Source organism: Lentzea flava (assembly GCF_014648475.1).
GTDB classification, from domain to species: Bacteria; Actinomycetota; Actinomycetes; order Mycobacteriales; family Pseudonocardiaceae; genus Lentzea; species Lentzea flava.
On sequence record NZ_BMRE01000028.1, the window covers coordinates 56,744 to 108,087 of the forward strand.

The following is a 51,344-nucleotide window of genomic DNA, read 5'->3' on the forward strand; positions in this document are numbered from 1 at the left end:
GAGATCACCGCGCTGCACCGCGTGGGCATGAGCGCCGCCGACGCCATCGGCGCCGCGTCGTGGAACGCCCGCGAGTGGCTCGGTTTCCCGTCCCTGACCGAAGGCGCGGCCGCGGACATCGTGGTCTACGACGAGGACCCTCGCGAGAACCTCGACGTCCTGCGGTCGCCGCGCATGATCATGCTCAGGGGCAGGATCCACTAACGGTTGTACTCCGACAGCGCACCGGCCTGGTACGACCCGCCCTTCTGGTGGGTGATCACGGCCATCCGGTTGGCGGCGTTGATCAGTCCGATCAGGCACACCAGCGCCGCCACCTGCTCGTCGTCGAAGTGCTTGCGCACGTTCGCCCAGGTCTCGTCGCTCACGCTCACGTTCTCGGTGCCTTCCTCTGCGAACGCGAGCGCGGCCTGCTCGGCCTCGGTGAAGACGGTCGTCTCCCGCCATCCGGCCACCAGGTGCAGGCGCATCGGGTCCTCGCCCGCGGCGATGGCCTCCTTGACGTGCATGTCGAGGCAGAAGCCGCAGCCGTTGAGCTGGCTGGCGCGCAGGCTCACCAGCTCGGCCGTGATGCTCGGCAGCGACGTCTGGTGCAGCGCCATGCCGAGTCCCGCGAACCGCTTGCCGATCTTGGTGCCGGTCTCGGTGGCGAAGAGGTCGAAGCGCGATTCCATGATTTCCTCCCTCGTGGGCCTTGCTTGACGACCACGAGATGCCGCTCGCGCCCCGGCTGTGACAGCACCTGTTTGTGACACACGACACTGTCACAGGCCCCGGTCGGCCGGCGTCTCGTGCGGAGACCCGTTTCAGGAGGAGACCAATGCCGGACGTCGCGACCACCGCGTTCGTGAGCCACCGCAACCTGCTCTTCACGATCGCCTACGAGATGCTCGGCTCCGCGGCCGACGCCGAGGACGTGCTGCAGGAGACGTGGCTCAGGTGGGCCGACGTCGAGCACGCCCTGGTGGAGAACCACCGCGCCTACCTGGTCCGCATCGTCACCCGCCAGGCGTTGTCGAGGCTGCGAACCCTGGGCCGCCGCAAGGAGTCCTACGTCGGCCCCTGGCTGCCGGAGCCGCTGCTGACCGCCCCGGACGTCGCCGAGGACGTGGAACTGGCCGACAGCGTCTCGATGGCGATGATGCTGGTCCTCGAAACCCTCACCCCGACCGAACGCGCGGTCTTCGTCCTGCGCGAGGTGTTCGACCTGGACTACGACGAGATCGCCACGGCGGTCGACAAGAACCCCGCGGCCGTCCGCCAGATCGCGCACCGCGCCCGCTCCCACGTGGCCGCCCGCCGCCCCCGCGAGGTGGTGACGCAGGAGGAGTCCCGCGAGGCCCTCGCCGCCTTCCAGCGCGCCACCGAAACCGGCGATCTGCAGGCGTTGCTGGACCTGCTCGCCCCGGACGTCGTGTTCCTCGGCGACGGCGGCGGCGTGAAGCAGGCCGTCGCACGGCCCGTCGTGGGTGCCTCGAAGGTGGCGCGCATGCTGCTCGGCGGCCTGACCAAGACCTCGGGCTGGGAGATGGAACCGGCGCAGGTCAACGGACATCCGGCGTTGATCTTCAAGTTCGAGGGCGAGCTCGACACCGTGATCGCGGTGCGGATCGACGACGGGTTGATCAGCGGGCTCTACGCGGTGCGCAACCCCGAGAAGCTCTCGCACATGGGGCAGGAGACGACTCTGCGCCGCTGAGGTTCGACAATTCCACGGCGAGGGCGTTCCCGCCCGGACGAGCAACTCGACCTGCGCCTTGCCGGGAACGACCTCGTCGCAGTACCAGTTCCGTGGCACACCTCGAACCTGGCCGCTGAGGTTTAGTCGCAGCGTTTGTGTGCCGATCCGTTCACCAGGAGAAGGACATCCGGCGGGGGACCCGATCTGACCATCTTTTGGCCAGATGCTTGGCCCGGTTTCCGTCGGTGCCGCACAGTAACCTCGGATTCGGGGGCGGCAGCACTCCCCCAGGGGGATCGCGGTCCCCACTCCAAGCGTATCGCGAGGCACCGACAGCGCATCGGTGCTTCAGAAGCCGTCGATCGCGAGGTGAGCCGATCATGAGGGTGTCACAGATCGCTGTAGGTCCGCAGGTAGCCGCGGCGTGACTAGATTGCAGAGCGTGAGTGAGCCGGAGTCCCTGAAGCCGAGGCGAGGCTTCATCGAAAGCCTGCGGGACATCAGCCGCAACCCGGAGCCCGAGCGGGTCGGCCAGCGCTGGGGATTCGGCGCGTTCCTACTGGTGGAAGCGGTCTTCATCCTCAGCGCGGTGTTCATCACCGCGGTGGGCAACAGCTTCGGCGCGACGCTGGAGAGTTCGACGGCGCTCGTGCTGGTCGGCTCGCTGGTGCCGATCGTGCTCGCGGCCGCGGTCGCCGTCGTGATCACCTACGTCCGCGGCAACGGGCCCGTCGTCGACCTGCGGCTCAGCATGACCAAAGCCGACATCGTCTTCGGCCTCAAGATCGGTGTGGTGGGCCTGGTCTTCACCTACGCCGCCGCCACCGTGTGGGCGCGGATCGTCGGCAAGGAGAACGCCACGAGCGCCGTCGGTGAGCTCTTCAGCCAGGCGAACCTGCCGCTCGCCGCCGCCATCACGATGTTCGTCTACATGAGCTTCATCGGGCCGATCTGCGAGGAGATCATCTTCCGCGGCCTGCTCTGGGGTGCCGTCGAGCGGCAGGGCTGGAGCCGGTGGGCCGCGTTCGTGCTGACGACGGTGATCTTCGCGGTCAGCCACCTCGAACCGCAGCGCACGTGGTTGCTGCTCGTGATCGCCATCCCCATCGGCGTCGCCCGGCTCATCACGCGCAGCCTCGGGGCGAGCATGGTGGCGCACGTGATGAACAACTTCCTCCCCGGACTGTCCCTCCTGCTCCTCTCGGCCGGTGTCATCTGATGGATCTGAACAGCGACCTCGGCGAGGGCTTCGGCATCTGGAAGCTCGGCGACGACACCGCGCTGCTGGGCATCATCACCAGCGCGAACGTCGCGTGCGGCTTCCACGCGGGCGATCCGTCGACCATGCGCAAGGTGTGCGAGGAAGCCGCGAAGAACGGCGTCAAGATCGGTGCGCAGGTCTCCTACCGCGACCTCGCCGGCTTCGGCAGGCGGTTCATCGACGCCGATCCCACCGAACTGGCTGATGAGGTGCTGTACCAGATCGGTGCGCTCGACGCGTGCGCACGAGCAGCAGGCACCGAGGTCGTGTACGTGAAGCCGCACGGCGCCCTCTACAACGCGACGGTGCACCACGAGAAGCAGGCGGAAGCCGTGGTCAACGGCGTCAAGGCGTTCAAGGACCTCCCGATCCTCGGCCTGCCCGGCTCCGAGCTGCTCAAGAAGGCGAGCCAGGCCGGACTGAGGCCCGTGCAGGAGGCGTTCGCCGACCGCGGTTACACCCCGCAGGGCACGCTGGTCCCGCGCAGCGAGCCGAACGCCCTGCTCACGAACACCGCGCAGATCATCGAGCGGGCGACCAGACTGCTGCACGGCGAACTCGTCGCGGTCGACGGCACGGTCATCAAAACCCGGGCGGAGTCGCTCTGCGTGCACGGCGACACGCCGGGTGCGGTCGAGCACGCCCGAGCCGTGAAAGACGCGCTGGGGACGGTCGCGTCCTTCGTGTAGAGGCCCGATTCGGATCCACCGGCCCCCATCTGGCACAATTGCCGTCTGTTCCGCCGCGGTCGGCCCCTCTGCCCGGGCCGCGGCCGTGTGCATCACCAACACAGAGTTCAAGGAGTACCAGGCCAGTGGCCGTCAAGATCAAGCTTCAGCGTCTCGGCAAGATCCGCCAGCCGTACTACCGCATCGTGGTCGCCGACGCGCGCACCCGTCGCGACGGCAAGGCCATCGAGACGATCGGCAAGTACCACCCGAAGGAAGAGCCGTCGTTCATCGCGGTCGACTCCGAGCGCGCGCAGTACTGGCTGGGTGTCGGCGCGCAGCCGACCGAGTCTGTCCAGCGTCTGCTGGAGATCACCGGTGACTGGCAGAAGTTCAAGGGCCTGCCGGGCGCCGAGGGCACGCTGAAGGTCAAGGAGCCGAAGCCGTCGAAGGCCGACCTGTTCGCCGCCGCTCTGGCCGCCGCGAACGAGGAGCCGATGACCGAGGCCACCACGCCGAAGGCGAAGAAGGCCAAGAAGGCCGACGAGGCCCCCAAGGCTGACGCCGAGGCCAAGGACGAGGCGTGAGTTTGTTGGCTGACGCCCTCGAACACCTCGTTCGCGGCATCGTCGACCACCCGGACGACGTCCGGGTGAACCTCGTCACGACCCGCCGCGGCCGCACCCTCGAGGTCCACGTCCACCCGGACGACCTCGGCAAGGTGATCGGTCGTGGCGGTCGCACCGCGACGGCTCTGCGCACCGTGATGGCCGGCATCGGCGGTCGTGGTGTGCGGGTCGACGTCGTCGACACCGACCGCTGAGAACGAGCTTTCAGGGCAAATGGACGTAGTTGTCGGCCGTGTGGCCAAGGCGCACGGGATCACCGGCGAACTAGCCGTTGACGTGCGCACTGACTCTCCCGAGATGCGTTTCGCGATCGGGGCGAAGATGCAGGCCAAGCTGCGTGACGGCACGTCTCGAAGCCTCACCGTGACAGCCGCCCGGCCTCATGCCGGGCGGCTGCTCGTGCGTTTCGCCGAAGTCGCCACGCGCGACGTCGCGGAGGCGTTGCGCGGCACGTTGCTGCTGGGCAGCACCGACGACCTGCCGCCGACCGACGACCCCGACGAGTTCTACGATCACGAGCTCGAAGGGCTCACGGCCGAACTCGTCGACGGCACGAAGATCGGCACGGTCAAGGAGATCGTCCACGGTCCCGGCGGCGAGCTGCTCGTGATCATCCGTGATCGCGGGGAGGCGCTGGTGCCGTTCGTGCGCGAGATCGTGCCCACTGTGGACGTTCGCGGTGGCCGTGTCGTGATCGACCCGCCAGAGGGCCTGCTCGATGCGGATTGACGTCGTCACGATCTTCCCGGAGTACCTGGCGCCGCTGCGTGCCGCGTTGCTCGGGAAGGCGATCGACAAGGGCCTGATCAGCGTTGGCGTGCACGACCTGCGCGACTGGACGCACGACGTGCACAAGGCCGTCGACGACAGCCCGTACGGCGGTGGGCCCGGCATGGTCATGAAGGCCGACATCTGGGGTCCTGCTTTGGATGACGTGTGCACCGAGCAGACGCGCCTCATCGTGCCCACGCCGGCTGGACGCCCGTTCACGCAGGCAGTGGCACACGAGTACGCGAACGAATCGCACCTCGTCTTCGCGTGCGGTCGCTACGAGGGCATTGACCAGCGCGTTGTCGATGACGCGTCACGGCGCATGCGCGTCGATGAGGTGTCCATCGGCGACTACGTGCTGGTCGGCGGCGAGGTGGCCGTGCTCGTGATCGTCGAGGCGGTCGCGCGGCTGCTGCCGGGCGTGCTCGGCAACCCGAAGTCGCACGCAGAGGACTCGTTCCAGGACGGGCTGCTCGAAGGGCCGAGCTACACGCGGCCGGAGGTGTGGCGCGACCTCGCCGTGCCGGACGTGCTGCGTTCGGGAAACCACAAGCTGATCAACCGCTGGCGGCGTGACCAATCCCTCGTCAGGACCTTCCAGAGGCGCCCTGACCTGCTGGAATCGTTGCCGGAGGATGCGTTCGACAAGCACGACCGCGCCCTGCTGGCGCGCCTGCGCGAGAGCCGGCAGTAGCCCGATTTTTCGTACAGCGGAGCTGCATGGCAAACTAGAGCGGTTGCCGCAGCCGGTTGTCATATCGGCGTGCGCTCCAAGCCGACCCCCATCATGTCGTGCACGGTCATGGAACATGCTCTGGGGAGTTCACAGACACACGTGAGGACCACCGATGAACATCCTGGACGCACTTGACGCCCAGTCGCTGCGCTCCGACATCCCGAGCTTCCGCGCGGGTGACACGCTGAAGGTCCACGTCCGCGTCATCGAGGGCTCGCGCGAGCGCGTCCAGGTGTTCCAGGGCGTCGTGATCCGTCGCCAGGGCGGCGGCATCCGCGAGACCTTCACCGTCCGCAAGGTCTCCTTCGGTGTCGGTGTCGAGCGCACCTTCCCGGTGCACTCGCCGAACATCTCCGAGATTGAGGTCGTGACCCGCGGTGACGTGCGTCGCGCCAAGCTGTACTACCTGCGCGACCTGCGCGGCAAGGCTGCGAAGATCAAGGAGAAGCGCGAGGCCAAGCCGGTCTCCTGATCGGTGGCTTCGAGCCCAGAAGACTCGGACGACGCCTCCGCACCGGACGAACCGGAGCGGGGGCGTACTCCTGTCTGGAGAGAGATTCTCTACGTCGTCGTGACGGCCGTCGTGCTGACGGTGCTGATCCAGGCGTTCGTGGCGCGGGTCTACGTGATCCCCTCGGCGTCGATGGAGCGCACGTTGCACGGCTGCACCGGCTGCGAGAACGACCGCGTGCTGGTCGACAAGGTCACCTACCGCTTCAGCGACATCGAGGCGGGCGAGGTGGTCGTGTTCCGCGGCCCCGAAGCGTGGACGACCAACGACTTCCGCGCCGCGCCGTCGACGAACCCCGTTGCGCGCGTTGTGCAGAACATCGGTTCGTTGCTGGGCCTCGCGCCCGCGAGCGAGCGCGACTTCGTGAAGCGCGTCGTCGCGCTGCCCGGCCAGACGGTGATGTGTTGCGACGAGCAGCACCGTGTCGTCGTGGACGGCAAACCGCTCGATGAGCCCTACATCTACTGGCAGCCCGGCACGTCGCCGGCGAACCACGAGCCGTTCGCTCCCGTGCGCGTGCCGGAGGGCCGGTTGTTCGTCATGGGGGACAACCGGATGAACTCGACGGACTCGCGCAAACAGGGCGGCGGGGGCGTTGCGGGGACGATCCCGATCGAAAACGTCATCGGGAAGGCGCGCTACATCGTTTTCCCCGAGGATCGGTGGAGTGTTGTGTCGGATCACAACCCGCAGCCCCTAGGCTGATCTCGTGGTTGACGTCGATCCAGAGCAGACCCCGTCCAGCGACGAGCCGACTTCGGACGCTTCGGATAAAGCATCGAAGAAGAAGAAAAAGGGCAACTTCTGGAAGGAACTGCCGGTCCTCATCCTGGTCGCGTTCGGCCTCGCGATCGGCATCCAGATCTTCCTCGGCCGTGTCTACATGATCCCGTCGGAGTCGATGGAAACGACGCTGCACGGGTGCACCGACTGCTACGGCGACCGCGTGCTGGTGGACAAGGTCACCTACCGCTTCACCGACCCGGCGCCCGGCGACGTGATCGTGTTCCGCGGGCCGCCGTCGTGGCAGAACGACTTCGTCACCGGCGAGCCGGGCAACCCGATCTCGGAGGGGCTGTCGTGGCTGGGGTCCCTGATCGGTCTGCCGTCGGCGAACGAGGAGGACTTCGTCAAGCGCGTGATCGCCGTCGGTGGCCAGACCGTGAAGTGCTGCGACGAGCAGAACCGCGTGACGGTGGACGGCAAGCCGCTCGACGAGCCGTACAAGCACTACGACGAGGGCACGCCGGCGGAGCAGGAGTCGTTCGAGGAGCTCAAGATCCCGGACGGGATGCTGTTCGTGCTCGGCGACAACCGCAACCACTCGTGCGACTCGCGGTGCCAGGGCCAGGGCGGGCTCAACGGCCTGGTGCCGGTGAGCAACGTGATCGGCAAGGCGCGCGTGATCGTGCTGCCTCCGTCGAGGTGGGGCGGCGTGTCGGACCACAACCCGCAGGTCGTTTCGATGGGCGCGCCGGGATGGCAGGAGAGCGTCCCGATGGGCGTCGGTATCGTCGCTGCGTGGCCGCTTCTGCTGCTCGGACGTCGAGTGCGAGACCGATTCCGCCGATGACCATGCTTTTACCGCCACGCGCCGTGGTGCGGGGCTCGTCGGGGAACTGGGCGCTGCAGGGCACGCTGGAGCGGCGTGGGCTCGGGCCCGTCGCCGGCGTGGACGAGGCGGGACGGGGGCCGTGCGCAGGGCCGTTGGTGATCGCGGCGTGCGTGCTCCGGCCTGGTGACGCAGCGCGGTTCGAGGGCTTGAACGACTCGAAGCTGATGACGGCTTCGGCGCGCGAACGGATGTACGACCTGGTGCTGAAGCGTGCCGTGGATCACTCCGTGGTCGTCGTGTCGCCCGCCGAGATCGACTGGCTGGGCATCCACGTCATGAACCTCGAGGGCATGCGGCGTGCCGTCGCGCAGATGGCGACGCATCCTGGGTACGTGCTGACGGACGGTTTCAAGGTGCCGGGGATGCCCGCGCCGAGCGTCGCGGTGATCAAGGGTGACCAGGCGGCGGCGTGCGTGGCGGCGGCATCTGTGCTGGCCAAGGTCACGCGCGACCGGATCATGGCCGATCTGCACGAGCGTTATCCGCAGTACGGCTTCAACGAGCACAAGGGCTACTGCACGCCAGACCACACGGCGGCGTTGATGGAGTACGGGCCGTGTGCGGAGCATCGCTGGTCGTATGTAAATGTGGCAGCGGCGGCTGCGAAGCACGGTCTCGCCGCGCCGCACAGGGTGGCGCGCGGCACGACCGCGACCGCCGTGGTCCAGAATGATGCAGCCCCGGTTGACGCCGGGGAGCTCGCGACGAGGGAGGGCGCGGAGCAGATGACCCGCGCGGAGGCGTAATGAGTGCAGAGGATCTCGAGAAGTACGAGACCGAGATGGAGCTGTCGCTGTACAAGGAGTACCGCGACATCGTCAGCCAGTTCTCGTTCGTCGTGGAGACCGAACGGCGTTTCTACCTGGCCAACTCGGTGGACGTGCAGGTGCGCAACGCCGACGGCGAGGTGTACTTCGAGGTGCGCATGTCGGACGCGTGGGTGTGGGACATGTACCGCCCCGCGCGGTTCGTGAAGAACGTTCGTGTCATCACGTTCAAGGACGTGAACGTGGAGGAGCTGGACAAGCCGGACCTCCGCCTGCCGGAAAGCGGACCGTTCCCCAGCTGATCGCATCTCGCGGCAACGGCCCCGTGTCCTCGTGCTTCGTCGTACGAGGGCGCGGGGCCGTTGCCGTCGTCCAGGACGGGCGCAGGCCCCTAGCACACCCCACCGACAAATCCGCCGTTTCAACATCGACAACGGCCGACTTGTCCACAGCCCCTGAGTTGTCCACAGATCCCCGCCACACCGGCCACCCACCCCGCCCCACCCAGCAAGGTCGTACCCAACGACCCGCAGGAAGGCGAGGGCAGTGGTGGTACGGGCACTGGTGGAGACGAGGCAGCAGGAGCTGGGCCGTCAGGGCGAGGACCTGGCGTGCAGGTACCTGGAGGGGCAGGGCCTGGTCGTCCTGTCCCGCAACTGGACGTGCCGCGACGGCGAGATCGACGTCGTGGCGGTGGAGGGCGACCGCCTGGTCGTCTGCGAGGTCAAAACCCGATCAGGTCCGGTCTGGGGCCGCCCGGACGAGGCTGTCGACCAGGGCAAGCTCTCCCGCCTGCGCCGAACAGCCCTGCGCTGGCTCGCCGCGCACGGCGTCGGCTGGTGCCCGGTCCGCGTCGACCTGATCTCGGTCACCTGGCCGCCCGACGGCGAACCGGTCCTGCGACACCTGCGGGGAGCCTGACATGGGCCTCGCACAGGCGTGGTCCGTGGCCCTCTACGGCGTCGACGGCCTGGCGGTCGAGATCGAGGCCGACGTGGGCGTGGGCCAGCCCCGCACCCATCTCCTGGGCCTGCCCGACGCCGCGTTGCACGAGTCCAAGGAGCGGGTGAAGGCCGCCGTCCGCAACAGCGAGGAGGAGTGGCCGAAGCAGCGCATCGTCCTGGGCCTCTCACCGGCCAACCTGCCCAAGGGCGGCAGCAGCTACGACCTCGCCATAGCCTGCGCCACCCTGGCGGCCGCCGGCTCGGTGCCCCCGACGCGTCTCGCCGGCACCGTCCTGCTCGGCGAACTGGCGCTGGACGGCCGGGTCCGCCCGGTCCGAGGCGTCCTCCCGGCCCTGCTGGCGGCCCGCCGGGCGGGCCTGCGCACCGCGATCGTGCCGGTCGACACGCTTCCGGAAGCGGCCCTGGTCGACGGCGTGGAAGTCCACGGAGCGCTGACCCTCAGCGAGGTCCTCGCCTGGCTGCGCTCAGAGGACGTGACCCTGCAACCACCTCCGGAGTCCGCGGCCTCGCCCGCCCCGGCCGTCCCGGACCTGGCCGACGTGGTGGGCCAGCCGGAGGCTCGCTGGGCCCTGGAAGTGGCCGCGGCGGGCGCCCACCACCTGCTGCTGACCGGCCCGCCGGGCACCGGCAAGACGATGCTGGCCGAACGCCTGCCGGGCCTGCTCCCGCCGCTCACCAGGGAAGACGCCTTGGCGGTGACGGCGGTCCACTCGGTGGCGGGCACGCTCTCGCCGGACTGCCCGCTGGTGGCCAGCCCACCGTTCGTGGACGTCCACCACACGACGTCGATAGCCGCGCTGATCGGCGGAGGCAGCGGCATGGCCAAACCGGGCGCCGCCTCAAGAGCCCACAAGGGCGTCCTCTTCCTGGACGAGGCCTGCGAGTTCGGCCAGAAGACCATCGACACCCTGCGCACGGCCCTCGAATCCGGCGAAGTCCGCATCCCGCGCCGAGACGGCATAGCCCGCTACCCGGCCCGCTTCCAGCTGATCCTGGCCACGAACCCGTGCCCGTGCGCCCCGCCGAAGGAAATCGACTGCATCTGCACCACCACAGTCCGCCGCCGCTACCAGGCCCGCCTCTCCGGCCCACTGCTGGACCGCGTGGACCTCCGCGTCCGAATGCGAGCCACCACAGCCATGGTCAACGCCGACGCCACCCCACCCGAACCCACCGCCGTCGTCCGCGAACGCGTCCTCAAAGCCAGATCCCGCGCCGCCACCCGCTGGTCGGCCCACGGCCACACCTGGCCGACCAACGCCGTGGTCCCAGGCCCAGCCCTGCGCCGCGAGTTCGCCCTGCCCCGCGACACCATAACCCTGCTGGACCGGGCCCTGGCCACCGGCGCCCTGACAGGCCGAGGCGCCGACCGCTGCCTCCGCGTGGCCTGGACCCTGGCCGACCTGGCCGAGTCCGACCGCCCCACAGCCGACCACGTGGCCGCAGCCCTCCAATTCCGAGAACGCCGAGCCCCCTGACCCACCCACACCCAGACCACCCGCCCCCTCACCCTCAAGCAGCCGGTCGCGGCTTTCACCCCCGATCCGCGACCGGCCCCGGTCGAGCGGGCCGCCCGTTCACCCCCTGGCGGGCGCCCGCTCACCCCGGCGCGAGCAAACGGGCCGACGCCCATGCAGCCAGCCGCGGAGCTCACCCTCGCTCCGTGCCTGGCCCCGGTCGAGCGGCCGCCTGTCCATCCCCTGGCGAGCGCCCGCTCACCCCGGCGCGAGCAAACGGGCCGACGCCCATGCAGCCAGCCGCGGAGCTCACCCTCGCTCCGCGTCTGGCCCCGGTCGAGCGGCTGCCCGTTCACCTCCGGCGGGCGCCCGCTCACCCCTCAAGCAGCCGGTCGCGGCTTTCGCCCCCGATCCGCGACCGGTCCCGGCCGAGCGGCTGCCCGTCCACACCGGCGGGCGCCCGCTCACCCCTCAGCGCGACCAACGGGCCGACGTCCCGAGCAGCCAGCCGCGGAGCTCACCCCGCTCCGCGTCTGGCCCCGGTCGAGCGGGCGGCCCGTCCACCCCCGGCGGGCGCCCGCTCACCCCGGCGCGAGCAACCGGCTGACGCCGGAAGCCACGTGCCGCAGGTCGCGTCCGGTCAGGACCGAGCAAGGCCCCTGTCCACCGCACCAACCGTCCGACACCCGAAGCCGCCGGTCGCAGAGCCAACCGAGCCCCGACTCCGCGACCGGCCCTGACCGAGCGGGAGTGCCCGCACACCCCCAGGCCGGCGCTCCCGCTCACCTCGCCCCCGAAAGCGGCCAGGCGCGGAGCCCACTCCCACTCCGCGCCTGGCACCTGTCCCCGAATCACCGCAGCCCCGCTTCCACCTACATCCGAACAAGGAGTCTGACCATGCGTTCGTTCCTCGTCCCAGCCGTGCCACCCGCGGCTTCCGTCGTACCCGCGCTGTTCCAGCTGCCGTGCACGGTCCGCAGGAGCGTCGCCGGTGCCAGCCCGCCGGGCCCGTGGCGCCCCGACCCGTGGCAGCGGTGGCTGCCCTGGTGGTGGTTCCGGTGACCGCGCCCCCGACCGATGCCGTTCGCCTGGCCAGGGCCTATCTGTCGCGTGTCGCCGAGCCGTTTCCGGCAGCGCTTGCCGCGCTCGTCGCCGAGGTGGGGCCCGTCGAGGCCGCGGAGCTGGTGCGTGCTGGTGAGGTGTCGCCGTCCGTTGCCAGCCAGACTTCTGCTCGCCGGGCTGAGGAGCGGGTCCACGAAGACCTCGAGCTCGTTGCCAAGCGGGGTGGGCGGCTGGTCGTACCGGAGGACGACGAGTGGCCGCGGTGGCCGTTCGTGGCGCTCGGGGGCGTTGCGGCGCAGCGGTGTGGAGGGGAGCCGTTGGCGTTGTGGGTGCGTGGGCCACACGAACTCGCTGATGCGACCGACAAGGCCGTGGCGATCGTGGGTTCTCGGGCCGCCAGCGGGTATGGCGAGCATGTTGCTGCCGAGTTCGCGTATGGGCTCGCGGAGGCTGGTGTGACGGTCGTATCCGGTGCGGCGTATGGGATTGACGGTGCCGCTCACCGCGGTGCGCTTGGCGGCAACGGGTTGACCGTCGCGGTGTTGGCGTGCGGCGTCGACTTCGCTTATCCCGCTGGGCATCAGGGGTTGCTCGGGAGGATCGCGCGGGAAGGGTTGATCGTCAGCGAGTACCCGCCCGGCGTGACGCCTGCGCGGCATCGGTTTCTCACGCGCAACCGGCTCATCGCGGCGTTGGGCGGCGGCACCGTCGTGGTGGAGGCCGGGCGGCGCAGCGGGGCCAAGAACACGGCTGCGATCACGCTCGCGTTGGGGCGGCCGTTGATGGTGGTGCCTGGGCCGGTCACGTCGGCGAGTTCGGTGGGGTGTCACGAGTTGTTGCGGGACGGGCAGGCGGTTCCGGTCGGGTCGGTGGCGGAGATCGTGGAGTCGGTGGGGCGGTTCGGCGACGACCTCGCCACCGAGCCCGCCGAAAAGGAGAGCGACCTCGGGGCGCCGCAAGGGGAGGCCATGCGGGTGTACGAGGCCCTGGGGAAGCGGTGCGGAGTTAGTGACGAGGTCGTGTCGGTCGAGTCCGGGGTGCCGTTGGAGCGGGTGCGGGCGTTGTTGCCCGAATTGGAGCTCGCTGGGCTGGCGCTGCAGGTGGACGGGGGCTGGCAGAAGCTGGAGGTGCGGTGATCACGGCGTCCACTGTGGACGAACGGTTGTCCGGTTGACCTGCTGCTTCGCCTCCCTTGTCGTCGTCGTAGTCACGCGGTGTGCGGTGGACGCGGGTGGCGCTATGGCAACGATGTCGTCCTGGTTGGAGCTCGGCGGAGGCGGCGAAGTGGTTGATCGGCTGTTCGGGTGGTGGTGCCGGCGGCCGTCGCTACTCCGAAAGGTGATCTGGGCGGGCTGTTCCACCCCCGGTCGTCACAGGGAGTTGAGGCGTCGTCGTGTTCGCGGCCATGAGAGCGCTCTCAAATGGCGCGAGGGTGTGGCGATACTTGACCAAACGCCCCGACTGGCGCAGCGTCTTGGCCTATGTCCCCGCCGCCGCATGGTCGGACACGCCGTGTCGATCTGGTTCGCCTGCGCGAAAAACTGCCGGCGTCCGTTGCGGACGTGTTGCGGAAATACGAACGGCATCTCACCTTGGAGCGGAATCTGTCGCCACACACCGTGCGCGCCTACATCGGTGATGCGGTGGCGTTGTTGGGACATGTCGCGGGGAATAGCCCAGAAAACGCCGACGTCGGGCGCATCGACCTGACCGGTTTGCGGTCATGGCTCGCCGCGCAGCGCACGGCGGGAGCAAGCCGCACGACGCTTGCGCGACGTGCCGCTGCTGCGCGTACCTTCACCGCGTGGGCGCATCGTGCGGGCCATTTGGCCGTGGATCCAGGCCAGCGGCTCGCTGCTCCGCGGCCGCACCGGACGTTGCCGTCCGTGTTGCGCGCGGACCAGGCGAAGGACGCCATGGCGGCCGTATCCTCTGGCGCTTCCGAAGGCGATCCGGTTGCGCTGCGTGATCAGGCCGTGGTGGAGTTGCTGTACGCCACAGGTATCCGCGTGGCCGAACTCTGTGGTCTTGATCTCGACGACGTGGACTACTCCCTAAGGGTGATTCGAGTTCTGGGCAAAGGTGGACGCGAGCGCAGCACGCCGTTCGGCGTGCCGGCCGAGCGAGCGTTGCGGCGGTGGGTGGACGAGGGGCGAAACGCCCTGGTAGCACCGGATTCGCCGCCGGCGCTGTTCCTCGGTGCCCGAGGTGGCCGGCTGAACCAGCGGGCCGTTCGCACTCTGGTGCACGAGGTGGTCGCCGTGGTACCGGATGCACCGGACATCGGGCCGCACGGGTTGCGCCACTCCGCTGCGACCCATTTGCTGGAAGGAGGAGCGGACCTGCGCACCGTCCAAGAACTGCTTGGTCACGCTACGCTCGCAACGACTCAGCTTTACACACACGTCACTGTCGAACGGCTGAAGGCGATCCATGACCGAACCCACCCCCGTTCCTGACGCCGCAGGGGGAGGATCGCGTACGGCGACCGTGCCCCCTGAACCCCTCGTGCCCGCGCCCGCTTCGAAGCAGGCGAGCAACGGGCACCGTCAGAACGGTGCGCCGCGCACCGAGGCGAGCTCAGAGCCCGGTGCCGACACGCATGTCAACGGCACGCCCGTGGCCGTCCCGACTGCTGTGACGCGCGCGGACGTCCGGTCCGGTGACGACGTCGAGGCCGGCATCGTCGCGCTGTGGCGCAGCTACGGCGAGTCCCGCGAGCAGGGCCAGCGCGACCGCCTGGTGCTGCACTACGCGCCGCTGGTCAAGTACGTCGCAGGCCGCGTCGGCACGGGCCTGCCCGCCCACGTAGACGTGGCCGACCTGATCCAGTCGGGCATCTTCGGCCTGGTCGACGCCATCGAGAAGTTCGAGCCGGAACGCGGCCTCAAGTTCGAGACCTACGCCATGCAGCGCATCCGCGGCGCGATCCTCGACGACCTCCGCTCGCAGGACTGGGTGCCGCGCTCGGTCCGCAGCCGAGCCCGCGACGTCGAACGAGCCCTGGAACGCCTCGGCGCCAAACTGCAGCGCACGCCCACCGACCGCGAGCTCGCCGCAGAGCTCAAGATCGGCCTGGCCGAGCTGCGCGAGCTGTACGGCCAGCTCCAGCTCACCAGCGTCGTGGCCCTGGACGAGCTGATCGCCCCGAACAAGGGCGGCTCCTCCCTGGCCGAGTCGCTGCCCGACGACGCCGCGGAAGACCCGGTGGCGAGCCTCGTCGACCAGGACAGCCGCCGCCAGCTGGCCGACGCGATAGCCCAGCTCGCCGAACGCGACCGCGTGGTCGTGACCCTCTACTACTTCGAGAACCTGACCCTCGCCGAGATCGGCAAGGTCCTCGGCGTCACCGAGTCCAGGGTCTGCCAGCTGCACACCCGCGCCGTCCTGCGCCTCCGCACGAAGCTCAACGAGCAGTCCGAGGCCTGACCGCACCTCCTCCCTCACCCGCAACCCGGCAGCAGCCGCCGGGCTGCCGCACGGCCGCACCGGCACGCCGCCGCGCATCCGCATCGCCCCGCGCCGGCGCGTTGATGGCCCGTACGAGCCGTACAAACATGGCCTTAAACCTCTTTCCACTGGTTGCCAGGGTTAATTCACTCGAACGGGTGGGTCTTGGAGTTGCTCCAAGCACGCCGCGTACCTGTCCTGGCCGGCGCGTGATCGCGGCTTGATCGGCCTCCGGTTTCGGGCTGGAGATGAGACCGCAGAGGCACGCTCGCCGGGCTGGGTCGCCCTCGGCGTGGGGTGACACGAGCTGGTCCGGAAGGGCGTTCGAAGGCTGGCTGGGGTGACACGAGCTGGTCCGGAAGGGCGTTCGAAGGCTGGCTGGGGTGACACGAGCTGGTCCGGAAGGGCGTTCGAAGGCTGGCTGGGGTGCCGCGAACGCGACGCGGGGGTCGGGACGGTTGGCCTCCGGTTTCGCCCGGCAGGTGGGGCTTGCGGTGTGCGGTCTCAGGACCGGGTTGGCCTGGGTGCGCGGTCACGAGTTGCGTCGGGGCGGGCGTTCGACGGCTGGCTGGGCTGGCGCGAAGGCGACGCGGGGGCGGGATCAGTTGGCCTCCGGCTTCGTGCGGGGTCAGGCGCCGCAGGTGAGTGCTACGAGCTGCGTCGGGGATGGGGTTCGAAGGGCGGCTGGGCTGCCGCGAAGACAGGCCGGAGTCGGGATCGGCTGGCTTCCGGTCATGGGCGTTGGGCTGAGGGGTGCCGGGGGCAGGTGTGCCGGGAGGCGGGCGGGAGGGCGGGAGCCGCCTCCCGGCACCTGCCGGGCGCATGCGGCGCGCAACGGGGTCGCGCCGTTGACCGCCGGGGAGCGGCGGAGCGCCCGATCGGGGCGCTGCGGGCGGGACAGCCGCGCCTCGCAGCGGAGGCCAGGGGGCTAGCCGCCTCGTGGTGGGCCGATGACCGGGAGCAGGCGGATGCGGCCCTGCATCAGCAGGCGCAGCGGGTCGAGGTACTTCTCGCCCCTCCTGGCGCCCCAGTGCAGGCACGGGGAGGCGCAGTGGCCCTCCTGCAGGTGGCCGATGACCTCGCCGCGGTGCACCTGGCGGCCTGCGGTGACGGCTGGGGCTACCGGCTCGTACGTCGTTCGCAGGCCGCCGCGGTGCTGCACGGACACCAGCGTGCGGGCCGCCACGGATCCGGCGTAGACGACCACGCCGTCGCCGGCTGCCAGGACTGCGGTGCCGGGTGGGGCGGAGAGGTCCACGCCTCGGTGGCCAGGGGCGAACGGTGAGGCCGGGGCCTCGAAGGTGCGCACCACCGGGTGCGGGGGTGGTAGCGGCCAGGTGTAGCGGGTGGGAGGTGGGGTCAGCAGGGTCGTGAGTAGCAGGGCGGTGGGGAGGAGGGGCATGGGTCAACGGTGGGTGAGGGGGTGCTCCGGGGGCCAGGGGGTGTTGGGGAGCTGTGGATTACTCGCCGGTTGTGGACAAGTCCCGTGGGTGGGCCGGGGGCGATTCGAGGTTTGTCGGGGGTGGGGAGTAGACTTTTGGGCGCGTCCCGTCTGTGCGCGGGACGACTTCGCGTGCCAACGCAGATCCGACCAGCTGATCCCAGCCGGGTCGAGTCACGACGTCCGACGGTCCTGACGGTGGAGAAGTCCTCCGCGGGTGCGGGCGGCGGCATCGGCACCAGGGCACCGGGCCACCCGGCTCGGGGCGTCAACCACCAACGACGCGCGAGGCGAGACCGAGCGCGTCCGACAGATGAGGTGCGAACCGGCCATGGCCGTCGTAACCATGAAGCAGCTGCTCGACAGCGGCGTGCACTTCGGGCACCAGACCCGGCGCTGGAACCCGAAGATGAAGCGCTACATCTTCACCGAGCGCAACGGCATCTACATCATCGACCTGCAGCAGACGCTGACCTACATCGACCGGGCTTACGAGTTCGTCAAGGAGACGGTCGCGCACGGCGGGTCGATCCTGTTCATCGGCACCAAGAAGCAGGCGCAGGAGGCCATCGCCAACGAGGCGCTCCGCGTCGGCATGCCCTACGTGAACCAGCGCTGGCTGGGCGGCATGCTCACCAACTTCTCGACGGTCCACAAGAGGCTTCAGCGGCTCAAGGAGCTGGAGTCGATGGAGCAGACCGGCGGCTTCCAGGGTTTCACCAAGAAGGAAATCCTGATGATGAACCGCGAGAAGGACAAGCTGGAGCGCACGCTCGGCGGTATCCGCGACATGTCCAAGGTGCCCAGCGCCGTGTGGATCGTGGACACCAAGAAGGAGCACATCGCGGTCGGTGAGGCTCGCAAGCTGAACATCCCGATCGTGGCGATCCTCGACACGAACTGCGACCCGGACGAGGTCGACTACCCGATCCCGGGCAACGACGACGCCATCCGTTCGGCCGCCCTGCTGACCAAGGTCGTGGCCGAGGCCGCCGCCGCCGGTCTCATGGCCCGTTCCGGTGCCCGCCGCGACGCCGCCGACGGCCAGGACAAGCCCGAGGTCGCGAGCGACGAGCCGCTGGCGGAGTGGGAGCAGGAGCTCCTCACCAACTCGGCCGAGGCCCCGGCCGAGCAGCCCGTCCAGTCCTGATCTCCCCCACGAGGTGCCCGCGAACAGCGGGCACCTCGTGACTCAAGCGCGTACATCGCAGAAGGAAAACGATGGCGAACTACACCACCGCGGACGTCAAGAAGCTCCGCGAGCTGACCGCCGCCGGCATGATGGACTGCAAGAAGGCGCTGGACGAGGCTGACGGCGACTTCGACAAGGCCGTCGAGATCCTGCGCATCAAGGGCGCCAAGGACGTCGGCAAGCGCGCCGAGCGCACCACGTCCAACGGCCTCGTCGCCGTCAAGGACGGCGCCATGGTCGAGCTGCGCTGCGAGACCGACTTCGTCGCCAAGAACGCCGACTTCATCGCGCTGGCCGACGAGATCGTCGCGATCGCCAAGGCCAACAAGGTCGCCGACGTCGAGGCCCTCAAGACCATCGAGGTCGACGGCAAGACGGTCGACGCGCTGGTCCAGGAGTTCTCCGCCAAGATCGGCGAGAAGCTCGAGCTGGCCAAGGCCATCAACTTCGACGGCACCGTCTCCACCTACCTGCACCGCCGTGCCGCCGACCTGCCGCCGGCCGTCGGCGTGCTGGTCGAGTACACCGGTGACAACGCCGAGGCCGCCAAGGGCGCTGCCATGCAGATCGCCGCGATGCGTCCGAAGTACGTCACCCGTGAGGACGTCCCGGAGGAGCTCGTCGCGAACGAGCGCCGCATCGCCGAGGAGACCGCTCGCGAGGAGGGCAAGCCGGAAGGCGCGCTGCCCAAGATCGTCGAGGGTCGCGTCAACGGCTTCTTCAAGGACGTCGTGCTCCTCGAGCAGGCTTCCGTGACGGACAGCAAGAAGACGGTCAAGGCTCTCCTGGACGAGGCCGGCGTGACGGTGACCCGTTTCGCTCGGTTCGAGGTCGGCCAGAGCTGATTGCAATGAGGGCGGGGTTGCGGCACAACAGCGACCCCGCCCTCGGCATGTCCGAAGCTCTGCCGACGTGTGTTCGCGGAAAGCGCGAACCAAGTCGCTTCGGGTGTCTTGTGGGGGCCTGGCCCCCACACCCCGGCCGGGGGCGAGTCCCCGGACCCCCAAGGGCCACACTTCCGACGGCGCAAGGAGAGGACCTGTGAGCGAAGAAGGTAGCCACGGCTACAACCGGGTGATGCTCAAGCTCGGTGGCGAGATGTTCGGCGGTGGTGGTGTCGGCGTCGATCCCGACGTCGTCCAGACAGTCGCCCGGCAGATCGCGGCCGTCCACAAGTCCGGCGTGCAGGTGGCCGTCGTGATCGGTGGTGGCAACTTCTTCCGCGGGTCGGAGCTCCAGCAGCGCGGCATGGACCGCTCGCGTGCCGACTACATGGGCATGCTCGGCACCGTCATGAACTGCCTGGCGCTGCAGGACTTCCTCGAGCGCGAGCACGGCATCGACACCCGCGTGCAGACCTCCATCCAGATGACCCAGGTCGCCGAGTCGTACATCCCCCGCCGCGCGATGCGCCACCTCGAGAAGAAGCGTGTCGTGATCTTCGGCGGCGGTGCGGGCCTGCCGTACTTCTCCACGGACACCACGGCCGCCCAGCGCGCCCTGGAGATCGGCTGCGAGATCGTCCTGATGGCCAAGGCCGTCGACGGCGTCTACACCGCCGACCCCAAGATCGACCCCGACGCGTTGATGTTCGACAACATCACCCACCGCGAGGTGCTGGAGCGCGGCCTCAACGTCGCCGATGCCACGGCCTTCAGCCTCTGCATGGACAACAACATGCCGATCCTCGTCTTCAACCTCCTCACCGAGGGGAACATCGCGCGCGCGGTGCGTGGTGAGAAGATCGGCACACTGGTCAGCACCCCCGGTGGCCGCCCGGCCTTCTAGACCTGCTGGGATCTGACAGGAACCGGGAAGAAGCACACGCAGAGCAAGGAGCAGTCGTGATCGACGAGACCCTCCTCGATGCCGAGGAGAAAATGGAAAAGGCGGTCTCGGTGGCGAAGGAGAACCTCGCCTCCGTTCGGACCGGTCGTGCGACTCCCTCGATGTTCAACCGCATCCACGTCGACTACTACGGGGCGCCGACGCCGCTGAACCAGATGGCGAGCATCACGGTTCCCGAGGCGCGCATGGCGGTCGTCAAGCCGTACGACGCGAGCCAGCTGAACGCGATCGAGAAGGCGATCAGGGACTCCGACCTGGGCGTCAACCCCGGCAACGACGGCAACATCATCCGCGTCGTCATCCCGCAGCTCTCCGAGGAGCGCCGCCGGGAGATGGTGAAGGTCGCGAAGCAGAAGGGCGAGGACGCGCGCGTCTCCGTCCGCGGTGTCCGCCGCAAGGCGAAGGAAGAGATCGACCGCCTCGTCAAGGACGGCGAGATCGGCGAGGACGAGGGCGCGCGTGGTGAGAAGGAGCTCGACGCTCTGACCCACAAGTACACCGCGCAGGTCGACGAGCTCGTGAAGCACAAGGAAGCCGAGCTCCTCGAAGTCTGATGTTCCTGATGGTTTCGCCCGGCCGAGTCGGCGCAGGCGTAGTAGCTCTGGCCGGGCGGAGGTCGTGATGGGAGCACAGGTGGCAGGCAGTCCCGCGGACGTGCCCGCGTCGAAACCGTCGCGCGCGGGTCGTGACCTGCGGGCGGCGATCCTGGTCGGCGTCGGGCTCGGTGCTGTGATCATCTTGTCGCTGCTCACCGTGCGGCAGACCTTCATCGGCATCGTCGCGGCTGCCGCGGCGGTGTCGACGTGGGAGCTCGCGCAGGCCTTCCGCAAGGGCGGCATCACCGTCGCCCTCTGGCCCGCGCTCATCGGCGGCCAGGCGATGATCTGGCTCTCGTGGCCGCTGGAACGCTCCGGCCTGATGACCGCCTTCGTGATCACCGTCCTGGTGTGCATGATCTGGCGGTTCCGCGGCGGTTCCGACGGCTACCTGCGCGATCTCAGCGCGTCCGTGTTCACCGTCGCGTACGTGCCGCTGTTCGCGGCGTTCGCGGCCATGCTCGTCGTCCCGGAGGACGGCGCGGGCCGCGTGTTCGCGTTCCTCATCGGTGTCGTGCTGTCCGACGTGGGCGGCTACGCGGCCGGTGTCTTCCTCGGCAAGCACCCGATGGCGCCGACGATCAGCCCGAAGAAGTCCTGGGAGGGCTTCGCCGGTTCGCTGGTCGCCGGCATGGTCGGCGGCGCGATCACGGTGATCACGTTCCTCGACGGCCAGTGGTGGCAGGGCGTGCTGTTCGGCGCCGCGCTCGTCGTCACGGCCACCGCGGGCGACCTGGTCGAATCGCTGATCAAGCGCGACCTCGGCATCAAGGACATGGGCAACCTGCTGCCGGGGCACGGCGGCCTGATGGACCGCATGGACTCGCTCCTGCCGTCCGCCGTCGCCTCCTGGCTGATGCTGCACCTCTTCGTCCAGTGACGGTTTCCGCGCGACGCCGCAAGTAGTGGTTGTGAGAGACCACGAGGCACTTGCGGCGTTCGAGCGGATCTACCGCGTGAACGTCGGCGCGATCACCCGCTATTTCGCCAGGCGGTGCGTCGAACCACAGCTCGTGGCCGACCTGACCGCGGACACGTTCGTCCGCGCGATCACCTCGTTCCCGACCTTCGACCCTTCGAGGGGAACGGCGACCGGCTGGCTGTACGGCATCGCCCGCAAGACGTTCTCCGCACACTGCGAACAGTCGGCCAGGGGCACCGAACTGGTGCGCCGGGTCGGCGGCAGGCGCGAGCTCGGCCGCGACGAGCTGGCCGAGCTGGAGGAGCGGATCGACGCCGAACGACCCGGTCGCCTGCTGCTCGAACGGCTGGAGACGCTGCCCGAGATCGAACGGGAAGCGGTCGAGCTCGTGCACCTCGGTGGTCTCGCACCCAAGGAAGCGGCCGAAGCGCTCGGTGTGCCGAGAGGGGCGATGCGGTCTCGGCTGTATCGCGCCATGGCACGCATGCGCGAGGTCGTCCGCGACGAGATGGAGGTGCGGGCGGATGGGCAAGTTTGAGGACAGCCTGTGGGCGGAGCTGCAGCGTGAGCACGGGCAGGCGCTGCTGCAGAACATGGCGAGGTGGCAAACCAGGCGCACCAAGCGGTGGATCGGCGCAGCCGCCGTGGTGACCGTGCTCGGGGCAGGTGGGCTGGCCGCGTCGGCCTACTTCGGCGGAGCGCCACCCGCGTACGCCGTGGTGGACAACCCGGACGGCTCGGTGACGCTGACGCTCCGCGAGGTCGAGGCGTTCGACGAGGCGACCGCAGAGCTGCGCAGGCACGGTGTCCGCGCGTTCGTGGTGCCGATGCGGGTGGACTGCCCGCTGAGCGAGTACCAGAAGGCGCAGGGGATTCCGTTCGGAAAGCCAGGTCCGTTCCCTGCGGTCGAATGGGATCCGCACGTGGACATGCACCAGTTGAAGATCCATCGCGATCGGATCCCGGCGGACGCCAAGCTCGTCCTCTCCGCGTTCGAGCGCCAGAACCACCTGGGCGTCTACGCCGGCTTCGTGCGCGGAGAGATGCCGGCGTGCGTGCGGGGCGGTGAGCCGCCGCAACCGATCCCGCCCGAGTCGATGGCCCCGAGCTCGCGCTAGTCGTCGTACGGGTCGTCCGCCTCGATGCGTGGCTCCGCCTCGATCACGCGCGACTGGTCGATCACCGAGAACGCCATTCCCGCGTGGTCCTCGACGACGGTGATGCGCCCGTACGGGGTGTCGTAGGGCTCGACGGTCACCCGGCCACCGAGCTCCAGCACCCGGTACGCCACCGAGTCGGTGCCGATCTCCGGCGCGGCGTTGAAGTACACCATCCAGTGCGAACGCTCCCCGTACGGGAACTCCCGCCCCATCTTCTGCCGGCCGATCACCTCGGTGCCCTCGACGGACCACGTCGCGTAGTCCAGCCGGTGCCCGTCGCCGATCTGCGTGATGTCGTAGTGGCACAGCTCGCCGAAGAACTCGTCGGCCGCCGCGCCGTCCCGCGTGTTCAGCTCGGCCCACGCGTAGGCGCCGTGCCCGCTGATGCCGAACCGCCAGTCCGGCGGCACGTGCCGGAACCCGACGACGGCACCGGTCGGGTCGGCGATCACGGTGCTCTGCGTGTGGTCGGCACCGTCCTCGGGGTTGCGCAGCACGGATCCGCCGAGGTGGAAGGCCTTCTCCGCGGTGGCCCGCGCGTGCGGCGTGACCAGGTACAACCGCCACGGTTCTGGTTCGCCCTGCGGCAACCCGGCGACGGGAATGCCGTCGACCATCGCCACGGTGTAACCCGCGTCGTCGGCGTAGTGCCAGCCGAACAGGCCGGTGTAGAACTCGATCGCGGCCTTGAGGTCGTCGACGGATCTCTCGACCCAGCACGGGCTTCCTCCGAGCAACGGCGCGAGCTGGGGCGTGTTGGGCGCGATCGACACTGCCGCCTCCTGCTGGGAAGAGATGCGGACACGCTACGCCGTAATTGGACGAATTCGTACAGTCACCGGGAAATCGAGGCCCTACAGTGTCTTCGTGAGGGGATTTGTGCGGGCGGCGCTGAACGCGGTGCGTCCGGTCGATGTGGTGCCGAGCCCGAACATCTGGCATTGGCCGGACGTCTACGAGGTCGAGAACCGCGCGCAGGACGTGCACGGCGCGATTTGGGCGGCCTTGAGCGAAGAATGTCCGTTCGACGACATGGACGTCGTGGACGTCGGGTGCGGCGACGGTTTCCACCTCCCCCTCTTCGCCAGGACCGCGAAGTCGGTCACCGGGGTCGAACCCCATCCGCCGCTCGTCGTGCGCGCCAAGCACCGCGTGGCGTCGTTGCCCAACGCGCGCGTCGTTTCCGGACCCGCGCAACGGCTGCCGCTCGACGACGCCTCCGCCGACCTGGTGCACGCCCGCACCGCCTACTTCTTCGGACCCGGCTGCGAACCGGGGCTGCGCGAGGCGGACCGGGTGCTGCGGCCGGGCGGCGCGCTCGCGATCGTGGACCTCGACGGCGCGGCCGATCCGTACGGGCCGTGGCTGCGCGCCGACGAACCGCGCTACGACCCGGCCGCGGTCGAGAAGTTCTTCGCGGACAACGGTTTCTCGCTTCGACGCATCACCGCGCAGTGGCGGTTCGAAAGTCGTGAGGACCTGGAATCCGTGCTGCGCATCGAGTTCTCCGCCAAAGTGGCGGAACGGGCCATCGCCTCGATCGACGGGCTCAGCTTCCCGGTGGGGTACCGGCTGCACGTGCGGCGCAAGCCCAGGGGCCTGATCCTGTGATCTGCTAGGCCGTTCGGCGCCTGTTGCGCCAGGCGATCTCGTATGTACAGTCCCTCGACTTCGTCGCTGCGACGTACTGGGGGTACGCGATGAGACGCCGGTTCCTGCTGTCCTTGTTGCTGTTGCTGGGCGTCCTCGTCGTGCCACCCGGTCACGCAGCGCCACCGGCGGCCGATCTCAACGCCTTGTTCAACACCTACGGTGACCAAGGAGGACATTGGACCGGCGCCGACAGCACCGTGTCCGTGCCACTGCCCGACGGGCGCGTCGCGTGGCTGTTCTCCGACACGTTCCTCGGCACGGTCAACCCGGACCACTCCCGGCCGAAGAACGCGCCGTTCATCCACAACTCGATCGTCGTGCAGCAGGGCAACCAGCTCGTGCAGACCCTGCACGGCGGCACGTCGGCGAACCCCACGTCGCTCGTCAACGCCACCAACCCCGACGAGTTCTACTGGATCGGCTCCGCCAAGGTGCAGGACGGCGTGCTGAAGGCGCTGTACGGGCGCTACAGCAAGGCGGGCGAGGGTCCCCTCGGCTTCGCCAGGGTCGGCACCGCGCTGGTGACGTTCTCGCTGCCCTCGCTCGCGGTCACGAGCGTCACGGACCTGACGCTGGACAAGAGGGTCGGCTGGGGATCGGCGATCGTCTCGGACGGCGGGTTCGACTACGTCTACGGCACCGAGGACGTCGAGGGTTACAAGTTCGCCCACGTCGCCAGGACGACGAACCTCGGTGGCGCGTGGGAGTTCTGGAACGGCAGCGCGTGGGTCGCGCAGGAGAGCCAGTCCGCGCGCCTGCTGTCCGGTGCGGGCACGGCGTTCTCCGTGGTGCGCAGCGGCAGTCAGTTCGTGCTCGCCACGCACGACGGCAACACACCCTTCGGACCGTGGTTCGTCGCGTACACGGCGCCCAGCCCGGCCGGACCGTTCTCCGGGCCGGCGTACCTGCACAAGGCGCCGGAGCCGGAGACCAGCACCGGCTGGCAGTTCCCCTACGACGCGCAGCTGCACCAGGAACAGGCGAGCCCGGGCACGCTTCTGTTGTCCTACAACAACAACAGCCTCAACAACGAGGACAACTACAGCGACGCACGGATCTACCGGCCGAGGTTCGTCGACGTGCCGTGGCCGCCCGCCACGCCAGATCCGTCGACCGTGCCCGCCGCACCGACCGGCGCTGCGGTGACGACCGACAGCGAAGGCGGCGGCAAGGTCACCTGGAACGCCCAGAGCGGCCTGAGCTACTGGGTCTACCAGCGCGACGTCACGGCGGGGCAGACGCACTTCGCGCGCTCTCCCAAGCAGGACACCGCTGGTGAGCACGGTCTCGCCGGTCTGCGGGACGGGCACACCTACGAGTTCAAGGTCTCCGCGTTCAACGCGAACGGCGAGGGCGCGTTCTCGCCGACGGTCAGCGTCACCGCGCACGTCACGCCTCCGCCCGCGCCGACCAACCTCCGGGCCACTCCGGGTGCGGACGCGGACGTGGCGTTGCAGTGGGACGCGGTGACCGGCAACGCGCAGTACCAGATTTTCCGGCGCGACGTCACCGCGAACGAGGCCGACTTCACCGAGGTGTGGTTCCCGAGCCCGAGCACCACGAGCTACACCGTCACCGATCTCGTTCCCGGCCACACCTACGAGTTCAAGGTGCAGGCGCGCAACGGCGGCGGCCAGAGCGGTCCGTCCAACGTCGTCCAGGCGGTGGTGAAGGTCGCGCCACCGCCCGTGCCGACGGGCCTCACCGCCGCCGCGCAGAACGACGGCAGCGTGAAGCTGCAGTGGACGTCCGCGGGCGAGGGGCTGTGGTACTGGGTCTACCAGCGTGACGTGACAGCCGGGGAGACCGATTTCAAACGGCTCGCCTACCCGGTCGCGGACGGCACCGCGGCGCAGCCGGGCATGCTGCAGAACGGGCACGTCTACGAGTTCGCCGTCACCTCGATCAACCGGTTCAACGTCGAGTCGGGACGGTCGGCCGTCGTCTCGGTGACCGCCCGGTGGGACAAGCCCGCCGCCCCCACGGGCCTGACCGCCGTCGCCCAGGGCGACGGTAGCGTGAAGCTGCAGTGGAACTCGGCGGGCGACGGGCTCTGGTACTGGGTGTACCAGCGGGACGTCACCGCGGGCGAGACCTTCGTCCAGCTCCCGTACCCGATCACCGACGGCACGAGCTTCCAGCCGGGTCTGCTGCTGAAGGACCACGTCTACGAGTTCAAGGTGAGCGCGATCAACGCGGGCGGTGAGGGCCCGGCGAGCGCTGTCGTGCAGGCCACGGCCCGCTACGACGCTCCTGCCGCGCCGGTCGGGCTGACCGCGACACCGGGCGACGGCACGGTCGCGCTGAACTGGAGCGCGGTGCCGGGCGCCTGGTACTGGATCTACCAGCGGGACGTGACCGCGGGAGAGTCGAACTTCACCAGGCTCGAGTACCCGATCACGTCCGGCACGTCGTTCACCGCGGGCCTGCTCGCCAACGGCCACACCTACGAGTTCAAGGTCTCCGCCATCACCAACGGCGGCGAGGGCGCGGCGAGCGCTGTGGTGTCCGCGAAGCCGATGCCGCCGCTGCCCGCCAAGGTCACCGGGCTCACCGCGACCGCGAAGCCGTCCGGCGAGATCGAACTCGGCTGGACCGCGCTGCCGAACGTCTACTACTGGATCTACCAGCGGGACGTCACCGCTGGTCAGGCCTTCACCAAGCTGCCGTACCCCGCGAGCGAGGCCAAGTTCACCGCCGGCGGCCTGACGCACGGGCACGTCTACGAGTTCAAGATCGCCGCGACCAACCTCGCCGGTGACGGCCCGGCTTCCGACGTCCGGTCCGCCACCGCGAACTACGCGCTTCCCGCCGCTCCGGCCAACCTCAGGGGCGGCGCGGCCGGTGACGGCAGCGTCGACCTGGAGTGGGACTCGGCGGGGCCGAACCTCTACTACTGGGTCTACCGGCGGGACGTGACGGCGGGCGAGAGCGCGTTCACCCGCGCCGCTTACCCGACCGACAAGACCACGCTGAGCTGGGAAGGGCTGCGCGATGGCCACCTGTACGAGTTCCAGGTGCGCGCGGAGAACGCCGGTGGCCTCGGGCCCGTCTCCAACACCGTCGGCATCACGTCGCGCGGTGGACTGCCCGCCCCACCGACGAACCTGACCGCGTCACCCGGCAACGGCAGGGTGGTGCTGAACTGGACGGCGAGCCCCACGGGCAGCGTCTACTACTGGGTCTACTACCGGGACGCCTCGATCGGCGAGGGCTTCCGCAAGCTCGACGTGCCGTTCGGATCGCCGACGGCGACGCTGGAACCGTTGACCAACGGGCACACCTACGAGTTCAAGGTCTCCGCGACGAACTCGTCCGGCGACAGCAAGACGACGCCGGTGGTGAGCGCCCGGCCGTTGCCGCCCGTGCCAGCGGCCGCCTCGTTGACCGCGATCGCGGGCAACGGCGAGGTCGGCCTGGGTTGGAACGCGGTCGAGCACGCCACGTACTTCTGGGTCGAGTACCGCGACACGACAGCGGGACAGGTTGCGTGGCAACGACTTCCGCTGCCCGTGCAGGCGTGGGCGCACACCGTCCGGCCACTCGCGAACGGGCACCGGTACGAGTTCCGTGTGATTTCCGGCAACGTCGCGGGGGAGAGCGGTGTGTCCAACGTGGTGGCGGCGACGCCGGTGCCACCACCGCCGGCCGCCCCGTCGAACCTGCGTGCCGTCGCCGGCGACAAGAAGGTGACGCTGACCTGGAACGCGAGTCCCAGCGGGCCGGTGTACTACTGGGTGTACTTCCGGCCGCAGGGCCACAGCCAGTGGTACTACTTCCAGTACCCGGCGAGCGGCACGTCGTTCACCGCCACGGGCCTGCTCAACGGGTTCACCTACGAGTTCCGGGTGACGGCGGCGAACCTCGGCGGCCAGTCGCCACCGTCCAACGTGGTCAGTGCGAAACCGTTCCAGCCCTTGCCTTCCGCGCCGGGCGGCCTCTCGGCGAGCGCGGGTGACGGACAGGCGCTGCTCAGCTGGAACCCGAGCAGCGGGGCCGACCACTACTGGGTGTACTTCCAGCCGCAGGGCCAGACGAGCTGGTTCTACTTCCCGAACCCCGTGCGCGGCACGTCGTTCACCGCGACCGGCCTGCTCAACGGCTTCAACTACTCGTTCTACGTGCGCGGCGCGAACGAGGCGGGCCAGGGTGCCCCCTCGAACACCGTGACGGTGAAACCTCTGCCGCCGTTACCCGTCGCGCCGGCCTGGATCAACGCCGCGCCCGAACGCGACACCGCGAAGGTGAACGTGTGGTGGGCGACGAGTCCGACGCCGGGCGTCCTCTACTCGCTGGAGGTGCGCAACGCGTCCGAGAACGGCCCGTGGTACCCGTTGTCCACCACCAGCCGCACGAGCGACTACCTGCACCGGCGCCCGGTCGGCACGCTGTGGGAGTTCCGCGTCTCCATGTCGAACATGGCCGGCACGGTGTACTCGAAGACCGTGCGGGCCGCGTCGAACGTGTGGATGCCGGACTTCCAGTACAACTGGCAGAACATCACCAACGGCTCGAACGCGGCCGCGTACCTGGTGGTGCAGAAGCTCGGCCTGGAATGCGCGACGAGCAACCGTCAGCGGGTGTGCTTCGGCTTCAGCCCGGCCGTCACCGGTCAGCCGATCACGATCGGTGACTACTTCTTCTTCCCCGGCAGCAAGGAAAGGCTCAACACGCTCACCCGGTGTGAAGCGGACGAGAAGCTGAGCCTGCGCGGCAGCTACGGCGTGGGAGTGGCCGAGAACAACTCGCAGCAGCTGCTCAGGCACGAGGCCGTGCACACGTGGCAGACGACGTTCTTCTCGTCGTACGCGGGCTTCGCGAGTGCGTATGCGATCGCGGCGGGCTACTCGTGGAAGTTCGCGGGCAACCCGTGGCAGCTGAACAAGTTCGAAACGGACGCCAACCTCTGGTGGGGCGGCTACCTCGGGCCCTACGGCGGCACGCGGGACTGCTACTAGCGCACTAGGCTCTGGTTCGTGGAGAAGCGAATCGCAGGCAGGTTGAACCGCCAGGTCGGCGTCGTGGGGCTGGGTTGCTGGCAGCTCGGCGCCGACTGGGGCGAGGTGGACGAGAGCGAGGCGCTCGCGTTGCTGCACGCCGCCGCCGACACGGGGGTCGACTTCTTCGACACCGCGGACGTGTACGGCGACGGTCGCAGCGAGACGCTGATCGGGCGCTTCCTCAAGGAGCGCAAGGACGACGGCGTCTTCGTCGCCACGAAGATGGGGCGGCGGCTGCCGGCGCAGACCACGGAGGGGTACAACCGGGAGAACTTCCTCGCGTGGAACGACCGGAGCCGCCGCAATCTAGGGGTCGACACGTTGGACCTCGTGCAGCTGCACTGTCCGCCCACGCCGGTCTACAGCCGGGACGAGGTGTTCGACACCTTGGACGAAATGGTTGAGCAGCAACGGATCGCTGCCTACGGCGTGTCGGTGGAGAAGGTCGAGGAGGCGCTGGCGGCGATCAGGCGTCCGCACGTGGCCAGCGTGCAGATCATCCTGAACGCGTTCCGGCACAAGCCCCTCGAGGAGGTGCTCCCCGCGGCGGCGGACGCGGGTGTCGCGATCATCGCGCGGGTGCCGCTCGCGTCCGGGTTGCTGTCCGGGAAGTACGACAAGGCAACGACTTTCGGCGCGGACGACCACCGCAACTACAACCGCAACGGTGAGGCGTTCGACGTCGGCGAGACCTTCTCCGGGGTCCCGTACGAGGTCGGCCTGGAGGCCGTCGAGCGGTTGCGCCCGCTGGTTCCCGAAAGCGCCACGATGGCGCAGTTCGCATTGCGGTGGATCATCGACCAGCCCGGTGTCACGGTCGTGATCCCCGGTGCGCGCAACGTCGAGCAGGCGCGGGCGAACGCGGGTGCCGCTGATCTGCAGCCCGTGGACCAGAAGGCCGTTGCCGCGGTGTACGACGAGCTGATCCGGCCGCACGTGCACGACCGGTGGTAGGTCACTCCTCGGCGAGGATGGCGTAGAGCTTGCGCCGCAGCTCGTTGTAGAGCTCGACGGCGCGGGCCTTCTGCTCGGGCGTGCCCGCGTGGGAGATCTGCTCCATCGCGCTGCCCAGCAGCCGGATCGCGGTGCGCAGTTCGCCGTCGACCGGGTCGAGCTGGATGTTGATGTCGCGCCAGGGCGGGGCCGTGTGCTCCGTCCTGCCGTGATCGGTGAGCGTGAACAACTTCTTGCCTCCTTCCTCCTCCGCGGAGATGAGGCCTTCGTCGGCGAGCATCTGCAGCGTCGGGTAGACCGAGCCGGGGCTCGGGCTCCAGCCGCCGCCGGTGCGCCTGGCGATCTCCTGAATGATCTCGTAGCCGTGCATCGGCCGTTCTGCCAGCAAGGACAGAACCGCCGCCCGGACGTTGCCGCGCCTCTGGCGGCCGCCCCTGCCACCGCCCCCGAAGGGCCCGTGGCGATGCCTGTGGTGGTGCTCTCTGTGGTGTGGTCTCATCATCATGTTGCTAACGATATATCGGAATCTATCGCGATGCAACGGTCTTGTTGGTTTTGAGTTCGTGGGACACTGGATGTGCTATGACCTCGCTCCCCCTTGTCTTCGACGCGCCCAAGCGCGGCCTGCCGCCGCGCCACCTCGTCGACCTGTCGCCAGCCGAACGTGCCGAAGCCGTTGCGGCCCTTGGTGAAAAGCCGTTCCGCGCCAAGCAGCTGTCGAACCACTACTTCGGCCGCCTGACCGTCGACCCGGCCGAGATGACCGACATCCCGGCCGCCTCGCGCGAGAAGCTCGTCGCCGACCTGATGCCGCCGCTTTTCACGGTCGTGCGCAAGGTCACGTGTGACGAGGGGACCACCTCGAAGACGCTGTTGCGGGCCCACGACGGCACGCTCATCGAGTCCGTGCTGATGCGCTACCCGGACCGCGCGACGCTGTGCATCTCGTCGCAGGCCGGCTGCGGCATGGCGTGCCCGTTCTGCGCGACCGGCCAGGGCGGCCTGCAGCGCAACCTGTCGACCGCGGAGATCGTGGACCAGGTGCGGCTCGGTGCGGCGGCGATGCGCGACGGCGAGCTGCCCGGCGGTCCCGGCCGGCTCTCCAACATCGTCTTCATGGGCATGGGCGAGCCGCTCGCGAACTACAAGCGCGTGATCGAGGCCGTCCACCGCATCACCGCACCGGCGCCGGACGGCCTGGGCATCTCGCAGCGCACGGTCACGGTGTCGACCGTCGGTCTCGTGCCGGCGATCCGGAAGCTGACCGAGGAGAAGCTGCAGGTACGGCTGGCGGTGTCACTGCACACGCCGGACGACGAGCTGCGCGACACGCTGGTGCCGGTCAACACGCGGTGGAAGGTCTCCGAGGTGCTGGAGGCAGCGCGCGGGTACGCGGACCAGACCGGGCGGCGGGTGTCGATCGAGTACGCGTTGATCCGTGACATCAACGACCAGCCCTGGCGTGCCGATCTGCTGGGGAAGAAGCTGCGCAAGCACCTCGGGCAGCTGGTGCACGTGAACCTGATTCCGCTGAACCCGACGCCGGGGTCGAAGTGGGATGCGTCGCCCAAGCCGGTGGAGCGGGAGTTCGTGCGGCGGGTGCGGGAGCAGGGTGTGGAGTGCACCGTGCGGGACACGCGGGGGCAGGAGATCGCGGCGGCCTGCGGTCAGCTCGCGGCTGAGGGCTGAACGGCGCGCCTGGCGAGCTTCCACTGCACGTAGTCGCCGAGTGCGAGGTCGGGCGATTTGCGGAACGTGCGTGGACGTAGGCCGGACAGCTTCTGTTCGACCGCGTCGGCCGTCGCCGTGTCGGTGGAAACCGTGGCGCCGAACAGGATCTGATGTGCTCGGTGTCGATTCGCGCGGTGTACCCGAGCGCGCTTGCGCGGGAGGTTCTTCCGCGACGCTTTGTCGTTTTCGCCGTAGACGTTCCTGTGGTCCTTGGTACAGCTCAGCCGCTTCTTCTCCTGGGGCGTCTTCCTCCGGCTCACGGACCCAGCCCGGGTGCGCTGTCATCGGGATTTCCTGGTGCCGGGGGCGGCAGGCGGCACGCCGTGGTCTACTGCGACGAGCATCGGGCGTACGGGTGAGGGGGCCGCACATGGGCGTCAGGTACGACTACTTCGCGGCGCCGTCCGACGAGGCGGCGGCCAAGGTGATCAGCAGTGGGCCCGTGGGGTTCCGGACGGTGGAGACCAAGTGGCTTGATCCCGTCGTGGTGATGGGGAAGCTCGAGGAGTTGCTCACCGGACGCGCTTACGGCGACGTGGTCGGGGATCCGCGGTGTGGCAAGGACCTTGCGGTCGAGCACGGCGGGGAGCTGCTGGTGCTCACGGTCACCGACGGGCTGCGGGACGGGCTCGCCGGGGCCGACCTCGGGGACGTGGCGGTGCGCTGGGCCGGGATCGAGGAGCTGCGCGGGTTCGAGGTCGAGGACCTGCGCGGGATCTTGGACGAACTCGCCGCGCTTGCCGCGGAGGCGGTCGAGCGCGGCGAGCGTCTCTACTGCTGGGTGTGCGTCTAAAGCTGCCAGCTCTGGTTCGCGCCGCCCGTGCACGTCCAGATGACCAGCCTTGTGCCGTTGGCCGACGAGCCGCCGGACGCGTCGAGGCACTTGCCGGACTGAGGATTGCGCAGTGTCACCCCGACGCGCGACCACACCTGGGCGCCGGTCGAGTTGCAGGTCCACAGTTGCACGACGGTTCCGTCAGCGGTGCCGGAGCCGTTGACGTCCAGGCACTTTCCCAAGGCGCGCAACGTGTCGCCGACACGTGACCACTGCTGGGCGGCTGTCGAGTTGCAGGTCCACAGCTGGACGGCCGTTCCGTCGGCGGTGCCGGAGTTGCTGACGTCGACGCACTTGCCACCGATGCCCACGATGGCGCCGCCGGACGCCACGAGGTACTGGCTGCGCGCGACGTTCCAGTGCGTTGCCAGGTAGGAGCCCGCGGGCGGATTCGTGTGGAAGTAGTCGTCGCCACCGCAGTCGAGCTGGTTCTCGGGGGCGCCGGGGCACACGTTCACCAGGCCGCCCGGCGGTGAGGGGATGCCGCCGTCGTCGTAACACATGATGTCCTGGTCGTCCCAGCAGTGACCGTGGAGAGTCGAGTGCGGGGCCGAGCGTTGCACGGCGCCGAGGGTGTGCAGGAGTTCGTGGGCGCTGGCCTGCCACGTCCAGCAGCCCGTGCCGACGGCGGCGTAGGAGGGGCCGGAGTTGTAGCCGTTGTCGGCGCCGGGGCGGTCGTCGCCCGGTGCGCCCCACGCCACGCCGCAGCCGCCCGAGTCGTGCCAGAAGAGGTACTTGCGGTCGGTGCGGTTGTAGCCCCGTGCGGCGAGCTGGTCGGCGATGGCCGAGGGGGAGGACATGACGGATTGCGGGACGACAACGTTGTCGACGGTCGCGCGGCACGCCGAGTTGGTCACGAAGCGGACGTGCCGGACGCCGCCGCCCAGGCGTGCGGCGGCCTCCACGAACGCGTTGTCGATCTGGTCGGCGAAGGTCTGGAACTGGCCGACGAGCTGGGGGTAGCGGTCCGCGGACTGGTCGCCGCGCACGTAGACCGCCTGGACGCGCTTGCCGCTCACGCCGTCGCCGTCGCACACGACGGACTGGATCGACATGGCGGGAGAAGGTTGCCGGAACTCGTCCGGCAGGTCGTCCACTACAGGGCTGAGCAGGGACAACGCCACTAGCAGGACACCGAGAGGCATGACTGACCGCCTTCGTGACGAAGTGCAGGGAAGCGGTCTAGACCAATAGCAACGGTAGCGAAGGCGGCACACACTGTCAGCGGACAGAACCGGACAGAAAACCGGGCGGTCCGACCGGGCGGCTACCATGCCGCGACGTGGGGGAACCGACGAGGCTGGTCGCGGGCAGATACGCGACGATCAGGGAGCTCGGCCGGGGCGGCATGGGGGTCGTCTGGCTGGCCGAGGACCGGGTCATCGGACGCCGGGTCGCGCTCAAGGAGCTGCGCACCACCGAGACCGAGCGCGTGCTGCGCGAAGCACGCACGGCCGGGCGCCTGAACAGCCCGAACGTCGTCGGTCTCTACGACGTCATCGTCGAGCACGGCGTCACGTACCTGGTCATGGAGCTCGTCGAGGCGCCCACGCTGTCCGAGGTCATGACCCGCAGGTCCCTCACCGAGGACGAGGTCGCGGACATCGGCCTGCAGACGCTCAGCGCTCTGGAGGCGGCCCACGCTGCGGGCATCGTGCATCGGGACGTCAAGCCCAGCAACATCATGGTGCTGCCCGACGGACGCGTGAAGCTCGCCGACTTCGGCATCGCCCGTGCGATGGACGACCCCGGCCTCACCGCGACCGGCGGCATCATGGGCTCGCCCGGCTACATGGCGCCGGAACTGTTCTCCGGCAAGCCTCCCTCGCCCGCGAGCGACCTGTGGGCGTTGGGCGCCACCATGTTCCACGCCGTCGAGGGCCGCGCACCGTTCCAGCGCGACACGACCGCGGCCACGATGCACGCGATCATGTACGAGGAGCCGGTGCTGCAGCGCACCACCGGACCGCTCGCCGCCACGATCATGGGGCTGCTCACCCACGACGACACGAAGCGACTCACCGGTCCCCAGCTGCGGGAACGGCTCGCTGATCGCACCAGGGTGGTCACACCGCAGTCCGAGCAGACCGTCGTCATCGAGCCCGTCACGACGTACGTCGCGCCGCAGGCCGTCACGCGTGAGGAGTGGGACGACGAGAAGCCCAAGTCCCGCAAGAAGATCGGTGTCTTCGCCGGTGCCGCGGCCGCGGTCGTCGTGATCGCGCTGGCCGCCGTCTTCCTGATCAAGCCGGAGACGCCGGGCACGGCGTCGGCGCAGCAGAGGCTGGGCTCCAGCGAGTCACCGACGTCGCAGACCAGCAGCACGGCCTCCAGCGCTCCGTCCAGCAGCAGCGCCGCGCCGAGCAGCAGCAGTGCCGCGCCGAGCAGCAGCCAGGCCAACGGCCAGAAGCCCACCCAGGGGCAGCCCACACAGCCCGGCCAGCCGCAGCCGACCACCACGCAGCCGAAGCCGTCGCGCGAGACGCTCCCGTTTTCCCGCTACCGCAACGGTGGCGGCTGGCACTACAGCGGCACTTCGCGCGTGCCGGTTCCCTCGGGCTTCACCGTGGAGAACACCGGCGGCCTCGGCAAGCTGCTCGCGAACCCCGAGCCGAACACGAAGCCGCTGTACAGCTGCAAGATCAACAACTCCGAGGACCGGATGACCTCGTCGTCGTCCAACTGCGAAGGCCAGATCGTCTACGACGCCAACCCGCTCGGCTACGTCTTCACCGCGAAGCCCGCGGGCGTGAACGTGCTGCCGCTGTACCGCTGCAACGCGGGCGGCCACCACTTCGACTCGGTGGTCGAGAACTGCGAGGGCTCCCAGTACACCAGGGAGTTCCTGCACGGGTGGGTCGTCGCGTGATCGCCGGCCGGTACCGCACCGTCCGCGAGCTCGGCCGCGGTGGCATGGGTGTGGTCTGGCTCGCCGAGGACCAGGTCATCGGACGCAGGGTGGCGCTGAAGGAGCTGCGGACGACCGAGGCCGAGCGCGTGCTCAGCGAGGCCCGCACCGCCGGTCGGCTGAACAGCCCGAACGTCGTCGCGATCCACGACGTGATCACCGACAACGGCGTCACGTACATCGTGATGGAGCTGGTCGAGGCGCCGACGCTGACCGACCTCATGGCGCGCAGGACGTTCACCGAGGACGAGGTCGCGAGCATCGGTCTGCAGACGCTCAACGCGCTCGAAGCGGCTCATGCGGCGGGCATCGTGCACCGGGACGTCAAGCCCAGCAACATCATGGTCGCGGCGGACGGCACGGTGAAGCTCACCGACTTCGGCATCGCCCGCGCGATGGACGATCCCGGTCTCACGGCCACCGGCGGCATCATGGGCTCGCCCGGCTACATGGCTCCGGAACTGTTCGCGGGGCAGCCGCCGTCACCCGCGAGCGACCTGTGGGCGTTGGGCGCCACCCTGTTCCACGCGATCGAGGGCCACTCGCCGTTCCAGCGCGAGACGACCGCCGCGACGATGCACGCGATCATGTACGAGGAGCCGGTGATCAGGCGGGCGCGAGGTCCGCTCGCGAACGTGATCACGGGACTGCTGCACCAGAACCCGGCCCAGCGCCTCACCGCCGCCCAGGTGCGCGCGCAGCTCGGTTCGCCCTCCGAGCGCACCGTCGTCATCGATCCCGTCACGACCCTCGTCACGCGGGACGTGCCCAAGCGCAGGACCGGCCTCATCGCAGGCGCCGCCGTGGCAGCCGTCGCGGTGATCGCGCTCGTCGCGTTCCTGGTGGTGCGACCGGACGACCAGCCCGTGACCCCTGCCGCTCAGCAGAGCACGGCCACGGTCACGACCACGGCAACGCCGTCCAGCCAGGTCACGACCAGCTCGGCGCCTGCGTCGTCCAGCACTTCCAGCACGGCTCCGCCGAGCCAGACCAGCACGTCGAAGACCGCCCCACCGCAAGCACAGCAGCCGAAGCCCAAGCGCAAGACGCTGGAGCTGGCCAGGTGGAACGACGGCAAGTGGTACTTCACGACCTCTCCGAACGTGACCCGCCCGCCCCAGTTCACCTCGCTGGACGGCCCGGCGGGCTGGATCGCGGCGGAGCCGGAGGACGGCACCCGGCCGCTCTTCGCGTGCCAGAACGGCAACGGCTCCGGTGACTACTTCACCTCGACCGACCCCGCCTGCGAGGGCAATCCGCGGCACGGCACGCTCGGGCACATCTTCACGAGGAAGCCGGCGCAGGGTGAGGTCATCCCGCTCTACCGGTGCGCACGCGACCAGATGGGCCGGCACTTCGACGCGCTCGACGCGGCCTGCGAGAACGAGGTGCGCGAGTTCCAGCTCGGCTGGGTCCTCACCGGGCCGTAGCGGGCTCCAGTCCCAGCGGCTCGGCGTTGTCGAACGTCTCCCGCGCCTCGGCGACCGACTCGTAGTTCTGCTGCGCCCACGACCGCAGCGCGGCCAGGGGCTCGGTGACGCTCCGGCCGAGCTCCGTCAGCTCGTACTCGACACGCAACGGCACCGAGGGGTAGACCGTGCGCGTCACGAGCCCGTCGCGCTCCAACGTGCGCAACGTCTGGGTGAGCATCTTCTGGCTGATGCCCTCCAACCGGCGCTTCAGCTCGCCGAACCGCTTCGGCCCCTCTTCCAGCGCACCGATCGCCAGCGCCGTCCACTTCGACGCGACCATGTCCAGCAGGTCGCGGCACGGGCACATCTTCCGGTAAACGTCCCTGATCACACCTAGTTTCTATCAGGTACCTAGTGCACAAACTAGTGCCTAATTGCCACCAGGGACCAGCTCTCCCAGGATGGTGCGCATGCGAGCGATCACCCAGAACGAGTTCGGCGGCCAGGAAGTCCTCACCCTCACCGACGTGCCCAAGCCCACCCCGTTGCCGACGGAGGTGCTGGTCAGGGTGCACGCGGCGGGCGTCAATCCGGTCGACTGGAAGACCCGCGCCGGCGCGGGCATGGCCGGTCTGCAGACCTTCCCGCTCGTCCTCGGCTGGGACGTCTCCGGTGTCGTCGAGGAGGTGGGCTTCGGTGTGACGACGCTCAAGCCCGGCGACGAGGTCTACGGCATGCCGCGCTTCCCGCACGCCGCGAGCGCCTACGCCGAGTACGTCACGGCACCGTCCCGCCACTTCGCGAGGAAGCCGAAGGGCCTCAGCCACGTCGAGGCGGCCGCTCTGCCGCTGGCCGGGCTCACCGCGTGGCAGATCCTGAAGGACACGGCCGACGTCCAGCCGGGGCAGAAGGTGCTGATCACGGCCGCGGCGGGTGGTGTCGGCCACCTCGCGGTGCAGATCGCCAAGGCCCTCGGTGCGCACGTGATCGGCACCGCGCGTGAGCCCAAGCACGCGTTCCTGAAGGACCTCGGCGCCGACGAGGTGATCGACTACACGAAGGGCGGCTACGAGGGCGACGACGTCCACGTGCTCGTCGACCTGGTCGGTGGCGCGTCACCGGCGTCACTGCGCACCGGTGGCCTGTTCGTCGGCGTGCCGTCCGGAGTGGACAGCGCGATCCGCGACGACATCAGGACCAGCCCGATCCTGGTCGAGCCCGACCGCGCGGGACTGGAGGCGATCACCGCGCTGGTCGAGTCCGGCGACCTGCGGGTCCACGTCGACGCGACGTTCCAGCTGGAAGACGCCGGAAAAGCACATGCCCTGGGCGAGACGGGCCGCACCCAGGGCAAGATCGTGCTCGAAACGCTCTAGCGGCGCCAGGACGTCTTGCGACGGGCGGCGTCCCACACCAGCAGCGCGATGATCACCACACCGGTGGCGACGAGGTAGATGTTCTCCGTGTTGCCGTGGTGGTTGCCGATCAGCATGAGGAACACGAAGATCGCGGACAGCCAGCCGGCGATGCGGGTGCCCTTGGGCAGCGTGCCGTGCCAGCCCCACTCGTGCGACGGCTCCTCGTGAGGGTCGACGGCAGGACGCTTGTCCAGTTCCGAGGACGAAGCCACGGTTTCCTCCACTGCTCATCCGGATTACGAGGTCATCGTCGCACATGTGAGTGAGCACGGATGTGTGAGGTCGCGCGCGCACGACTTACCGGCGAGGTCGTGCGGCGTCTAGGCTCAGCGCGGCCACACTCATCCGATCTTTCGAAGGCGCCTCGACTTGACCGGCTTCTCTCCCGCTGAGGCCCCCACCCCGGACACGTTCGCCCCCGTCGAGATCGGTCTGCACGGGGTGCGCAAGAGCTTCTCCGACCAGGTGGCGGTCGACGGCGTCTCGCTGAACGTCCACGAGGGCGAGTTCTTCTCGGTGCTCGGCCCGTCCGGCTGCGGCAAGACGACGATCCTGCGCATGATCGCCGGGTTCGTCGACCCCGACGAGGGCCGCATCGAGCTCGACGGCAACGACATGGTGGGCGTCCCTCCGTACCGGCGGGACGTCAACACCGTCTTCCAGTCGTACGCGCTGTTCCCGCACATGTCGGTGTGGGACAACGTTGCCTACGGCCTCAAGCGCAAGAAGATCCGCGGCGAGGAGCTGAAGAAGCGCGTCGGCGAGCACCTCGAACTGGTGCGGCTCTCCCAGTTCGCGAAGCGCAGGCCCGCACAGCTGTCGGGCGGTCAGCAGCAGCGCGTCGCCATCGCCCGTGCGCTCGCCGCCGGACCGCAGCTGCTCCTGCTCGACGAGCCGCTGGGCGCCCTCGACGCCAAGCTCCGCAAGGAGCTGCAGATCGAGCTGATGCGCATCCAGCGCGAGGTCGGCACAACGTTCCTGTACGTCACGCACGACCAGGAAGAAGCGCTGGTCCTCTCCCACCGCATCGCCGTGATGAACGCGGGCAAGATCGAACAGGTCGGCTACCCCGAGGACGTCTACGAGCGCCCCGCGACGAGGTTCGTCGCCGGGTTCATCGGCACGTCCAACATCCTCGACGCCGAGGTGTCCGGTGTGGACGGTGAGTTCGTCGCGCTGACCGCCCCTGGTGCCACGAACCTGCGCGCGAAGTTCTCCGGCAGCGTCAGCCACGGCCAAAAGGTCTCCGCGACCGTGCGCCCGGAGAAGGTGCACCTCTTCAACGAGACCGCCGAGCCGCCCACGGGCTGGTGCGTGCTGCGGGGCGTTGTGCACGACGTCGTCTACACGGGCGTGTCGACCCAGTACGTCGTGGATACCCCAGGTGGCGAGCTGGTGGCGTTCGTGCAGAACGCCCAGCGCATCGACGACGCGGGCGCGCCGGGCCAGCCGGTGCGGATGGCGTGGGACCCCGAGTTCACCGTGCTGTTGGAGAAGGCTGATGACTGACAGGAAAGTCCGGATCGCCCGCCTGTGGGACGCCGACTCCCCGAGGGTGACCCGGCGCACGATGCTGGGCTCGATGACGTTCTTCGCGCTGGCCGCCTGCGGTGTCGGTCAGGCGCCCACGTCGAGCGGCCCGACGTCCGCCGCGAAGGCCACGAACCTGAAGAACGAGCCGAAGCTCAACTTCTACAACTGGACCGACTACATCGCGCCGGAGACGTTGCCCGGCTTCAAGACCGCGACCGGCATCGAGGTCACGTACGACAACTTCTCGACCAACGACGAGATGGAAGCCAAGATCGCTTCCGGCCAGGCGGGCTACGACCTGGTCGTGCCGAGCGACAACTTCCTGCGCCGCTTCCTGCGTTCCGGCCTGCTGCAGCCGCTGGACCACTCGCTGCTGCCGAACCTCAAAAACCTGGAGAAGCGGTTCGTCGAGGCCGACTACGACGCCGGCAACAAGTACTCGGTGCCGTGGGCGTGGGGCACGACGGGGCTCGCGTTCTCGAAGTCGCAGATCGGCGGCGAGGTCACCGGGTTCTCCGCCTACGACCTGCCGAACGCCCAGGGCCGCAGCTCGATCCTCGACGAGGCCCGCGACGGCATGGCGCTCGGCCTGCTCAAGCTCGGACACGACCCGAACACCACGGATGCCAAGCAGATCGACGACGCGGCGAACTTCCTGCTGTCGTTGAAGAAGAAGCTCGGGCAGATCACCTCCGACGTGATCGAGCCGCTGACCTCGGGCCAGGTGCGGCTCGCCCAGGCGTACTCCGGTGACGCGTTCCAGGCCCGTGCGGCCAACTCCGACGTCGGTTACGCCATCCCGGCCGAGGGCGGACTGTCCTACGTGGACCTCCTGGTCATCCCGAAGGACGCGCCGCACGCCGAGAACGCGCACAGGTTCATCGACTACGTCCTCGGCGCGGAGACGGGTGCGGCGCTGTCCAACGCCGTGCGGTACGGCAGCCCCAACGCCGCCGCCAAGCCGTTGATCGACAAGGAGCTGCTGAACGACCCGCTCGTCTACCCGTCGGAGGACCAGCTGAAGAAGCTCCCGTTCACCAAGGACCTGGGCGGCGACGTCGAGGCGAGGTACGCCGACGCCTGGACGAAGGTCAAGACCGGCTGACCGGGAAACTCCTCAGCCCGCGGATCACCACCGAGTCGCGGAACGTCGCCGGACCCGCCTGGCGCAGGTCCGGCATCTTCCGCGCCAACGCGCGAAACGCCACGTCACCCTCCATCCGCGCCAGCGTCGCGCCCAGGCAGTAGTGGACGCCGCTGGAGAACGCGAGGTGCTCCGGCTGCTGCACCCGCAGCACGTCGAAGCGGTGCGGTTCGGGGAAGACCCGCGGGTCGCGGTTCGCCGCGCCGAGGAGCAGGGTGATCTCCTGGTCCGCTCCGACGAGATCGACCTGCTCGTGGGCGATGCGGTTGGTCAGGTGCACCGGCGGCGCCCAGCGCAGCACCTCCTCGACGACGTCGGGCGCCATGTCGGGATTCGCCTTGAAGAGCGCCCATTGCGCGGGGTGGTCGAGCAGCGCGCGCACGCCGTTGCCGATCAGGTTGACCGTGGTCTCGAACCCGGCGATCAGCAGCAGCACGAGCGTGCCCATCAGTTCTTTCGCGGTCAGCTTCCGTTCGGCCTCCGCGGCGACCAGTGAGCTGATCACGTCGTCGCCCGGTCGTGCGCGCCGTTCCGCGATGAGCCGCTCGAACAACGCTCCCACCTTCTCGGCGGCGAGGTGCATCTCCGGTGTCATCGGCTGGTCGAACGACGCGGCGATCAGCCGGCCGTAGTCCGCGAAGTCACCGGTGTCGGAGTCGGGGATCCCGAGGAGTTCGCTGATCACCGCGATCGGCAGCGGTGCCGCGAAGTCGGCGATCAGGTCGAACTCGTCGTCGTGCAGCAACGACTCCGCGACCTTCTCGACGCGCGTCCGGTACTCGTCGATCTTCTTCGGGCTGAACGCGGGCGCGGCGAGCCTGCGCAGCCGGGTGTGGTCGGGCGGGTCGGTCTCCAGGAACGACTCCGGCAACAGGCCGCTCATGCCCGGATAGGTGCCGTCGGTGTACCGGACACCGAACCGGCGGTCGCGGAGGATCTTGTTGCACATCGCGTGGTCCGCTGTCACCCAGACGCCGTTGTCCCTGACCAACGGGCCACGCGCACGTACCTGCTCGTAGATCGGATGTGGATCTTCACTGCCGGTCAGTTGCTCCAGCATCGCGCACCCCCAGGTAGAAAGTCGTGAGCACCAGCCGGGGAGCGTCGAGCGGCGCCAGTCGTCCGGCGGCGATCCCCTCCCAGGCGCTGTAGACGCCGGCGTAGAGGATCTGGGCGATCCACCACGCGGGCAGGTCGGCACGCAGCCGCGTGCCCTGCAACCGGGAGATCAGGTCGATCACCGGCTGGTCCATGGTCGTGAGGCGCACGCTGAGCCGTTCGTCGTCCTGCAGGTTCGGGAACCGCAGCAGGAACTCGACGCGCGGGCCGAGCGGCACGAGCTTCTCGACGAGCTGCTCGATCGCGTCGTCGGTGTCGAGGTCGACGCCGGAGATGGCCTCGTCGACCAGGTCGAGGGCCTCGGTGGCGAGCGCGTGGATCAGGTCCGCCCTGGTCGGGAAGCGCTTGTGGAGTGTGGTCCTGCCGACACCGGCCGCCTTCGCCACGTCGCCGAGCGACGCCGTCGGGTCCTTGAGCAGCACCGATGTCGCCGTCTGCAGGAGGTGAACACTCATGTTCACAACGGTACACGAATGTTCAGCTGGCATGATGTGCGTTCGTGTCCCGACGCTGGCTGAAGGCCAACGCCCTGCTCACGCCCACCGGGCTGTGGCTGGGGATTTTCCTGATCGCGCCGCTGGCGATCGTCGTCCAGTTCAGCTTCGCCACGCGGGACACCGGTGTCGCCCGCGCGGTGCTGCCGTGGACGACGCAGGCCTACCTGACGGCGCTCGACCCGGCGTTCCTGCCGATCTTCGGGCGGACGCTGGTCTACGCGGTGGCGACGACCGTCGCCTGCCTGCTGCTGGGCTTCCCGCTGGCGTGGTTCATCGCGCGGCACGGCGGCCGGTTCCGGACCGTGCTGCTCGCGGCGGTGCTGATCCCGTTCTGGTCGAGCTATCTCGCCCGGATCTACGCGTGGAAGGCGCTGCTGGACGGCGAGGGCCTGGTCAACACCGTGCTCGGCTGGGTGGGGCTGGACCGCGACGGCGGGTTCCTGCTCACGCACGGCGCGGTGGTCCTGGGGCTCACCTACGGCTTCCTGCCGTTCATGGTGCTGCCGCTGTACGTGGCGTGCGAGCGGTTCGACTTCCGGCTCGTGGAGGCGTCCTACGACCTCGGCCACGGGCGCGCGTCGACGTTCTTCCGCGTCGTGCTGCCCGGGGTGTTCACGGGTGTGCTGGCCGGGTCGTTGCTGGTGCTGGTGCCCGCGGCCGGTGACTTCGTGACGCCGAAGCTGCTCGGCGGTGTCGACCAGTCGACGTTCGGGTCGGTGATCGACGACCAGTTCCGCGGCGGCAACAACTGGCCGCTGGGCTCGGCGATGGCCGTGCTGCTGCTCGTGCTGGTGGTGCTCGTGCTGATCCTGCGCGGGCGGCGTGGGGAGGACGTGCTGTGAACCGTCGTCCGTGGGCGCTCGGAGCCGTTGCCGCGCTGGTGTTCCTGTTCCTGTACGCGCCGATCGCGTGGCTCGCGATCGCGTCGTTCAACTCGTCGCGGTCCCTCAGCCGGATCAGCGGTCTGTCGACGCAGTGGTACGCCGAGCTGGCCGGCGACACGCGCGTGCTGGACTCGTTGCGGCTGACCCTGCAACTGGCGCTGGCGTCCGCGGCGATCTCGACGGTGATCGGGACGCTGGCGGCGTTCGGGCTGCGGCGGGCGTTCCCCGGTCGCGGGCTGTGGACCGTGCTGCTGTCGCTGCCGCTGGTCGTGCCCGAGGTCGTCATGGGTGTGGCGATGCTGGGGTTCTTCGTGAAGATCGCGGGGATTCCACTCGGGTTCGGCGCGTTGCTGTTCGCGCACGTGGCGTTCTCGCTGAGCTTCGTGGTCGTCGTGGTGCGGTCACGGGTGTCCGGAATGGACGTTCGGATGGAGGAGGCCGCGGCGGATCTCGGAGCTTCGCCCTTCGTCGCTTTCCGAACCGTCACCTTGCCGTTGGTGGCTCCCGCGGTGGTGGCGGGCGCGGCGTTCGCGTTCCTGCTGTCGTTCGACGACGTGGTGATCTCCTCGTACCTCACGGGTGTCGGCTCCACGACGTTGCCGGTGTTCGTCTACGCGCAGGCCTCGAAGCGGGGAATCTCACCGGAGATCGTGGCGCTGTCGACGTTGATGGTGGCGGCGACGGCGTTGCTGCTGATCATCGGTGTGGTGATCGCGTCGTGGCGCGCGCGTAAGGCCGGATCTGTCGCGCAGCTGGCCTAACTTCGTGCCAGGGCTGTATCTCCGCCTGTGCGGGGACGACTTCTCGGGTGGTGACACCGGCAGCTCTTGGGGGAAGACGTGCCGAAGTTGCACATCCACTTCACCGATCGGGACCTCGCGCGCACGCGGATGAAGCTGGAGACAGACCTGCTGTGGGAGATCGTCGGCAGCGCCCAGATCCTGCACTGCGGAAACGACGACCTGGCTTTTGGTCCGTGGCGTCGCCGTGTGCGTGAACTCGCTGCCCGGGACGTGGATCTGCGGATGGCGTTGCGCACCATGGCGAAACTGGCGCCGCACGCGGTCCTGCCGTCGCCGCCGCAGCGGCTGCACCGGGCTCTGCGCGTCTACTTCAGGTCCGTGATCGAGCCGCACCTTCCGGTGATCGAGGACGGGGTGCGCACCGAGGTGGCGGCCAAGATCCAGCGGTACCTGCACTGCGGTCCGGAAGGACTGCTGGAGGTGCTCGGGCCCGCCACGCGGTGGGATCCGCCCGTGCTGTCCGTCGACCACCCGCACCGCAGGGACGTGCACCTCGACGGACGGGGGCTCGTGCTGGTGCCGTGCTACTTCGCCCTGCACCACCAGGTGGTGCAGGCGGATCCGCAACTGGCGTACCCGATCCGGACCGAGTGCCGGCTGCTGGCGGGCGGGCGCCCAGGTGGTGATCACGTGACCGCGCTGCTGGGCTCCACGAGGGCGTCGATCCTGCGGTCCGTGGTCGGCGGGAGCACCACCACCCGGCTGGCGAAGCTGGTGGGCGTCGCCCCCGCCACGGTGAGCCACCACACCGGGGTGCTGCGGGAGGCGGGTCTCATCGCCACCGAACGCGAGGAGAACTTCGCCCGGCACCTCATCACCCCGCTGGGACTGCGGGTGCTGGCCGCGGACCGGTGAGGGCCACCGCGGCGGCCGTCCATTTCGGACACCGCCGGGTGGCCCTCGCCGTCAGTTCGTCAGAAACATCCCGCGTAGGTCCGCACCCACTTGTGGGAACGGATCCTCACGCCGGGGAACCCGGACGCCGCCTGGCCCTGGTTGAGGTAGTAGGCGGTGTTGCCCCCGTAGTTCGCCGCCGGGTACATGCACACCCCGGCGTAGGACGCGCTGGTGCCGTTGTTGTAGGACGCCTGCACGGCACGGGAACCCGACCACGAACACCTGACGTCGCCACCCTGCCAGTCGGGGTCGGCACTCGACCACCGGCAGCGGCTGCTGCTGCCGTCGGCGACGGGCCACACGCACAGGCTGCCACCGGGACAGGACAGGGCCAGCGCCGAGACGTCCTGCGTCGTCGCAGGCACCGACACGTCGATCACGGTCTGGCTCGGGCTCGCCGCGGACGAGCTGCCCAGGAACGCCACCATCGCCAAAGCCGCGGCGAACAGCACACACAACGCTTTTCTCATATCTCCCCCTGAGAGATTTGATGTGCGGGAGGCGAAGTATTCCGAGAGCGGCAGGCGCCGGGAGGGTCCTTAGAACCTCGTCGAAACGCTTCCACGCGACCGGGGATCGACCGGGGCGTCAACTTTCGTCGCGCGGATCCGATACTCCAGCGTGCCGCGCGGACGTGGGACGTCTCGTAGCTTGAGAGCGTGATTACTGCTGTGCGGACCAGGGCGGAGGCGCTGTACGCCGACACCCTGGCCCGGTTCAAGGCGCTGACCCCGGTGCGGGTCACCGGCGACCTGATCGTCGTGGTCTCCGTGATCCTGCTGGACCTGTGGCCGGGGCCGTGGGCCGAGCACAAGGCGTCGGGCTGGGCGCTAGCCGGGTTCATCGCGACCTACCTGGTGCTGTTGCCGCTGCGGCACGTCTTGCCGGCGACCGTGATGATCGGCGGGGCGGCGATCCCGTTCCTCGGGCCCGCGCTGATGGTCGTGCTGAGCTACACGGCGGGGCGGCGGATCGAGTCGTGGGTCAAGGCGGTCGTGTCGACCACGATCACGTTCGTCGTCGTGGTGCTGATGTGGGACTGGGACACCAGGCCGATCGACATCGAACCCGTCTACGGGATGCTCATCCTGATCACGATCTTCGGTGTCGGCGTGGCGCTGCCGTTCCTCGTCGGCCGGTACCTGGCGCAACGCGAGGCGCTGGTGCAGGCGATGCAGGACCGCGAGGCGCGGATGCGGATCGAGCACAGGATGCTCTCGCGCCAGGTGCGCCTGCGGGAACGCAGCCGCATCGCCCAGGACATGCACGACAGCCTCGGCCACCGGTTGTCGCTGATCTCCGTGCACGCCGGTGCGCTGGCGCTCGACCCGTCGCTGGGGGACAAGCAGCGCGAGGCGATCGGGGTGCTGCGCTCCGCGGCGTTGACGGGCATGGAGGAACTCCGGGCGATCATCGGCGTGCTGCGGGCCGAGGACGGTCCCGACGACGACCCGGCGACACGGACCGTGGAGTCCATCGACTCGTTGGTGAGCGACGCGCGCAAGGCCGGTGTGCTGGTCAGTCTGGTGCGCGGCGGGCAAGCGCATCCGTTGCCGTCACGGGTGTCGCACGCGGCCTATCGCGTGGCGCAGGAGGGCCTGACCAACGCCGCCAAGCACGCGCCGGGCGCCGCCGTGCAGGTGACGGTGAAGTACGAGCCGGACGCGCTGGTCGTGGAGGTGCGCAACAACCCGTCCCGCACGGGCTCGCCGACGGGTGAACCGGGCGTCGGCCTGATCGGGCTTTCTGAACGCGTGCGCGTGGCGGGCGGAATCCTGCACGTGGGGGCGCTGCCGTCGGGCGGCTTCCGGATCGCTGCCGTGCTGCCGTACGAGGAGACAGCGCTGCCAGAACCGGAGGACGAGCAGGAGGAAGTCGAGCCGAGGCGGCGCATCCGCAAGTGGGCGGGCATCGGGTCGATAGCAGGTGCGTCGCTCGTGCTGACCGTCATCATCGGCGGCTTCACCGTCCTCGGCACCCAGCCGGTGACGGAGGTCGTGACGCAGGAGAACCTCGACCGGATCCGGGAAGGACAGCCAGAGGCCGAGGTGATGGCGCTGCTGCCGGCCGGCGACGAACCCCTCGTGGGCGACGGTGAACGCAAGTCTCAGGCCACCCCCGAACCGCCGGGCGCGCGCTGCATCTACCACATCACCGACGAGCAGTCCTACCGCGACGACGGCACACGGGTGGTGCGTTTCTGCTTCCGGGACGGCAAGCTGGTCGAGAAGAAGATCCACGTGCAGAGGACTGGTTCATGATCCGGGTGCTGATCGCCGACGACGAGCCGCTGATGCGGGCGGGCATCAAGGCCATTCTCAGCACGGCCGACGACATCGAACTGGTGGCGGAGGCGGGCGACGGCCGCGAGGCCCTGCAGATCGTGCGCGAACGCCGCGTCGACGTGGCGGTGCTCGACATCCGCATGCCGCGGATGGACGGCCTGGCGTGCGCACGGGAGCTGAAGGTCGTCGCACCGTCCGTGCGGGTCGTCATGCTGACGACGTTCGGCGAGGACGAGAACATCGTGCGCGCGCTGTCCGACGGCGCCGCCGGGTTCCTGCTGAAGGACTCGGCGCCCGAGGAGCTCCTGCGTGCCGTGTGCGCGGTGAACAACGGCGAGGCCTACCTGTCGCCGATGGTCACGTCACGTGTGGTGGGCATGGTGGCGACGTCCGGGCAGCCGAAGCGTCAGGAGGCGCAGAAGGCCGTCGCCGGGCTGACCGAGCGCGAGGTCGAGGTGCTGGCGCTGCTCGGGCAGGGGATGTCGAACGCGGACATCGGGGCCAAGCTGCACATGTCCGAGGCGACGGTGAAGACGTACGTGTCGCGGTTGCTGGCGAAGCTGGGCCTGACAAACCGGGTGCAGGCGGCGCTGCTGGCACGGGACGCGGGCATCGCGAGCTGAACGGCGGAACGACGTGAGGCCGTCCGGGTGACACCCGAACGGCCTCAAACGTCTCATGCGGCTAAGCGTGACTCCGCCGCCCGGTTACCAGGCGGTAGATGCCGAGCAGGATCAGCGAACCGACGATGGCCAGCAGCCAGGTCCTCAGGTCGAAGAACGACCCGAGATCGGTCCCGAAGAGCGCGGATCCGATGAATCCGCCGAGAATCGCACCCACGATGCCGAGCAGCATCGTGATGATGAAACCGCCGGGGTCGTTACCAGGCATGATGGCCTTGGCGATGGCGCCGGCCAACAGACCGAGCACGATCCATCCCAGGATGCCCACGGAGAGTCTCCTTCCATCCGCTGTCGTGGAAGGAATGCCCCCGAACTGGCGACTTCACGCCTGGAAAACCGCTCCGTTATCAAAGTAGCGGGCTGTGCCGGGCTCTCAGGCACTCTCCGGAACAATGAGGGGCGATGAGTACTCCACGCACTGTCCTGATCCTGGGATCGACCGGCTCCATCGGCACCCAGGCGCTCGATGTCATCCGGCGCAACCGCGACCGCTTCCGCGTCGTCGGGCTCGGTGCCGGTGGACGTCAGCTGGACCTGCTGAAGCAGCAGGCAGCAGAGTTCGACGTGCCGGTGGTCGCGGTGGCCAACGGCGCCGACGTGCCCGGCGTCAAGACGCTGACCAGCATGGTCGACCTGATCGATGCCTGCCCCGCGGACGTGGTCCTGAACGGCATGGACGGGTCGCGCGGGCTCGAGCCGTCGCTGAAGGCGCTGGAGACGGGGGCCACGCTGGCGCTCGCCAACAAGGAGTCGCTCATCGCGGGCGGGCCGCTCGTGCTGAAGGCCGCCAAGCCCGACCAGATCGTGCCGGTCGACTCGGAGCACTCGGCGCTCGCCCAGTGCCTGCGCGGTGGCGCGCCGCACGAGGTGCACAAGCTCGTGCTGACGGCGTCCGGCGGGCCGTTCCGCGGCAGGACCCGCGCCGAACTCGCCGACGTCACCGTCGGTCAGGCCATGGCGCACCCGACGTGGTCGATGGGCCAGGTCGTGACGATCAACTCGGCGAACCTGGTGAACAAGGGCCTCGAACTGATCGAGGCGCACCTGCTGTTCGGGGTGCCGTACGACCGCGTCGACGTCGTGGTGCACCCGCAGTCGATCATCCACTCGATGGTGACGTTCACCGACGGCTCGACGCTCGCCCAGGCGTCGCCGCCGGACATGCGCCTGCCCATCTCACTGGGCCTGGGATGGCCGGAGCGCGTCGCGGGTGCCGCGGCCGCCTGTACCTTTGACACCGCCACCTCGTGGACGTTCGAACCGCTGGACAACGTCACGTTCCCCGCGGTCGAGCTGGCGCGGCAGGCGGGTAGCGGTGGTGGCTGTCTACCCGCGATCTACAACGCCGCGAACGAGGAGGCACTCGCTGCTTTCGTCGCTGGCAAGACGTCGTTCCTGTCGATCGTGGACACCATCGGCCAGGTTCTCGGCGAGGCGAACGACTGGCGGAGCGACCCCGCGGACACCGCGGAGGTCCTCGCCGCCGAGGACTGGGCACGCGCACGTGCCCGCGAGCTGGTTGGAAGGAACTGAACGGTCCGTGAACACACTCATCAACATCCTCGGGGTGCTGTTGTTCGCGTTCGGCATCGCGGTCTCGATCGCGCTGCACGAGTTCGGGCACCTGCTGACCGCGAAGGCCTTCGGCATGAAGGTCACCCGCTACTTCATCGGCTTCGGCCCGAAGCTCTTCTCGTTCCGCAAGGGCGAGACCGAGTACGGCCTGAAGGCGATCCCGGCCGGCGGCTTCTGCGAGATCACCGGCATGACGGCGCTCGAGGACGTCCACCCCGACGACAAGCCGCGCGCCTTCTACCGCCAGAAGGTCTGGAAGCGCGTCGTCGTCCTCTCGGCGGGCTCCATCACGCACTTCCTGCTCGGCTTCATCATCCTGCTGATCCTCGCGATGTCGCTGGGCCTGCCGAACAACAAGGACCTGCCGGTCCTCGCCCAGGTCTCCGACTGCGTGCAGGACTACACGGTCCCCTACGACGCACCGTGCCCGGCCGGCGCGCCAGCCCCGGCGAAGAACGCGGGCCTCAAGCCGGGCGACCAGATCGTCTCGATCGCGGGCAAGCCCATCGCGACGTGGACCGACATGCAGAAGGTCACCCGCGACCTGAGCGGCCCGAACGAGTTCAAGGTCCTGCGCGACGGCAAGGAGCTCACCCTCACCGTCGACGTGCCGAAGGTCACCCGCCAGATCTCCGACGGCAAGAACGTGCAGGTCAAGGAGGTGGGCGCGATCGGCGTGATCGTGCAGCAGGCCTTCACCTACGGCCCGATCGACGCGATCCCCGCCTCCCTCTCCTTCACCGGCGAGATGTTCGTGAACACCTGGAAGGGCCTCCTGCGCTTCCCGGAGCGCATCCCGGCCGTGGTCAAGGCCATCGGCGGCGGCGAACGCGACCTCGACACCCCGATCTCGGTGGTGGGCGCCTCCCGCCTGGGCGGCGACGCGGCGGAACGGGGCCTCTGGGCGTTCTTCATCCTGATGCTCGCGGGCCTCAACTTCTTCGTGGGTGTGTTCAACCTCCTGCCGCTGCTCCCGCTTGACGGTGGTCACATCGCCGTCAACCTCTACGAACGGGTGCGAGACTGGATTCGGAAGCTGCGCGGGAAGCCCGCCGGCGCCCCGGTCAACTACATGCGCCTGTTGCCGCTCACCTACGTGGTCATCTTCATCGGCGGCGCCATCACGCTGCTGACCGTGACCGCCGACATCGTCAACCCGATCAGGTTGCAGTAGTGAACACGGAAAGGTGCACAACCCATGAGTGACGGCGTGATGCTCGGAATGCCGGCACTGCCGCCGCCGGTGCTGTCCGAACGACGCAAGACCAGGCAGCTGATGGT

At 69.0% G+C, this 51,344-nt stretch carries 55 protein-coding genes (1 of these 55 cut by a window edge); 43 read left to right on the plus strand and 12 right to left on the minus strand.

Annotated features, from left to right (window positions below):
- Positions 1 to 204, plus strand: the 3' portion of a protein-coding gene (locus tag IEZ09_RS27660) for an amidohydrolase family protein (RefSeq protein ID WP_189256749.1). Its footprint begins 852 nt before the window's first position; only the last 204 of its 1,056 coding nucleotides appear in the window; the start codon falls outside the window, past its left edge; the stop codon is at positions 202 to 204.
- Here IEZ09_RS27660 and IEZ09_RS27665 read toward each other — a convergent pair.
- Entirely contained in the window at positions 201 to 674 is a 474-nt protein-coding gene (locus IEZ09_RS27665; protein WP_189256699.1) for a carboxymuconolactone decarboxylase family protein, read from the minus strand. The two genes, IEZ09_RS27660 and IEZ09_RS27665, sit on opposite strands and share 4 nt — an antisense overlap.
- Before the next feature lie 146 nt (positions 675 to 820).
- Here IEZ09_RS27665 and IEZ09_RS27670 point away from each other — a divergent pair, with 146 nt between their 5' ends.
- From IEZ09_RS27670 to IEZ09_RS27755, 18 genes are all read left to right on the plus strand, one after another.
- Positions 821 to 1,699, plus strand: coding sequence for an RNA polymerase sigma-70 factor (locus IEZ09_RS27670; RefSeq protein WP_189256700.1), 879 nt, complete (start codon positions 821 to 823; stop codon positions 1,697 to 1,699).
- Positions 1,700 to 2,123: 424 nt separating this feature from the next.
- A complete protein-coding gene (locus tag IEZ09_RS27675; protein ID WP_189256701.1) occupies positions 2,124 to 2,900 on the plus strand; it encodes a CPBP family intramembrane glutamic endopeptidase in 777 nt (258 codons plus the stop codon).
- A complete protein-coding gene (locus tag IEZ09_RS27680; RefSeq protein ID WP_189256702.1) occupies positions 2,900 to 3,631 on the plus strand; it encodes a LamB/YcsF family protein in 732 nt (243 codons plus the stop codon). Before IEZ09_RS27675 ends, IEZ09_RS27680 begins: the two co-directional genes overlap by 1 nt.
- Before the next feature lie 125 nt (positions 3,632 to 3,756).
- On the plus strand, positions 3,757 to 4,197 hold the full coding sequence (gene rpsP / locus IEZ09_RS27685) for a 30S ribosomal protein S16 (RefSeq protein WP_189256703.1): 441 nt from the start codon (positions 3,757 to 3,759) through the stop codon (positions 4,195 to 4,197).
- Positions 4,194 to 4,433: an RNA-binding protein gene (locus tag IEZ09_RS27690; RefSeq protein ID WP_030468017.1), complete on the plus strand. Its 240-nt coding sequence runs from the start codon at positions 4,194 to 4,196 to the stop codon at positions 4,431 to 4,433. The genes rpsP and IEZ09_RS27690 overlap by 4 nt, the downstream gene beginning before the upstream one ends.
- 19 nt (positions 4,434 to 4,452) lie before the next feature.
- On the plus strand, positions 4,453 to 4,968 hold the full coding sequence (rimM, locus tag IEZ09_RS27695) for a ribosome maturation factor RimM (protein WP_189256704.1): 516 nt from the start codon (positions 4,453 to 4,455) through the stop codon (positions 4,966 to 4,968).
- Entirely contained in the window at positions 4,958 to 5,704 is a 747-nt protein-coding gene (gene trmD / locus IEZ09_RS27700) for a tRNA (guanosine(37)-N1)-methyltransferase TrmD (RefSeq protein ID WP_189256705.1), read from the plus strand. The genes rimM and trmD overlap by 11 nt, the downstream gene beginning before the upstream one ends.
- Before the next feature lie 154 nt (positions 5,705 to 5,858).
- Positions 5,859 to 6,218 (plus strand): 50S ribosomal protein L19, encoded by a 360-nt coding sequence (gene rplS / locus IEZ09_RS27705; RefSeq protein ID WP_189256706.1) that lies wholly within the window; start codon positions 5,859 to 5,861, stop codon positions 6,216 to 6,218.
- A gap of 3 nt (positions 6,219 to 6,221) precedes the next feature.
- Positions 6,222 to 6,962: a signal peptidase I gene (gene lepB, locus IEZ09_RS27710; protein WP_189256707.1), complete on the plus strand. Its 741-nt coding sequence runs from the start codon at positions 6,222 to 6,224 to the stop codon at positions 6,960 to 6,962.
- A 4-nt stretch (positions 6,963 to 6,966) separates the two neighbouring features.
- Positions 6,967 to 7,830 (plus strand): signal peptidase I, encoded by an 864-nt coding sequence (lepB, locus tag IEZ09_RS27715; RefSeq protein WP_189256708.1) that lies wholly within the window; start codon positions 6,967 to 6,969, stop codon positions 7,828 to 7,830.
- Complete coding sequence (locus IEZ09_RS27720) at positions 7,827 to 8,618, plus strand: ribonuclease HII (RefSeq protein ID WP_229813009.1); 792 nt, start codon at positions 7,827 to 7,829, stop codon at positions 8,616 to 8,618. Before lepB (IEZ09_RS27715) ends, IEZ09_RS27720 begins: the two co-directional genes overlap by 4 nt.
- Positions 8,618 to 8,941 (plus strand): DUF2469 domain-containing protein, encoded by a 324-nt coding sequence (locus IEZ09_RS27725; protein WP_030479657.1) that lies wholly within the window; start codon positions 8,618 to 8,620, stop codon positions 8,939 to 8,941. The genes IEZ09_RS27720 and IEZ09_RS27725 overlap by 1 nt, the downstream gene beginning before the upstream one ends.
- A gap of 262 nt (positions 8,942 to 9,203) precedes the next feature.
- On the plus strand, positions 9,204 to 9,560 hold the full coding sequence (locus tag IEZ09_RS27730) for a YraN family protein (protein ID WP_229813010.1): 357 nt from the start codon (positions 9,204 to 9,206) through the stop codon (positions 9,558 to 9,560).
- A 1-nt stretch (position 9,561) separates the two neighbouring features.
- The gene (locus tag IEZ09_RS27735; protein ID WP_189256709.1) at positions 9,562 to 11,082 is read left to right on the plus strand and encodes a YifB family Mg chelatase-like AAA ATPase; all 1,521 of its coding nucleotides are present in this window, start codon (positions 9,562 to 9,564) and stop codon (positions 11,080 to 11,082) included.
- An 876-nt stretch (positions 11,083 to 11,958) separates the two neighbouring features.
- Positions 11,959 to 12,123, plus strand: coding sequence for a hypothetical protein (locus tag IEZ09_RS27740; protein WP_189256710.1), 165 nt, complete (start codon positions 11,959 to 11,961; stop codon positions 12,121 to 12,123).
- The gene (gene dprA / locus IEZ09_RS27745; protein ID WP_189256711.1) at positions 12,120 to 13,259 is read left to right on the plus strand and encodes a DNA-processing protein DprA; all 1,140 of its coding nucleotides are present in this window, start codon (positions 12,120 to 12,122) and stop codon (positions 13,257 to 13,259) included. The genes IEZ09_RS27740 and dprA overlap by 4 nt, the downstream gene beginning before the upstream one ends.
- A 345-nt stretch (positions 13,260 to 13,604) precedes the next feature.
- Complete coding sequence (locus IEZ09_RS27750; RefSeq protein WP_189256712.1) at positions 13,605 to 14,582, plus strand: tyrosine recombinase XerC; 978 nt, start codon at positions 13,605 to 13,607, stop codon at positions 14,580 to 14,582.
- Positions 14,583 to 14,613: 31 nt separating this feature from the next.
- Positions 14,614 to 15,552, plus strand: coding sequence for a FliA/WhiG family RNA polymerase sigma factor (locus IEZ09_RS27755; RefSeq protein ID WP_370467752.1), 939 nt, complete (start codon positions 14,614 to 14,616; stop codon positions 15,550 to 15,552).
- Between the two features lie 949 nt (positions 15,553 to 16,501).
- Here IEZ09_RS27755 and IEZ09_RS27760 read toward each other — a convergent pair.
- The gene (locus IEZ09_RS27760) at positions 16,502 to 16,975 is read right to left on the minus strand and encodes a M23 family metallopeptidase (RefSeq protein ID WP_189256714.1); all 474 of its coding nucleotides are present in this window, start codon (positions 16,973 to 16,975) and stop codon (positions 16,502 to 16,504) included.
- A 370-nt stretch (positions 16,976 to 17,345) separates the two neighbouring features.
- Here IEZ09_RS27760 and rpsB point away from each other — a divergent pair, with 370 nt between their 5' ends.
- From rpsB to IEZ09_RS27795, 7 genes are all read left to right on the plus strand, one after another.
- Positions 17,346 to 18,164, plus strand: a complete 819-nt coding sequence (gene rpsB, locus IEZ09_RS27765; protein WP_189256715.1) for a 30S ribosomal protein S2 — start codon at positions 17,346 to 17,348, stop codon at positions 18,162 to 18,164.
- A gap of 71 nt (positions 18,165 to 18,235) precedes the next feature.
- Positions 18,236 to 19,051 (plus strand): translation elongation factor Ts, encoded by an 816-nt coding sequence (gene tsf, locus IEZ09_RS27770; RefSeq protein ID WP_189256716.1) that lies wholly within the window; start codon positions 18,236 to 18,238, stop codon positions 19,049 to 19,051.
- A gap of 232 nt (positions 19,052 to 19,283) precedes the next feature.
- Positions 19,284 to 19,994 (plus strand): UMP kinase, encoded by a 711-nt coding sequence (pyrH, locus tag IEZ09_RS27775; protein ID WP_301325822.1) that lies wholly within the window; start codon positions 19,284 to 19,286, stop codon positions 19,992 to 19,994.
- Between the two features lie 56 nt (positions 19,995 to 20,050).
- Complete coding sequence (frr, locus tag IEZ09_RS27780) at positions 20,051 to 20,608, plus strand: ribosome recycling factor (RefSeq protein ID WP_189256717.1); 558 nt, start codon at positions 20,051 to 20,053, stop codon at positions 20,606 to 20,608.
- 67 nt (positions 20,609 to 20,675) lie between these two features.
- Positions 20,676 to 21,530, plus strand: coding sequence for a phosphatidate cytidylyltransferase (locus IEZ09_RS27785; RefSeq protein ID WP_189256718.1), 855 nt, complete (start codon positions 20,676 to 20,678; stop codon positions 21,528 to 21,530).
- A gap of 31 nt (positions 21,531 to 21,561) precedes the next feature.
- Entirely contained in the window at positions 21,562 to 22,110 is a 549-nt protein-coding gene (locus tag IEZ09_RS27790; protein WP_189256719.1) for an RNA polymerase sigma factor, read from the plus strand.
- A complete protein-coding gene (locus IEZ09_RS27795; protein WP_189256720.1) occupies positions 22,097 to 22,690 on the plus strand; it encodes a hypothetical protein in 594 nt (197 codons plus the stop codon). The genes IEZ09_RS27790 and IEZ09_RS27795 overlap by 14 nt, the downstream gene beginning before the upstream one ends.
- Here IEZ09_RS27795 and IEZ09_RS27800 read toward each other — a convergent pair.
- Complete coding sequence (locus IEZ09_RS27800; RefSeq protein WP_189256721.1) at positions 22,687 to 23,505, minus strand: VOC family protein; 819 nt, start codon at positions 23,503 to 23,505, stop codon at positions 22,687 to 22,689. The genes IEZ09_RS27795 and IEZ09_RS27800 overlap by 4 nt on opposite strands.
- Before the next feature lie 94 nt (positions 23,506 to 23,599).
- On the opposite strand from IEZ09_RS27800, the gene IEZ09_RS27805 reads away from it, so the two are divergent.
- From IEZ09_RS27805 to IEZ09_RS27815, 3 genes are all read left to right on the plus strand, one after another.
- Entirely contained in the window at positions 23,600 to 24,343 is a 744-nt protein-coding gene (locus IEZ09_RS27805; protein WP_229813011.1) for a class I SAM-dependent methyltransferase, read from the plus strand.
- An 89-nt stretch (positions 24,344 to 24,432) separates the two neighbouring features.
- Positions 24,433 to 29,343: a DUF5005 domain-containing protein gene (locus IEZ09_RS27810; RefSeq protein WP_189256723.1), complete on the plus strand. Its 4,911-nt coding sequence runs from the start codon at positions 24,433 to 24,435 to the stop codon at positions 29,341 to 29,343.
- Positions 29,344 to 29,361: 18 nt separating this feature from the next.
- Positions 29,362 to 30,339 (plus strand): aldo/keto reductase, encoded by a 978-nt coding sequence (locus IEZ09_RS27815; protein WP_189256724.1) that lies wholly within the window; start codon positions 29,362 to 29,364, stop codon positions 30,337 to 30,339.
- Between the two features lies 1 nt (position 30,340).
- Here IEZ09_RS27815 and IEZ09_RS27820 read toward each other — a convergent pair whose 3' ends face one another.
- On the minus strand, positions 30,341 to 30,727 hold the full coding sequence (locus IEZ09_RS27820) for a PadR family transcriptional regulator (RefSeq protein WP_229813012.1): 387 nt from the start codon (positions 30,725 to 30,727) through the stop codon (positions 30,341 to 30,343).
- A gap of 194 nt (positions 30,728 to 30,921) precedes the next feature.
- Here IEZ09_RS27820 and rlmN point away from each other — a divergent pair, with 194 nt between their 5' ends.
- Entirely contained in the window at positions 30,922 to 32,028 is a 1,107-nt protein-coding gene (gene rlmN / locus IEZ09_RS27825; RefSeq protein WP_189256726.1) for a dual-specificity RNA methyltransferase RlmN, read from the plus strand.
- Here rlmN and IEZ09_RS27830 read toward each other — a convergent pair.
- Positions 32,007 to 32,330 (minus strand): hypothetical protein, encoded by a 324-nt coding sequence (locus tag IEZ09_RS27830; RefSeq protein WP_189256727.1) that lies wholly within the window; start codon positions 32,328 to 32,330, stop codon positions 32,007 to 32,009. The genes rlmN and IEZ09_RS27830 overlap by 22 nt on opposite strands.
- Positions 32,331 to 32,440: 110 nt before the next feature.
- Here IEZ09_RS27830 and IEZ09_RS27835 point away from each other — a divergent pair, with 110 nt between their 5' ends.
- Positions 32,441 to 32,863: a hypothetical protein gene (locus IEZ09_RS27835; RefSeq protein ID WP_189256728.1), complete on the plus strand. Its 423-nt coding sequence runs from the start codon at positions 32,441 to 32,443 to the stop codon at positions 32,861 to 32,863.
- Here the strand turns inward: IEZ09_RS27835 and IEZ09_RS27840 are convergent.
- Entirely contained in the window at positions 32,860 to 34,050 is a 1,191-nt protein-coding gene (locus tag IEZ09_RS27840; protein WP_189256729.1) for an RICIN domain-containing protein, read from the minus strand. The genes IEZ09_RS27835 and IEZ09_RS27840 overlap by 4 nt on opposite strands.
- A gap of 137 nt (positions 34,051 to 34,187) precedes the next feature.
- Here IEZ09_RS27840 and IEZ09_RS27845 point away from each other — a divergent pair, with 137 nt between their 5' ends.
- Together IEZ09_RS27845 and IEZ09_RS27850 are read left to right on the plus strand one after the other, a co-directional pair.
- Complete coding sequence (locus IEZ09_RS27845; protein WP_268247652.1) at positions 34,188 to 35,774, plus strand: serine/threonine-protein kinase; 1,587 nt, start codon at positions 34,188 to 34,190, stop codon at positions 35,772 to 35,774.
- A complete protein-coding gene (locus IEZ09_RS27850; protein ID WP_229813013.1) occupies positions 35,759 to 37,243 on the plus strand; it encodes a serine/threonine-protein kinase in 1,485 nt (494 codons plus the stop codon). Before IEZ09_RS27845 ends, IEZ09_RS27850 begins: the two co-directional genes overlap by 16 nt.
- Here IEZ09_RS27850 and IEZ09_RS27855 read toward each other — a convergent pair.
- Positions 37,230 to 37,592, minus strand: coding sequence for a winged helix-turn-helix transcriptional regulator (locus IEZ09_RS27855; protein WP_189256754.1), 363 nt, complete (start codon positions 37,590 to 37,592; stop codon positions 37,230 to 37,232). The genes IEZ09_RS27850 and IEZ09_RS27855 overlap by 14 nt on opposite strands.
- 103 nt (positions 37,593 to 37,695) lie before the next feature.
- Between IEZ09_RS27855 and IEZ09_RS27860 the strand changes: the two genes are divergently transcribed.
- Positions 37,696 to 38,601 carry an NADP-dependent oxidoreductase gene (locus IEZ09_RS27860; protein WP_189256730.1) on the plus strand — a complete coding sequence of 302 codons (906 nt, stop codon included), beginning with the start codon at positions 37,696 to 37,698 and terminating at the stop codon, positions 38,599 to 38,601.
- Here the strand turns inward: IEZ09_RS27860 and IEZ09_RS27865 are convergent.
- Positions 38,598 to 38,855 (minus strand): DUF2631 domain-containing protein, encoded by a 258-nt coding sequence (locus tag IEZ09_RS27865; RefSeq protein WP_189256731.1) that lies wholly within the window; start codon positions 38,853 to 38,855, stop codon positions 38,598 to 38,600. The two genes, IEZ09_RS27860 and IEZ09_RS27865, sit on opposite strands and share 4 nt — an antisense overlap.
- A 157-nt stretch (positions 38,856 to 39,012) precedes the next feature.
- On the opposite strand from IEZ09_RS27865, the gene IEZ09_RS27870 reads away from it, so the two are divergent.
- Both IEZ09_RS27870 and IEZ09_RS27875 read left to right on the plus strand, forming a co-directional pair.
- Complete coding sequence (locus IEZ09_RS27870; protein WP_189256732.1) at positions 39,013 to 40,152, plus strand: ABC transporter ATP-binding protein; 1,140 nt, start codon at positions 39,013 to 39,015, stop codon at positions 40,150 to 40,152.
- Positions 40,145 to 41,281 (plus strand): ABC transporter substrate-binding protein, encoded by a 1,137-nt coding sequence (locus IEZ09_RS27875; RefSeq protein WP_189256733.1) that lies wholly within the window; start codon positions 40,145 to 40,147, stop codon positions 41,279 to 41,281. Before IEZ09_RS27870 ends, IEZ09_RS27875 begins: the two co-directional genes overlap by 8 nt.
- Here the strand turns inward: IEZ09_RS27875 and IEZ09_RS27880 are convergent.
- Both IEZ09_RS27880 and IEZ09_RS27885 read right to left on the minus strand, forming a co-directional pair.
- Positions 41,268 to 42,380: a cytochrome P450 gene (locus IEZ09_RS27880; RefSeq protein ID WP_189256734.1), complete on the minus strand. Its 1,113-nt coding sequence runs from the start codon at positions 42,378 to 42,380 to the stop codon at positions 41,268 to 41,270. The two genes, IEZ09_RS27875 and IEZ09_RS27880, sit on opposite strands and share 14 nt — an antisense overlap.
- Positions 42,355 to 42,894, minus strand: coding sequence for a TetR/AcrR family transcriptional regulator (locus IEZ09_RS27885; RefSeq protein ID WP_189256735.1), 540 nt, complete (start codon positions 42,892 to 42,894; stop codon positions 42,355 to 42,357). The genes IEZ09_RS27880 and IEZ09_RS27885 overlap by 26 nt, the downstream gene beginning before the upstream one ends.
- Before the next feature lie 44 nt (positions 42,895 to 42,938).
- On the opposite strand from IEZ09_RS27885, the gene IEZ09_RS27890 reads away from it, so the two are divergent.
- From IEZ09_RS27890 to IEZ09_RS27900, 3 genes are all read left to right on the plus strand, one after another.
- Positions 42,939 to 43,778 carry an ABC transporter permease gene (locus tag IEZ09_RS27890; protein ID WP_189256736.1) on the plus strand — a complete coding sequence of 280 codons (840 nt, stop codon included), beginning with the start codon at positions 42,939 to 42,941 and terminating at the stop codon, positions 43,776 to 43,778.
- Positions 43,775 to 44,581 (plus strand): ABC transporter permease, encoded by an 807-nt coding sequence (locus IEZ09_RS27895; protein ID WP_189256737.1) that lies wholly within the window; start codon positions 43,775 to 43,777, stop codon positions 44,579 to 44,581. The genes IEZ09_RS27890 and IEZ09_RS27895 overlap by 4 nt, the downstream gene beginning before the upstream one ends.
- A gap of 78 nt (positions 44,582 to 44,659) precedes the next feature.
- A complete protein-coding gene (locus tag IEZ09_RS27900) occupies positions 44,660 to 45,478 on the plus strand; it encodes an ArsR/SmtB family transcription factor (RefSeq protein WP_189256738.1) in 819 nt (272 codons plus the stop codon).
- Positions 45,479 to 45,537: 59 nt separating this feature from the next.
- Here IEZ09_RS27900 and IEZ09_RS27905 read toward each other — a convergent pair whose 3' ends face one another.
- Entirely contained in the window at positions 45,538 to 45,990 is a 453-nt protein-coding gene (locus tag IEZ09_RS27905) for a peptidase inhibitor family I36 protein (protein WP_189256739.1), read from the minus strand.
- Between the two features lie 189 nt (positions 45,991 to 46,179).
- Here IEZ09_RS27905 and IEZ09_RS27910 point away from each other — a divergent pair, with 189 nt between their 5' ends.
- Complete coding sequence (locus IEZ09_RS27910) at positions 46,180 to 47,781, plus strand: sensor histidine kinase (RefSeq protein ID WP_189256740.1); 1,602 nt, start codon at positions 46,180 to 46,182, stop codon at positions 47,779 to 47,781.
- Complete coding sequence (locus IEZ09_RS27915) at positions 47,778 to 48,428, plus strand: response regulator (RefSeq protein ID WP_189256741.1); 651 nt, start codon at positions 47,778 to 47,780, stop codon at positions 48,426 to 48,428. Before IEZ09_RS27910 ends, IEZ09_RS27915 begins: the two co-directional genes overlap by 4 nt.
- A gap of 61 nt (positions 48,429 to 48,489) precedes the next feature.
- On the opposite strand, the gene IEZ09_RS27920 is transcribed toward IEZ09_RS27915, so the two are convergent.
- Positions 48,490 to 48,756: a GlsB/YeaQ/YmgE family stress response membrane protein gene (locus IEZ09_RS27920; RefSeq protein WP_189256742.1), complete on the minus strand. Its 267-nt coding sequence runs from the start codon at positions 48,754 to 48,756 to the stop codon at positions 48,490 to 48,492.
- Positions 48,757 to 48,890: 134 nt separating this feature from the next.
- Between IEZ09_RS27920 and dxr the strand changes: the two genes are divergently transcribed.
- Positions 48,891 to 50,021, plus strand: coding sequence for a 1-deoxy-D-xylulose-5-phosphate reductoisomerase (dxr, locus tag IEZ09_RS27925; protein WP_189256743.1), 1,131 nt, complete (start codon positions 48,891 to 48,893; stop codon positions 50,019 to 50,021).
- Positions 50,022 to 50,028: 7 nt separating this feature from the next.
- Complete coding sequence (locus IEZ09_RS27930) at positions 50,029 to 51,237, plus strand: M50 family metallopeptidase (RefSeq protein WP_189256744.1); 1,209 nt, start codon at positions 50,029 to 50,031, stop codon at positions 51,235 to 51,237.
- The last annotated feature ends 107 nt before the right edge of the window (positions 51,238 to 51,344 follow it).

Excerpts from the sequence above, each read along its gene's own strand:
- IEZ09_RS27915 (WP_189256741.1), top strand. The coding sequence starts at position 47,778 with ATGATCCGGGTGCTGATCGCCGACGACGAGCCGCTGATGCGGGCGGGC.
- IEZ09_RS27860 (WP_189256730.1), top strand. The coding sequence starts at position 37,696 with ATGCGAGCGATCACCCAGAACGAGTTCGGCGGCCAGGAAGTCCTCACC.
- IEZ09_RS27665 (WP_189256699.1), bottom strand. The coding sequence starts at position 674 with ATGGAATCGCGCTTCGACCTCTTCGCCACCGAGACCGGCACCAAGATC.
- rpsB (WP_189256715.1), top strand. The coding sequence starts at position 17,346 with ATGGCCGTCGTAACCATGAAGCAGCTGCTCGACAGCGGCGTGCACTTC.
- IEZ09_RS27855 (WP_189256754.1), bottom strand. The coding sequence starts at position 37,592 with ATGTGCCCGTGCCGCGACCTGCTGGACATGGTCGCGTCGAAGTGGACG.
- IEZ09_RS27735 (WP_189256709.1), top strand. The coding sequence starts at position 9,562 with ATGGGCCTCGCACAGGCGTGGTCCGTGGCCCTCTACGGCGTCGACGGC.
- IEZ09_RS27680 (WP_189256702.1), top strand. The coding sequence starts at position 2,900 with ATGGATCTGAACAGCGACCTCGGCGAGGGCTTCGGCATCTGGAAGCTC.
- IEZ09_RS27760 (WP_189256714.1), bottom strand. The coding sequence starts at position 16,975 with ATGCCCCTCCTCCCCACCGCCCTGCTACTCACGACCCTGCTGACCCCA.
- IEZ09_RS27725 (WP_030479657.1), top strand. The coding sequence starts at position 8,618 with ATGAGTGCAGAGGATCTCGAGAAGTACGAGACCGAGATGGAGCTGTCG.
- IEZ09_RS27905 (WP_189256739.1), bottom strand. The coding sequence starts at position 45,990 with ATGAGAAAAGCGTTGTGTGTGCTGTTCGCCGCGGCTTTGGCGATGGTG.
- IEZ09_RS27810 (WP_189256723.1), top strand. The coding sequence starts at position 24,433 with ATGAGACGCCGGTTCCTGCTGTCCTTGTTGCTGTTGCTGGGCGTCCTC.
- IEZ09_RS27795 (WP_189256720.1), top strand. The coding sequence starts at position 22,097 with ATGGGCAAGTTTGAGGACAGCCTGTGGGCGGAGCTGCAGCGTGAGCAC.
- IEZ09_RS27875 (WP_189256733.1), top strand. The coding sequence starts at position 40,145 with ATGACTGACAGGAAAGTCCGGATCGCCCGCCTGTGGGACGCCGACTCC.
- IEZ09_RS27740 (WP_189256710.1), top strand. The coding sequence starts at position 11,959 with ATGCGTTCGTTCCTCGTCCCAGCCGTGCCACCCGCGGCTTCCGTCGTA.
- IEZ09_RS27785 (WP_189256718.1), top strand. The coding sequence starts at position 20,676 with ATGGGAGCACAGGTGGCAGGCAGTCCCGCGGACGTGCCCGCGTCGAAA.
- rplS (WP_189256706.1), top strand. The coding sequence starts at position 5,859 with ATGAACATCCTGGACGCACTTGACGCCCAGTCGCTGCGCTCCGACATC.
- IEZ09_RS27840 (WP_189256729.1), bottom strand. The coding sequence starts at position 34,050 with ATGCCTCTCGGTGTCCTGCTAGTGGCGTTGTCCCTGCTCAGCCCTGTA.
- IEZ09_RS27880 (WP_189256734.1), bottom strand. The coding sequence starts at position 42,380 with ATGCTGGAGCAACTGACCGGCAGTGAAGATCCACATCCGATCTACGAG.
- IEZ09_RS27885 (WP_189256735.1), bottom strand. The coding sequence starts at position 42,894 with ATGAGTGTTCACCTCCTGCAGACGGCGACATCGGTGCTGCTCAAGGAC.
- tsf (WP_189256716.1), top strand. The coding sequence starts at position 18,236 with ATGGCGAACTACACCACCGCGGACGTCAAGAAGCTCCGCGAGCTGACC.
- trmD (WP_189256705.1), top strand. The coding sequence starts at position 4,958 with ATGCGGATTGACGTCGTCACGATCTTCCCGGAGTACCTGGCGCCGCTG.
- IEZ09_RS27720 (WP_229813009.1), top strand. The coding sequence starts at position 7,827 with ATGACCATGCTTTTACCGCCACGCGCCGTGGTGCGGGGCTCGTCGGGG.
- IEZ09_RS27835 (WP_189256728.1), top strand. The coding sequence starts at position 32,441 with ATGGGCGTCAGGTACGACTACTTCGCGGCGCCGTCCGACGAGGCGGCG.
- pyrH (WP_301325822.1), top strand. The coding sequence starts at position 19,284 with ATGCTCAAGCTCGGTGGCGAGATGTTCGGCGGTGGTGGTGTCGGCGTC.
- rimM (WP_189256704.1), top strand. The coding sequence starts at position 4,453 with ATGGACGTAGTTGTCGGCCGTGTGGCCAAGGCGCACGGGATCACCGGC.
- rlmN (WP_189256726.1), top strand. The coding sequence starts at position 30,922 with ATGACCTCGCTCCCCCTTGTCTTCGACGCGCCCAAGCGCGGCCTGCCG.
- IEZ09_RS27670 (WP_189256700.1), top strand. The coding sequence starts at position 821 with ATGCCGGACGTCGCGACCACCGCGTTCGTGAGCCACCGCAACCTGCTC.
- IEZ09_RS27750 (WP_189256712.1), top strand. The coding sequence starts at position 13,605 with ATGTCCCCGCCGCCGCATGGTCGGACACGCCGTGTCGATCTGGTTCGC.
- dxr (WP_189256743.1), top strand. The coding sequence starts at position 48,891 with ATGAGTACTCCACGCACTGTCCTGATCCTGGGATCGACCGGCTCCATC.